The organism is Parafrankia sp. BMG5.11 (genome assembly GCF_004337455.1).
This window is the reverse complement of the sequence record NZ_SJXI01000087.1, coordinates 1-57,671: the sequence shown is the minus strand read 5'-3', so window position 1 is coordinate 57,671 and position 57,671 is coordinate 1. Positions and strand designations below refer to the sequence as shown.

46 protein-coding genes and 3 pseudogenes (1 of these 49 running past the window's edge) are annotated in these 57,671 nt (G+C 70.6%); 23 read left to right on the top strand and 26 right to left on the bottom strand.

Annotation, left to right across the window (positions count from 1 at the left end; translation table 11 throughout):
* From E0504_RS41620 to E0504_RS41605, 4 genes are all read right to left on the bottom strand, one after another.
* Window positions 1–2,488 carry the 5' portion of a hypothetical protein gene (locus tag E0504_RS41620; RefSeq protein ID WP_131627107.1) on the bottom strand. It extends 1,394 nt beyond the left edge of the window, so only the first 2,488 of its 3,882 coding nucleotides appear in the window; it begins with the start codon at window positions 2,486–2,488; the stop codon falls past the left edge of the window.
* Window positions 2,485–4,902: a hypothetical protein gene (locus E0504_RS41615; protein ID WP_131627105.1), complete on the bottom strand. Its 2,418-nt coding sequence runs from the start codon at window positions 4,900–4,902 to the stop codon at window positions 2,485–2,487. Before E0504_RS41615 ends, E0504_RS41620 begins: the two co-directional genes overlap by 4 nt.
* Complete coding sequence (locus E0504_RS41610) at window positions 4,899–8,951, bottom strand: DUF6603 domain-containing protein (RefSeq protein ID WP_112107698.1); 4,053 nt, start codon at window positions 8,949–8,951, stop codon at window positions 4,899–4,901. Before E0504_RS41610 ends, E0504_RS41615 begins: the two co-directional genes overlap by 4 nt.
* A gap of 137 nt (window positions 8,952–9,088) precedes the next feature.
* A complete protein-coding gene (locus E0504_RS41605; protein ID WP_243657859.1) occupies window positions 9,089–9,751 on the bottom strand; it encodes a hypothetical protein in 663 nt (220 codons plus the stop codon).
* Window positions 9,752–10,247: 496 nt separating this feature from the next.
* Here E0504_RS41605 and E0504_RS50865 point away from each other — a divergent pair, with 496 nt between their 5' ends.
* Window positions 10,248–10,463: a hypothetical protein gene (locus tag E0504_RS50865; protein ID WP_165938783.1), complete on the top strand. Its 216-nt coding sequence runs from the start codon at window positions 10,248–10,250 to the stop codon at window positions 10,461–10,463.
* A gap of 18 nt (window positions 10,464–10,481) precedes the next feature.
* On the opposite strand, the gene E0504_RS41595 is transcribed toward E0504_RS50865, so the two are convergent.
* Window positions 10,482–10,835 (bottom strand): hypothetical protein, encoded by a 354-nt coding sequence (locus E0504_RS41595; protein WP_131627103.1) that lies wholly within the window; start codon window positions 10,833–10,835, stop codon window positions 10,482–10,484.
* 587 nt (window positions 10,836–11,422) lie between these two features.
* Window positions 11,423–12,217, bottom strand: a complete 795-nt coding sequence (locus tag E0504_RS41590; protein ID WP_112107705.1) for an enoyl-CoA hydratase/isomerase family protein — start codon at window positions 12,215–12,217, stop codon at window positions 11,423–11,425.
* 186 nt (window positions 12,218–12,403) lie between these two features.
* On the opposite strand from E0504_RS41590, the gene E0504_RS41585 reads away from it, so the two are divergent.
* Window positions 12,404–13,291: an enoyl-CoA hydratase/isomerase family protein gene (locus tag E0504_RS41585; RefSeq protein WP_131627101.1), complete on the top strand. Its 888-nt coding sequence runs from the start codon at window positions 12,404–12,406 to the stop codon at window positions 13,289–13,291.
* Window positions 13,292–13,531: 240 nt separating this feature from the next.
* A complete protein-coding gene (locus E0504_RS41580) occupies window positions 13,532–14,308 on the top strand; it encodes a FadR/GntR family transcriptional regulator (RefSeq protein WP_071065470.1) in 777 nt (258 codons plus the stop codon).
* 53 nt (window positions 14,309–14,361) lie between these two features.
* Here E0504_RS41580 and E0504_RS41575 read toward each other — a convergent pair whose 3' ends face one another.
* Entirely contained in the window at window positions 14,362–15,456 is a 1,095-nt protein-coding gene (locus E0504_RS41575) for a phosphotransferase (protein ID WP_112107700.1), read from the bottom strand.
* A gap of 44 nt (window positions 15,457–15,500) precedes the next feature.
* A complete protein-coding gene (locus E0504_RS41570) occupies window positions 15,501–16,613 on the bottom strand; it encodes a hypothetical protein (protein ID WP_112107701.1) in 1,113 nt (370 codons plus the stop codon).
* 223 nt (window positions 16,614–16,836) lie between these two features.
* On the opposite strand from E0504_RS41570, the gene E0504_RS53765 reads away from it, so the two are divergent.
* From E0504_RS53765 to E0504_RS54615, 7 genes and pseudogenes are all read left to right on the top strand, one after another.
* Window positions 16,837–19,203: a LuxR C-terminal-related transcriptional regulator gene (locus tag E0504_RS53765; protein ID WP_112107702.1), complete on the top strand. Its 2,367-nt coding sequence runs from the start codon at window positions 16,837–16,839 to the stop codon at window positions 19,201–19,203.
* A 122-nt stretch (window positions 19,204–19,325) separates the two neighbouring features.
* Window positions 19,326–19,520, top strand: coding sequence for a hypothetical protein (locus E0504_RS41560; protein ID WP_071065466.1), 195 nt, complete (start codon window positions 19,326–19,328; stop codon window positions 19,518–19,520).
* Window positions 19,521–19,698: 178 nt separating this feature from the next.
* Entirely contained in the window at window positions 19,699–20,796 is a 1,098-nt protein-coding gene (locus E0504_RS41555; protein ID WP_306769328.1) for a lipocalin family protein, read from the top strand.
* A 274-nt stretch (window positions 20,797–21,070) separates the two neighbouring features.
* Window positions 21,071–21,415, top strand: a pseudogene (locus E0504_RS41545) (RNA-guided endonuclease InsQ/TnpB family protein); the annotation flags it as partial.
* 229 nt (window positions 21,416–21,644) lie between these two features.
* A complete protein-coding gene (locus tag E0504_RS41540) occupies window positions 21,645–22,865 on the top strand; it encodes a CaiB/BaiF CoA-transferase family protein (RefSeq protein WP_112108342.1) in 1,221 nt (406 codons plus the stop codon).
* A 291-nt stretch (window positions 22,866–23,156) separates the two neighbouring features.
* Window positions 23,157–24,323: an ABC transporter substrate-binding protein gene (locus E0504_RS41535; protein WP_243657858.1), complete on the top strand. Its 1,167-nt coding sequence runs from the start codon at window positions 23,157–23,159 to the stop codon at window positions 24,321–24,323.
* Between the two features lie 80 nt (window positions 24,324–24,403).
* Window positions 24,404–24,466 (top strand): annotated as a pseudogene (locus tag E0504_RS54615) (hypothetical protein); the annotation flags it as partial.
* 99 nt (window positions 24,467–24,565) lie between these two features.
* Here E0504_RS54615 and E0504_RS41525 read toward each other — a convergent pair.
* From E0504_RS41525 to E0504_RS41485, 8 genes are all read right to left on the bottom strand, one after another.
* Complete coding sequence (locus E0504_RS41525; RefSeq protein ID WP_131627097.1) at window positions 24,566–25,498, bottom strand: LLM class F420-dependent oxidoreductase; 933 nt, start codon at window positions 25,496–25,498, stop codon at window positions 24,566–24,568.
* Window positions 25,499–25,748: 250 nt separating this feature from the next.
* Complete coding sequence (locus E0504_RS41520; RefSeq protein ID WP_112108345.1) at window positions 25,749–26,150, bottom strand: nuclear transport factor 2 family protein; 402 nt, start codon at window positions 26,148–26,150, stop codon at window positions 25,749–25,751.
* 59 nt (window positions 26,151–26,209) lie between these two features.
* On the bottom strand, window positions 26,210–26,986 hold the full coding sequence (locus tag E0504_RS41515; protein WP_131627095.1) for a hotdog domain-containing protein: 777 nt from the start codon (window positions 26,984–26,986) through the stop codon (window positions 26,210–26,212).
* Window positions 26,983–27,123 (bottom strand): hypothetical protein, encoded by a 141-nt coding sequence (locus E0504_RS41510; RefSeq protein WP_200835432.1) that lies wholly within the window; start codon window positions 27,121–27,123, stop codon window positions 26,983–26,985. Before E0504_RS41510 ends, E0504_RS41515 begins: the two co-directional genes overlap by 4 nt.
* A 1-nt stretch (window position 27,124) precedes the next feature.
* On the bottom strand, window positions 27,125–28,351 hold the full coding sequence (locus E0504_RS41505; protein WP_131627093.1) for a cytochrome P450: 1,227 nt from the start codon (window positions 28,349–28,351) through the stop codon (window positions 27,125–27,127).
* Window positions 28,352–28,450: 99 nt separating this feature from the next.
* The gene (locus E0504_RS41500; RefSeq protein WP_243657857.1) at window positions 28,451–29,641 is read right to left on the bottom strand and encodes an amidohydrolase family protein; all 1,191 of its coding nucleotides are present in this window, start codon (window positions 29,639–29,641) and stop codon (window positions 28,451–28,453) included.
* A gap of 176 nt (window positions 29,642–29,817) precedes the next feature.
* A complete protein-coding gene (locus E0504_RS41495; RefSeq protein WP_112108349.1) occupies window positions 29,818–30,615 on the bottom strand; it encodes a coniferyl-alcohol dehydrogenase in 798 nt (265 codons plus the stop codon).
* Between the two features lie 171 nt (window positions 30,616–30,786).
* Window positions 30,787–32,400, bottom strand: a complete 1,614-nt coding sequence (locus E0504_RS41485; RefSeq protein WP_131627089.1) for an acyl-CoA synthetase — start codon at window positions 32,398–32,400, stop codon at window positions 30,787–30,789.
* A gap of 342 nt (window positions 32,401–32,742) precedes the next feature.
* Here E0504_RS41485 and E0504_RS41480 point away from each other — a divergent pair, with 342 nt between their 5' ends.
* From E0504_RS41480 to E0504_RS41470, 3 genes are all read left to right on the top strand, one after another.
* Window positions 32,743–33,663, top strand: a complete 921-nt coding sequence (locus E0504_RS41480) for an amidohydrolase family protein (protein WP_235014608.1) — start codon at window positions 32,743–32,745, stop codon at window positions 33,661–33,663.
* A gap of 84 nt (window positions 33,664–33,747) precedes the next feature.
* A complete protein-coding gene (locus E0504_RS41475) occupies window positions 33,748–34,890 on the top strand; it encodes an acyl-CoA dehydrogenase family protein (protein ID WP_131627087.1) in 1,143 nt (380 codons plus the stop codon).
* Window positions 34,891–34,987: 97 nt separating this feature from the next.
* Complete coding sequence (locus E0504_RS41470; protein ID WP_112108353.1) at window positions 34,988–36,205, top strand: acyl-CoA dehydrogenase family protein; 1,218 nt, start codon at window positions 34,988–34,990, stop codon at window positions 36,203–36,205.
* 268 nt (window positions 36,206–36,473) lie between these two features.
* Here the strand turns inward: E0504_RS41470 and E0504_RS41460 are convergent, their stop codons facing one another.
* A complete protein-coding gene (locus E0504_RS41460) occupies window positions 36,474–38,102 on the bottom strand; it encodes an AMP-binding protein (RefSeq protein WP_235014612.1) in 1,629 nt (542 codons plus the stop codon).
* Between the two features lie 26 nt (window positions 38,103–38,128).
* A pseudogene (locus tag E0504_RS41455) lies at window positions 38,129–39,138 on the bottom strand (LLM class F420-dependent oxidoreductase).
* A gap of 793 nt (window positions 39,139–39,931) precedes the next feature.
* Here E0504_RS41455 and E0504_RS41450 point away from each other — a divergent pair.
* From E0504_RS41450 to E0504_RS41440, 3 genes are all read left to right on the top strand, one after another.
* Window positions 39,932–40,618, top strand: coding sequence for a TetR/AcrR family transcriptional regulator (locus E0504_RS41450; RefSeq protein ID WP_112108355.1), 687 nt, complete (start codon window positions 39,932–39,934; stop codon window positions 40,616–40,618).
* Between the two features lie 73 nt (window positions 40,619–40,691).
* The gene (locus tag E0504_RS52820; protein ID WP_112108356.1) at window positions 40,692–41,129 is read left to right on the top strand and encodes an acyl-CoA dehydrogenase family protein; all 438 of its coding nucleotides are present in this window, start codon (window positions 40,692–40,694) and stop codon (window positions 41,127–41,129) included.
* Between the two features lie 215 nt (window positions 41,130–41,344).
* Window positions 41,345–42,463: an ABC transporter ATP-binding protein gene (locus tag E0504_RS41440; RefSeq protein ID WP_243657855.1), complete on the top strand. Its 1,119-nt coding sequence runs from the start codon at window positions 41,345–41,347 to the stop codon at window positions 42,461–42,463.
* A 25-nt stretch (window positions 42,464–42,488) separates the two neighbouring features.
* On the opposite strand, the gene E0504_RS41435 is transcribed toward E0504_RS41440, so the two are convergent.
* Both E0504_RS41435 and E0504_RS41430 read right to left on the bottom strand, forming a co-directional pair.
* The gene (locus E0504_RS41435; RefSeq protein WP_131627085.1) at window positions 42,489–43,214 is read right to left on the bottom strand and encodes a TetR/AcrR family transcriptional regulator C-terminal domain-containing protein; all 726 of its coding nucleotides are present in this window, start codon (window positions 43,212–43,214) and stop codon (window positions 42,489–42,491) included.
* Window positions 43,215–43,541: 327 nt separating this feature from the next.
* Window positions 43,542–44,255, bottom strand: coding sequence for a TetR/AcrR family transcriptional regulator (locus tag E0504_RS41430; RefSeq protein WP_306769325.1), 714 nt, complete (start codon window positions 44,253–44,255; stop codon window positions 43,542–43,544).
* A 98-nt stretch (window positions 44,256–44,353) separates the two neighbouring features.
* Between E0504_RS41430 and E0504_RS50860 the strand changes: the two genes are divergently transcribed.
* The 4 genes from E0504_RS50860 (at window position 44,354) to E0504_RS41415 (ending at window position 48,259) form a co-directional block, all read left to right on the top strand.
* A complete protein-coding gene (locus E0504_RS50860; protein ID WP_165938781.1) occupies window positions 44,354–44,929 on the top strand; it encodes a medium chain dehydrogenase/reductase family protein in 576 nt (191 codons plus the stop codon).
* Window positions 44,930–44,940: 11 nt separating this feature from the next.
* Window positions 44,941–45,759, top strand: a complete 819-nt coding sequence (locus tag E0504_RS41425) for a sugar phosphate isomerase/epimerase (protein ID WP_235014621.1) — start codon at window positions 44,941–44,943, stop codon at window positions 45,757–45,759.
* A gap of 110 nt (window positions 45,760–45,869) precedes the next feature.
* Window positions 45,870–46,871 carry an aldo/keto reductase gene (locus E0504_RS41420; protein WP_112108363.1) on the top strand — a complete coding sequence of 334 codons (1,002 nt, stop codon included), beginning with the start codon at window positions 45,870–45,872 and terminating at the stop codon, window positions 46,869–46,871.
* Window positions 46,872–47,413: 542 nt separating this feature from the next.
* The gene (locus E0504_RS41415; protein WP_243657854.1) at window positions 47,414–48,259 is read left to right on the top strand and encodes an SDR family oxidoreductase; all 846 of its coding nucleotides are present in this window, start codon (window positions 47,414–47,416) and stop codon (window positions 48,257–48,259) included.
* 83 nt (window positions 48,260–48,342) lie between these two features.
* Here the strand turns inward: E0504_RS41415 and E0504_RS51580 are convergent, their stop codons facing one another.
* Window positions 48,343–48,561: a hypothetical protein gene (locus E0504_RS51580; RefSeq protein WP_207974669.1), complete on the bottom strand. Its 219-nt coding sequence runs from the start codon at window positions 48,559–48,561 to the stop codon at window positions 48,343–48,345.
* A gap of 177 nt (window positions 48,562–48,738) precedes the next feature.
* Here E0504_RS51580 and E0504_RS50855 point away from each other — a divergent pair, with 177 nt between their 5' ends.
* Together E0504_RS50855 and E0504_RS41405 are read left to right on the top strand one after the other, a co-directional pair.
* Window positions 48,739–48,996, top strand: a complete 258-nt coding sequence (locus E0504_RS50855) for a hypothetical protein (RefSeq protein ID WP_160144281.1) — start codon at window positions 48,739–48,741, stop codon at window positions 48,994–48,996.
* 112 nt (window positions 48,997–49,108) lie between these two features.
* A complete protein-coding gene (locus tag E0504_RS41405) occupies window positions 49,109–50,773 on the top strand; it encodes an AMP-binding protein (RefSeq protein WP_131627083.1) in 1,665 nt (554 codons plus the stop codon).
* A gap of 71 nt (window positions 50,774–50,844) precedes the next feature.
* On the opposite strand, the gene E0504_RS41400 is transcribed toward E0504_RS41405, so the two are convergent.
* From E0504_RS41400 to E0504_RS41380, 5 genes are all read right to left on the bottom strand, one after another.
* Window positions 50,845–52,191, bottom strand: coding sequence for an acyl-CoA dehydrogenase family protein (locus tag E0504_RS41400; RefSeq protein ID WP_243657853.1), 1,347 nt, complete (start codon window positions 52,189–52,191; stop codon window positions 50,845–50,847).
* Entirely contained in the window at window positions 52,191–53,345 is a 1,155-nt protein-coding gene (locus E0504_RS41395) for an acyl-CoA dehydrogenase family protein (RefSeq protein WP_112106616.1), read from the bottom strand. The genes E0504_RS41400 and E0504_RS41395 overlap by 1 nt, the downstream gene beginning before the upstream one ends.
* A complete protein-coding gene (locus E0504_RS41390; RefSeq protein ID WP_112106615.1) occupies window positions 53,342–54,151 on the bottom strand; it encodes an enoyl-CoA hydratase/isomerase family protein in 810 nt (269 codons plus the stop codon). The genes E0504_RS41395 and E0504_RS41390 overlap by 4 nt, the downstream gene beginning before the upstream one ends.
* Window positions 54,151–55,251 (bottom strand): NAD(P)-dependent alcohol dehydrogenase, encoded by a 1,101-nt coding sequence (locus E0504_RS41385; protein ID WP_112106614.1) that lies wholly within the window; start codon window positions 55,249–55,251, stop codon window positions 54,151–54,153. The genes E0504_RS41390 and E0504_RS41385 overlap by 1 nt, the downstream gene beginning before the upstream one ends.
* 85 nt (window positions 55,252–55,336) lie before the next feature.
* Window positions 55,337–56,857, bottom strand: a complete 1,521-nt coding sequence (locus tag E0504_RS41380; RefSeq protein WP_112106613.1) for a class I adenylate-forming enzyme family protein — start codon at window positions 56,855–56,857, stop codon at window positions 55,337–55,339.
* Window positions 56,858–57,201: 344 nt separating this feature from the next.
* Here E0504_RS41380 and E0504_RS41375 point away from each other — a divergent pair.
* Window positions 57,202–57,671: ABC transporter substrate-binding protein (locus tag E0504_RS41375; RefSeq protein WP_165938782.1), on the top strand; the 470-nt coding region annotated here is incomplete at its 3' end.

Here is a 57,671-nt window from a genome sequence, read left to right as displayed (position 1 = left end):
CGCTGCCGGGCAGGTACGGGAAGCTGCTGACCCGGCCGCGGTAACGCGCGGGCAGGCCGTCCTCGGTGGCGGCGTCCGGGTAGCCGACGAGGTCGGCGACGGCGGGAAAGTCGGTGTCGTCGGTCGTGGGGCGGCGGAAGGCGCGCAGGTCGCGGGCGGCCAGGCGATCGTTGAAGCCGGTGAGTTCCTGGGCGAGCAGCCCCCAGTCGCCGATCGCGGTGAGCCAGGCGTCGAGCTGGTCACGCTGGTCGTCGGTGCCGTGCTGGGCGACGTACTCCTTCATCCTGGCGGCGAACAGGGACCGGGGGTGCGGGCCGAGCGCGGAGACACCCGTGACGGTGACCCGGTCCAGGGGGATGTCGACGCCCTCCGGGGTGAAGCGGTAGTCGGTGCCGTCGAAGGTCCAGCAGCGCCGCGCGCCCACGGTGTGGGGGATGTGCCGGTAGGAGATCTTCCACTCCATGAACAGCGGCTCCCAGGGCTGGGTCCAGGGTTCCAGACCCAGCTCCGGGAGGGTGCCGGTGTAGGCGGCGGGTGGGTGGGCGCTCAGGACGGCCCTGGCCTGCTCCGCCGGCAGGCCGCCGGCGGCGGCCAGCGCGGCGGCGTTGCCGGGATCGAGCAGGAAGTACTCCGCGAGCAGCCCGGGCACCTCGGGCGGGAAGGCGTCGAGACCCGCGACGGCGGGCACCGGGCCGCGGCCGGGTACCGCGGTGATCGTCGTGCCCGCGACCGTGACGGCGCTGATCAGCGCGGCGCCGTCGTCGGTGAGTGGCCGTACGGGTACGGGTTGATCGGGGACGGTCGCGTCGGCCGGGGGCAGTATCCCCGACAGGCTCACCACGGGGTTGTTGCTCTGCGCGTACGGGGGGCGCGGGACGGCCTTGAGCTCGGCTCCCCCGCCCAGCCCCTTCGCCGCGGCGAAGGCGCCGACCCCGGCGAGGAACGCGTCATGGGCGCTGGCGTGGGGCCGGGTGTGGTCGGGCTGGGGGACCTTCGCGGCCAGTTCTCGCACCTGGGCGGTTCGGACGCCCACGGTGTGGGCGAGGGATCCCTCCCGCTCGGCGTCGAGCTCCTGCATCATCAGGTCCTGGTCGGGGACGTCGTCGGGCGGGAACATCGACGCCCCCGCGATCCCGTTCTTCAGCCACAGGGCGTTGAGCCGCCACTGGAGGTCCCGCAGCTCGCCGAGCCGCTCGTCGAGCTGACGCTGATCGTCGTTGAGCGTGGCCAGCCAGGCCGGCGGGACGAAGGGGCGCGGCGCCGCGGCCTCGGCGGACGGGCTGCCGGTGGACGGGCCGCCATCGGACGGGGTGTCAGCGGGGGGCGGTGTGACCGTCCAACGATGGCCGCCGGTCGACGCGGCGAACGAGGCGTCGTGGACCTGCCGGCGTACCCGCTCGTCGCCGCCCTTCTCCTCGGCGACGGCGAGCAGGTCGTGCAGGAACGCACGCAGCAGCGCCACGTCGGCGGCGGCGGGCGCGGCGCCGGTCGCGTGCAGCGCCTGGCCGGCGAGGGCGGTGAAGGCGTCCTCGGTGGTGTTGCCCAGGGCGACGCTCAGCGCGCCGTTGTCCTGGATCGTGTCCAGCGGGTCCGGGACGGGCGCCGCGCTCGCGGCGGGATCCCAGCCGACGGTCAGGGCCGTACCGGCGTACAGGCTGCGGGTGATCGGGCTGACCGCGGCGTCGTGACCGGCCTCGCCGGTCAGGCGGGGATCCTGCCAGCCGAGGTGCGCGAGCTGGTCGGCGTAGGAGGTGCCGGGCGGGCGGGACGCGAGGACGTCGGCGTCCGGATCGGAGTACCAGCCGATGACCCGGTAGCCCAGGGCGGTGGCCGACGTGATGTCGGAGAGGTCGTCGAGGAAGGAGAAGACGTTGGTGTTGTGCGGGGTGTAGGTGGTGAAGTACGGGTTCCCGGTGGCCATGGCGGTGACGAAAAGGGGGTCCCGGCCGGCGCGTTCCGTCCACGGGGTGTCGGTGTGCCCGAAGGCGAGCCCGATCTGGACCTGCCCGACGTCGGGGTCCATGGTGTTGCGGTAGGGGTCCGGGCTGGCCTGCCAGGCGCGCAGGGTGGTGGCGTCGACCAGGTAGGGGCTGGAGCGCACGAGGTCGTGTCCGTCGTCCTGCGCCCGCGGGCTGTACGGGCAGTCGCTTTCGATCACCCATGCCCTGGCGAGGCGGGTGCCGGTGCCGCTGAAGCGGATCACCAGCCAGCGGTTGGGCACCAGCGGGTAGCCGATCTCACCGGTCGCCGGGTCCTGCACGCCGTGGCGCAGCCCCCTGGGCAGGGTCCAGTGCAGGTGGACGCCGGTGTGGCTGTGCACCGGGTCGTTGCTCTGGCGGTCTCCCCCGTCCGGCTCCGGGCTCAGGTAGTCGTCCAGCGCCAGGTAGGTGTGCTGCCAGCTGCGGAACGCGTCGCGGCCCTGGAGAGCCCGGTTGACCACGAGGACGTCGAGGTCGACGGGGACGACGAGCGCGGGGCGGGCGGTCAACCTCGGTCTCCGTTCGGGCCGGTGAAGCGGATGGCCTCGGGGACCTTGACCATCTGCAGGGCCAGGTCGGCGGGGCCGATGGGGCCGACGGCGGTGCCGTGCGCGGCGTCCAGAGCCGCCGTCAGCGCGGGGATGAGCGAACCGAGGTCCAGGATCGGGCCGCCGGCACCGGCCCTGACATGGTCCAGGACGGGGAAGGTGACGTCGGGGCCGATCTGCTCGCCGAGCGGGCGGCCCCCGGACGCGGGGGGCGGGGCCAGCAGGTTCCGCAGCGGGATCAGGCCGTGGTCCTCGACGCCGAACCGGAAGCCCTCCTGGGGCTCCCTGAGCTCGACGGCCGCGGGCAGGCCCTCGAACAGGCACAGCAGCACGGTGGGCGAGAGGTGGTCCATCCGCAGGACGGGCAGGAGCTCACCGGCCTCGTCCAGGGCGCGCACGGCCAGGTTCGGCCAGCCGGAGACGAGCGCCGAGCGCAGCAGCAGACCGGAGACCGGCCCGAGAACGGCGTCGCCGCCGGACGCGGCGGCACCAGGTGCGGTGCCCTCCGGCGTGGGGTCCTCTGGCGAGGAGTCCGTCGCGGTGCCGCGCTGCGTCGCGCGGTACCCGGCCGCCTTCTCCGCCGCCGCGGCCCGGATGGTCACGGCGACGACCTGGTCCTGGAGGGTGTCCCGACTGGACTGCGCGCCGATGCTGAGGGCACCGGAGAGCAGGGCGTCCAGCCAGCTGGGGTCGAGGTGGAAGAAACGCAGCGACTCCCGCGGCAGCATCCGTTCGTCGGGCACCAGGTGGGTGAACGGCACGGGGTGGAGTAGCAGGAGCCGCCCGAGCCAGTCCGCGACCCGGGTGAGGTGTTCCCCGAGGCCGTCGTCGGCGTCCATCGCCGTGGCGAGGGCGGCCCGGGTGGCGTCGGATCGCAGCACGGCCTCGAGCCCGCCGGCCGGGTCGGCGGACGGCGCGGCGGGTGTCGGCGGGGACCACGCGGCGCGGGGCCGGCCCGGTGGCGTGCCGAGGGCGGTGAGCAGGTGGCCGTCGAGCAGCGCGCCGAACGCCGCGCGCGCCGTCCCCGGCCGCGTGCGCCCGCTGCCGTCCCGCTGCAGGTGGACGCTGGTGGCCTGGTGGTGCAGGGTGTCCACCAGGTGCCGGGTGGCCTGTTTGAACGCGAGCAGGTGCTGGGCGAAGGGGGCGTCGGCGAGGGCGAGGGCCCGGCCGGTATCGAACGCGGCGGCCAGCGACAGGTCGAAGCTGCCCCAGGCCGGGTCGTAGGCGATGAGAGCGTCGGCGGTGGTGGCCTGCGCCGCCCGGTCGGTGGCCGCGGGCAGCACGGGGGTGAGCGGCCCTCGGTACCAGCCGTAGGTGGCCTCGCCCGAGCGGGTCAGGTAGGGCAACGGCAGGTACCCGTCGTCGATCCGCCGGGCCACGTGTCGCCGCGCGGCGGTGTCGGTCTGCCCGGGCGGGCCGGGCAGGCGCAGCCACATGTCGTCGCGCCCGGCCCGGGTGCCGGAGGGGGTCCGGGTGAGTCCTTCTGCGAGGTCGGCGAAGTCCGCCTCGCGGTCGGGCTGGGCCTGGAACGACCAGCTGCACAGGGACAGCAGCGCCACCGAGGAGCGGCCCTGGAAGTCAGGGGTGTCCGCGAGGATCCGCTCGTGGCCCTCCAGGGAGACGAGATGCACGATGTTCTTCGTGCCGGTCGAGGGGTCCTTCGTACCTGTCCCGGGATCGGAGCCGGGCGGGGCGGCGGTCGGGAAGCGGTTGGCGACGATGACGGAGAACAGCCCGTCCTCCTGGAGGCCCAGGATGGGCCGGTCCCCGGTGTTGGCACCGCGGCAGTGGGCGAGGAAGCGCAGCTCCCCCAGCCGGGGCGCCACGGCGTGGAACTCGGCCGCCGCGACCTGGATGTACACGCACGGGTCGCCGGGTCCGATGTCGGACTCCACGGTCAGCGCGGGCTTGAGCACGGCGGCGTCGTGGGCCAGGAACTCCGCCACAGTGGCGGAGACGGTGCGGGTCGGGGTGGTGATGCCGCCGACGAGCTGATCGTCGGTGAGCACCAGCAGTGCCAGCCACGGGGTGTCGCGCGAGGCCCCGCCCAGCGGACGTTCCCACGGCAGCATGGGATCGCCGAGCACCACGTGCGGCAGGACCTCGGCGAACCTGCCGCTGGCGGCGTCGGGAGGCTGCCTGGCGACCACCGCGTCGGCGTCGATCCGCACCTGCGGGCCGCGGACGGTGAACCTCTGCACGGCTGTGAACGGCCCGCCGACGACCTGTGCGCCGTCGTGCGGCCCGGCGCGCAGGGTGTGGGTGGCCTCGATCCGGTAGTCGCCGGCGGGCAGTGCGGGCAGGTAGTGGTCGTGCAGCTCGAGGTCCCCCGGGGGGATCGTGTCGCGGGCGGGGTGCGGCGGGCTCGGGCTCATCCGCGGCTCCCCGCTTCCTGCGCGCTCTGGACCATCGGCGCCTCGCTGTAGAAGTGGGCCGCGCCCGCCGCCAGGCCCGCCAGGGCGCTGTCGCCGAGGTCGGTGAGCAGTTTGGCGTCGGCCAGGGCGGCGTACATCTGGTCGCGCCCGCTCCTCGCGTCGCCACGGTCGAGGCGCCCGAGCAGATCCACGCAGGACGGGTCGGGTACGCCGACGAAGTCGTGGTTGGCGGCCGGCTCCCGGGGCAGCGGCGACAGACCGGGCGGCAGCTCGTCCTCGCTGTACTCACTGAGCGGGAAGACCCCGCGCGAGGCGGCCAGCTCGGGCCGGGGCGCCTGGACGTCGAAGCCGACCGGCCGGTCCGGCAGCACCTCGGCGCTGGGTCGCGACGGCGTGTGGCTGAACGGGGTCGGCGGGGCACCCCACAGCGACGCGGGCACGCCCCGGGTGCGGGCGGTGAGCGTCCAGCCGTCCGTCGACGCGGGCCTGTCCTCGTAGAAGAGTCTCAGCCGGTGCTCACCGACCAGGCCGACGCGGTCCATGGGACGCACGTCGACCAGGGAGCCGTCCCCGGGTTCGGACGAGGCCAGGGGCGCGTCGCCCGTCCGCAGGTGGCTGGCCGGCACCGCGGACTGGGTGAACAGGCGCAGGTCCCGGGCCCGCGCCTGCCACACCTTGCCGCTGCCACCGGGGTTGGGTGCGGTGTCCGCCACGGCGCTGTCGACGCCGGAGACCGGCGCGACGGTGACGACGTCCGCCGGCTTCGGGAGCATGCTGGCGAACACGTCCCACCCCAGTGCCTCGGTCTCGGCTCCCCCGCGGGAGCCGCCGAAGCTGACGGTCACGTCGATGAGGGGGAAGTGCGCGGTGACCGAACCGCCGGTCGGCGGCCCCCACAGGTGCAGGGTCGCGCCGATCGAACCGCTGATCGTGACGTGCAGGATCCCCAGGTTGATGCTGCCGGACGCGCCGATGCTCACCGAGATGCGCGCGTCGAAGAAGAACGGCCGCCAGGACAGCAGCACGTCGGCCTGCGCCGTGAACCAGGCCCGGATGGGGCCCTCGTGGAAGAGGACCTCCAGCCGCGCGCCCGCCATCGCGCATGACGGCGTGACGGCCAGATACGCCTGGGCCTTGATCGACACGCTGCCGCTGACCGCCCAGTCGATCCCCAGCCGCGGCGCGTCGGGATAGTAGGAGGGCCGGCGGAACGCGGGGTGGTAGCCGCCGAGGGTGACGACGAACTGCCCGGCGTGCGGGTTGTTCCCGAACCAGGTCGCCGCGGCGAACCCGCCGGTGAGGTGGCAGGCGGGCGTCAGCACGTACGAGGCCGGGGAGAGCTGCGCGGCGATCTCGGCGCTGCCCTGGGTGGGCCGGATGACGGCCTCCACGCCCAGCTCCGCGTAGACGTAGGTGGTGGTGGCGGACTCGGTGGGCAGCGGCAGCTGGATCGTCGCGAGGCCCAGCACGGCCAGCGCCAGCTCCGCGCCGATCTCCGCGGCCAGCAGCACCTTGGCGTTCACCACCTCGGCCACGGTGAACTCCACCCCGAGGGCCAGCCAGTACGAGCCTTCGCGGGGGGCGATCCACCGCCGCGGCTGGCTGCCGGCCACGGCCGGCTCACGCCCTTCCAGGACGTCGAGCACGTGGGAGGGCTTGTGCCCGGAGTTCGGCCCCTGCTTGTGCAGGCTCAGCAGCGGGAAACCGGAGACCTCCCTGGGAGTCGGCAGCGTCAGCTCCCGGTTGAAGCCGAACCCGGCCATCAGCCCGGTGACGATGACCGGCGGCGGCCCGCCCAGCGGCGCCTCCAGCTGGGCGAAGACGAACAGCGAGGGCGCGCCGTCCTTCAGCTGCGCGTACGAACCGAGACCTGCCAGCGAGAAGCTCTGCAGGCCGACCGTGGCCGTGCCGTCGTACTGGAACGCCACCGTGTCGGGAAGCTGGTCGTCGGGCAGGTGCAACAGCGCGCCGGAGATCTCCACCGGAGCGGCGCTGTAGCCGATCCCGAGGCCGTCGAGGCGGAACGTCGGCGCGAACCTGTCCAGCCGGGAGCCGACCGCCAGGCCGTCGAGCGAGAGGGCCAGCGGGCCGAGGGCGACCGACGCGTCCAGCGCGAACAGCAGCACGTTGTGCTGGTACATCACCCCGACCCGGTCGACGTGGACGATGCCGAGCTGCTTCTGCACCGACACCCAGTGGACGCTGGAGGCACCCGTCCCGGAGGTGTCAGGCGTAGCGGACGGGTCGGGGGCACCGGACGGAGCGGGGGCGCTGGAACCGCCCGGGGTACTGGGGGTGTCGGGTCCGGGGAGCTCGCCGCCGCCGGCGTTCGCGGGCGGCACGCCGAGAGCGACCGACGTGGCATCCTTCCCGATCCGCAGATCGGCCAGCGCGGCGACGCCCGCCGCCAGCCCGGCCTGCGGGAGGGCCACCACCTTGGCCGGCCCGAGCAGCCGGTTGACCGAGGCGACAGTCTGGGCGTCGAAGGCTCCGGAGCTGTAGAGGACCTGCAGGTTCTCCACACTCACCGTCCCGAACGTCGACAGGAACCCGCCGACGAGCGGAAGCTGGGAAAGGTCGAAACCCGCCGAGAGGTCCACACCGACACAGAACCGGGCCGGGCCGCCCGCGGGTTTCACCCGCACGAACTTGGCGTCCTTCAGCCCGATCCGCAGGCTGTCGGGAACGTCGGCCGCCAGGCCGGCGGAGAAATGCGCGACCCAGTCCCGCAGAACGATCTCGGTGCCCTCCGCGGCACCGCGATACGTGGCGACAAGGATGTCCGCGCCGGATTTCTCCTCGTCGAAATCGACCTCGAAGGCGAAGCCGTCGACGTCGAGCATTCCGCCGTAGCGCGTATCCGAGCCGTCGCGGGTGACCGTCACGCGGAGCGTGGCCGTGACCCCGTCCGCGATGGTCATGTCACCTTCGCAGACGAAGTCGAGGGCGGTCGAACCGGTGGTGTACGAGAGCGTCAGGGTGGTGAGTTCGAGGGACCTGACCGGCCCGGGCACGTCGGTCAGCCCGAGTGCGTCGATCACCTCCGCCATGCCGAGGGTCGTGTCCGCCGTGAGGCCGCCACTGAACGCCCAGCCGCCCTGCGCGCCGCCGACCTTCCCGGCCGAGATGTCGATGCTCAGCGCGGAGCCGATCGACACCGTGCCCCCGACCCGGGCCGTGAATCCCGCACCGATCCCGTAGTAGACGTAAAGAGCGAGGGATCGGATCACGAGGGAACCGACGATCGGCCAGTCACCCGTGGCCGTCATCCGAAGGAGATACTCCTCCCCGAGGACGGCGGCGAACGACAGCTCACTGACGGCGCAGGCCTCGGGCACCTCATCGCCGGGTATGCCGAACGACTCCAGCAGGGACCGGACAGAGATCGGTCGCGCCTCCGTCAGCGTGCCGGTGAGGGCAAGATGGGGAAACCACACGGCGACATCGAGGGGCAGCGCCCGGATGGTGAGCGAGGCCACGATCGCCATGGCGTCCATCTCATAGGCGACCGGTTCGGCACCCGCCTCCTCGACGAGGCGATAGTCAAAGCCGGCGATATCCGCGGGGTTGAAGTCGAACGCGCGCAGCCCGTCCGCCGCCTCCTGCCAGGCGGTGTCACCGCCGAGGCGCCTGCCGAGCTTCTCCAGCTCGGCGGCGAAGGCGCCGGGACGCACCGGCCGCACGGCGGCGGTCAGCCGCCCGAGGTCGTCCGCGGTGACCGTCGAGGCGACCTCCACCGTGTCGAACGTGCCGCCGAGCGTGAGGGTGACCAGGCCCTGGCTCGTCACGGTCACCGACACACCCGTCACCGCCATGGTCACGGCGGCGCCGCCGGGCCAGGCCGGCGACGCCCAGGTGAGCGAGAGCGAGAGCGTCGTCCGCCCGGCGTCCACCTCCGGTCGCCCGGTGCCCGCGCCACCCTGGCAGACCCCGTCCGGGAAGGTGGCCAGCATGGCGCGCAGCTGCGCGGGGAGCGCGGTGTCCGCGGCCCGCAGTGTCGGTGGATCACCCAGGCTCAGGAGATGCGTTTTCAGGGCATCGAGATCCACTGAACCCCTCCCTCGGATCACGGCCATTCACTTCCGGGCACGTTCGACAACCACGGCAGGACGCTTCCCGGCCGGCACGGGGCGCGTCCATCACCGCACCGGGACCAGCGGACGGCGTCACACCCGCCCACTCACCCCTACCCCTTGACCTGCGGCCCTTTCTCACCGTCGATCCAGGTCCAGTCCCTGAGGTCGAAATCTTGGAGCTTCGGGTATCTGACCACCTTGTACAGCGCCTCCGAAGCGAATTTCGACTTTCGGGCTGTCGCGCCTTTCAGGTAGGCCAGAATCTCTTCGTAGGATTCGGAAAGAATTCTGCGGCGCACCTGCCTGGCGCCCTTTGTTCGGAAAGCTGCGTCGTCAATTTTGTCCTTGGGGTCGTCGCATCGGTCCGTGGGGCCCACGAAGAGGTTTCCAGGAAGCCAGGCGTAGATGCCCACGAGATTGTCCCATCCTTCGGGACGCAACCTGCTCGAACCATGGGAAACCCTACCCATGTATATATCCGAGACCAGGTCCTTGACTGCCTGCATCTCGGCGTCGCTGCGCCTCCCGTCGGGGCTCAGGATGTTGACATAGGTTTTTTCGCTGATCATGTCCCGGAGGGGTGGGAGAAATTTACACCTCTTGATGTCACCGTTCTCGACGAGCTTGTTCCAGAAGTCCCTGAGCTTGCTGTACGGCACTATATGGTGGTACGTGAGACCGCTCGGCCTACCGGAGATCGTGACAGGTTCGAGACCGCGGAACGGATGGCTCGGCCTGTCATCCAGCTTCAGGTTGTACTCCTCCGCCACCACGACGTCCCCCCGTACAGCCACGATCCGCCAGGATGAAACGCGGGACACGCCCTCGGCGCCGGTATCTGCTTTCAGGCAACCGGCGGGACGGCGACAGTTCCCGTTACGCACAGAGGGGTTCGCCACGGGTGCGCACACCACACCCAGGAGGATCAACGGGAACCCTCTGGACAACAGATTAAGGAACCCTCACTCCGAAGGGGAGCCATTTGCGAAAAGTCACGCAAAGTTATCCCCGGGTCTTCCGGGCCGGCCGGGCCGGTCTTCGGCGGCCGCGCCGCGAAAGCTCGGGCGCGGGCATTCCCCGCCGAGCCCGTGAGCTGCGAAAGTGGCGAACTCCGACCCCGGCCGGACGGGTCGCGTCGGCCAGGATCGGTGTCAGGGGCCGGGTGCTTCGACGGGCCGCGGGTGGAACGCTGCGTAGAGGGGTGGGAGGGCCGATGGGTAGCAGGGTCGCTGGGCGGGATCAGGTGCCGGTCTTCCCGCCGTCCTTCCAGTGGATCACGACGGTCGCCGGGCGGGGCCGGCCGGGTCGAAGCCGGGCCGGTTGCCGACGGCGCGCGGGTTCTCCGGCGCCGGCTCGATTTCCCCAATCCTGACCAACGAACTTCTGTTCATCGCCATCGACAACGATTACCTCGCCGTAACGAAGAGCTACAAAGGGAATGTTGTTGTCGATTGCGGCTGCATGATGCCCACGCCGGCACTGTAACCACCGTAGACAAGCGCGTCAACCACCGTAGACAACCGCGTCACCGTTGACCAGCTCGGGAATTACACCGTCTGCGCCACTTTGCCTAAAAGCACGTCGCAGCACGAAGACGTTGCCACCCCGTACCCAGACCAGGTCACAGCCGACCAGCGCCCGCCTCGATTCATCCAGTCTGCCAAAATATTGCCGAAGGTCCGCCTCTTCGGGCTGCAGGCCAATAGATTCCAAGCGTTCGCCTTCTTGCGCGAGGTCGGTAGCGCGATCCTCGGGCGCCTTCCAGTCCTGCGCGTTGAGAATAAGCGCTGTTCGCCGGCCGTCGCCGAGTAACCGCAGCAGCTCGTCGGGTTTGTTGCCGTTACGAAAGGAGGACAAGCACATTCGCATGCTGTCTAGTTCAGGGGCAGGCGGCGGTTCCGCCATCCGGGACGGCGTCCGGTCGACGAGATGACGACAAGCTCGGTGTCACGGTCCGCCACTGAGAACGTAGGGCGCGACCCGATCGCCGTCAGTCCGCAGGTATACGGCCATGGTGCAGGGAAGAGGTGGGTCGGCGCGTTCCCGGGCTTGTTCCGAGAGCGGGTTCGCGTATATCGACCGTTCGCGAACGCCGACCCTGGCGCGGCCGACGTCCCGTACAGTGCCGCTCTCAAGAACATCCGCCTCGGCCCACGTGACCGGACGGCCCGGGCCGGTGTAATCGCGGTCGCAGTATGTCACCCTGTCCGGCAGGCTGGAGGACCACGGCCAGGTGTGGAATCTCGCGTGGTACCAACCGGTGAGGAGCGCGGCGATGACCGGCAGCAGGACCAGGGACGCCGAGAGAAGGCGTAGGGCCGAACGGCGCGCTGGGCGCCCTCGCGATCGGCTGGAAACGAGCCGGGTGGCGACCTGCTCGGACACAGACGGCTCCAAGGATGTACAGATATCCCGCCAGGGATTTGAGTGTAACCTGGTCCGTCTTATCTCCCGCCGAAGTCGGGCGACCGCCGCTCCTTGAACGCCACGAGCCCCTCCCGGAAGTCGGCGGTACGGGACGCCAGTTCGAGCGCGGACGCCTCGTCCTGCATCGCCTCGGTCAGCCCCAGTTCCAGCCCGCGGTTGACCAGGCGCTTGGTCAGCCCGACGGCGACCGTGGCGGCCTGCCCGAGCGTCCCGACCAGCTCCGCGGCCGCCTTGTCCAGCTCGGCGTCGGGCACGGCCCGGTAGACAAGCCCCCACTCGGCGGCCTCCGCACCGGAAAGCCGCCGGCCGAGCAGCAGCAGCTCCTTGGCCCGGGCGATGCCGACCAGCCGGGGCAGCAGCCAGGTCGCGCCGCTGTCCGGGCTGAAGCCCCGGGTCAGGAACGGCTCCCAGAACCGGCTGGTCTCGGCGGCCACGGTGAAGTCGGCGGCGAGCGCGAGCTGGAAGCCGAGGCCGACCGCGTGGCCACGGACCGCGCAGACGACGGGCAGCTGCACCTCGGTGATGAGCCCGATGAGCCGGTGCGCCTGCAGCGCGGTGCGCCGCTGCACGCTGCCGGGGCGCGGCCGGGCGCCGCCGGCGGTGTTCGAGGCGACCCAGTCCGCGCCGGAGCAGAAGTCCGGGCCGCGGCTCTCGATCAGGATCACCCGGAGCGCGTCGTCGGTTGCCGCGTCCTCGAGCGCGCCGACGATCCGGCGCACCGACGCGGCGTCGAGGGCGTTGCGGCGCTCCGGCCGGTCGAGGCCGATGCGCAGCACGCCGCCGTCCCGATCGAGGACGACGCCCGCCTCCATGTCCACAACAACCCCGTTCCTCGCGTGCACCCGCAGCGGTCGGAGACCCCCGGCCCCCGCCGCGGGGGACTCGCCCAGGGTGACACGCATCGCTACGATGCTAACTCTCGAGGCCGTAAAATATCTAGAGATATAGCATGGCGTGGCCGGATGGCGTGACTGTCCGATCAGCGAGAGGGAGAGCCAGTGAGCGAGGGCCGTGTGCTACTGGAACGCGACGAGGGGACCGGGATCGCCCGCCTCACGCTCGACAACCCCAGCCGCCGGAACGCGTACGACCCCGCGATGCGGGAGCAGCTCGGCACCTACCTCGACGAGCTCGCGGCCGACGACGCGGTCAAGGTGGTGGTCCTGCGCGGGAACGGGGGCGTGTTCAGCACCGGTGCCGACATGGCCAACGCCTACGGCTGGTACGGCGACGCCGCGAATGACTCCCGGCAGCGACGTCCCAGCCAGCGCCGCCGGCTGTCCGTCGACCGCAAGTCGTTCAGCTTCTACCACAACTTCCTCGGCTACCCGAAAGCCACGATCGCCGAGGTACAGGGCTTCGCGCTCGGCGGCGGATTCGAACTCGCGCTCATGGCCGACATCGCGGTCGTCGCCGGCGACACCCGGATCGGGATGCCCGCGACCCGGTTCCTCGGCCCGGCCCTCGGCTCCCTGCACATGTTCTTCTACCGGCTCGGCCCGGTGCTGGCACGCCGCCTGCTGCTGACCGGCGACATGATCCCCGCCAGCGAACTGGCCCACCTCTCGGTCTTCACCGAGGTGATCGACGACGCCGACGTGTCCGCGCGGGCGGACTGGTGGGCACGCAAGCTCTCCCGGATGCCCGCCGACGGCATCGTCATCGCCAAGGAGGCCTTCCGCCTCGTCGAGCAACTACAGGGCTACCAGGGCGAAGAGGTCGCCAGCTACCTCTTCCACGCCTTCGGCACCAACCTCCAGTTCGAGGACGACGAGTTCAACTTCGTCAAAACCCGCGCCAGGCACGGCACAAAACGAGCCTTCCAACTACGCGACGAGCACTTCGACCTCCCCGACCCGGAGGCCGACGACCAGCTGGCGCGGTAGCCGTGACCGCCTCCCCCGGCGTGGTGAGCCGCACCCGGAGACGCCGTAGGCACGTTCAAACATCTAGAGGGAAAGCACCGGCCGGGCGCTGGGTCCCGGAGATGTTCGCCGGTAGGCTGGGCGGATCGCATTCACCCAGCCGTCACGGGCATCAGACCATGGCCAGCGCTTCGTCCGGCGCTGCGCGCGAGCCGTCGCGGTGGGGGCTGGACGCGGCCGACGGAGAGAAGGTCGAGCCAGGTGACCGAGCCAAGGAGATCTCGCGGTGGGGAGCGGCCCCCGCTGCGCGAGAAGCCCCAGCAGATCGCCGACGAGCTCCGGCGGCTCATCGTGCGGGGCGACCTGGCGGAGGGTGAGTCACTCGGCCGCGAGCCCGACCTGGTCGACCGGTTCGGCGTCTCCCGCCCCTCCCTGCGGGAGGCGCTGCGCATCCTGGAGGCGGAGGGCCTGATCTCCGTCAAGCGCGGAGTACTCGGCGGCGTCATCGCCCACCAGCCCAGCGAGCGGATGACGGCGCGCACCGCCGCGCTCGTGCTCCAGGCGCGCAACGTCCCGCTCGCGGACGTCTACAACGCCCGCGGCACGATCGAGCCGGTGGCCGCGCGGCTGGTCGCCGGGGCACGCTCACGCGGGTCCTCGGCCGCGGAGCTGCGCCGACTCAGTGCCGAGCAGCTCGAGGTGATCGACGACCCCGAGGCGTTCGGGCGGGCCAACTCACGCTTCCACGCCCGCCTCGTCGAGCTGGCCGGGAACCAGACCCTGAGCATCATCGCCGAGATGCTCAACGAGATCGTCGCCCGGGCCGTCGCCGCGGTCAGCCAGCCCGGCGAGGGCAAGGACACCAGCGCCACCCGGCTGCGCGGCCTGCGCTCCCAGGCACGGCTGGCGGCGCTCATCGAGGACGGTGACGCCCCGGCGGCCGAGAAGCACTGGGCGGAGCACATGGAGATCGTCGGGCGGGTCATGCTCGCGCAGCGCGCGAAGAACGTCATCGACCTGATGCAGCACGACTACTGAGGGCCGTCCAGCCGCTCGAGCGCACAGCCGCACAGCCGCACAGCCGTACAGGCTCAGCGCAGGTAGTCGATGGCGGTGAGGTCCCGGGTCTGGGTGGCGTGCCGGTTGGCCAGCGTCGCGAACATCGCGTCGGTGCGGGCGTCGCGGCGGACCATCATCGCCGCGATCACGGACATGACCAGCCCGTTCCAGCTGAAGCGCCGGTAGTCGTCCCAGCACTCCTCGAACGGGTAGGCACCCGTCACCCCGTAGCCGCCGAGGGCGTCGTGGTAGCGGCGCACCAGGTCGGCCTCGTGCGCGCGCCGGATGTCGGGCGGCAGGCTTCCGCCGAGGAGGTAGGCGATGTCGGCGGGACCCGTGCCAAGGCGCGCGGTCTGCCAGTCGACGATCGTCACGTGCCGGTTTCGACCGGCTCCCTCGAACATCATGTTGTCGATCCGGAAGTCACCGTGGGTTATGGTCACGGCAGTGGGGCGGTGCGCCAGCCACCGATCGATGCCGGCGCCGAGGGCTTCGCCCTGGGTGATGACGTCGGGTTCGATCGTCGTCCGGTAGCGCTCCACGAAGCCGTCCCAGAGAGCCCGGTAGACGTCGGACACCGAGATCACCGGCTCGGCTTTGGCCAGCCAGCTCAGGTCGAGGAGCGCGGGGTCGCCCCAGCGGGGACCATGCAACCGGGCCGCCTCGGTCACCGCGAGCTCCGCGTCGTCGGCACCGCAGCCGATGAGCTGGTCCCCGGGCACCGCCGGCGCGAGATCGGACAGGACGACCACGACATTGGCGGTGTTGGGCTCGACGGCGGCGAAGTAGCAGTGCGGCCGGCGGACGTCGACGGTGTGGGCGGCCTGCAGGTAGAACGCGACCTCGTTCTCGTACGAGCGGGTGGCCACGCCCGCGGCCCGGCTGTTCGCCTCGGCCGAGGCGAACTTCATGACGATCGACGGAGGAGGCGCGATCGACGCGCGGTCCCCGCCGTACCGCAGCTGGTAGCGAAGGGTCGCCCCGACGCTGCCCGTCCCGATGGCCACCGCGCTGAAGTCGGCCACCCGGCCGCCGGCCGAGAGCGCTCCCGCGTGCCTCAGCAGGTCCGTCAGCCAGCCGGCCGTGACGTCACGCGGGTCGGACACCAGTGCGGGAGGCTCGGTCATTGTGCTCACCTGGGTCTCCGGGGTTCGTTGGGAGAACGGTGGACTCAGACGCCGGGAGCGCTGGGAGCGCCGTCGAGCAGGTCGCGGAATCCGCCCGGCCGGTAGGGCCCGATGACGGCCTGTTCCAACACGCCGAGGCCGACCCGGCCACCCCACGTCGCCCGCACCACCTGCTGCACGTGTACGCAGTCGATGGCCAGAACATCCAGCTCCGCCACCTTGCGCGCCTCACCGCCGACGGCCAGTTCGTCGTGCCACCGGCCATGGGCCCAGGTGGGGTGGAGGTAGCCGGCGCCCTTCATCCGGAAGGTGAGCAGCGGCTCCAGCTCCACCGCCTCGCCCTCCCCGAGAATGAGGGCGGCACCGTTGGATCGTCGCAGCCCCGGGGCCCAGCGAATCTGGTGCCTGACTCCGCGCAGGCGCCGGATGCCGGTGTCCGGTCCGAAGACCGACCCCCCCTCGGCGAGCACGGGCAACACCGCCGCGGTGTCCGTCCAGGGGTTTCCGGCCTCGTCCTCCATCACCATGTAGTGCAGACACTCGTCGGCGAAGTTCAAGGGGGCCCACAGAAAGAACACCTGCGGGGTGGCGGAACGCGGCGCACCAGGAATCCGGTCGACGAGACCGCGGACTCCCCAGGAGCGATCCTTCGTGCCGTACGTTCCGGTTCTTATCCGCACGTCCTCGCCCCCGGCCGTCAGCTGGCCGGTCCAGCTGACCATCTGGGTGGCACGGGTGGAGTCGGTCAGCAGCCGCGTCCCGTCGTGCTGGGTGGTCCGCGGCTCCTCGTAGGCGGGTGTGCGGGCGACGGCGGTGAGATCGGCGACCAGACCGTGCTCGGCCGCGTCGACGCGGATGCGGTTGACCCGCAGCGGTTCGACGATCTCCACCGAGATCGGTCCGACGCGGGTTTCGGTCCGGTCCAGAGGAATGCGTCCCGACGCGAACACGGACCGCTGGACGTCATCGTGAACGACGCTGAAGGCCGCGTCGATGATTCCCCGGTTGGGATAGAGCCCGAGCGCGAGCGCGAAGTACATCTCGCCGTCGTAACCGTTGAACCAGAACCGATCGTAGTGATCGGGGTGCCCGCCCTCGACGTGCGCGACCGGCAGCGGCGTCTGGTGGACGGGGTAGTCGTCGAACGGGGTGAGCATCGACAGGGTTCCTCTCCGTACGCCGGTTGCCCGGCCTCCCGACGGCCGGGACCGGGACCGCCGGGCTCGCGCTCGCTGCCGCAGCGCCGCCGGGATGCCGGACCCGGCCGCAGGAACCAGAATCGACGGGCGTCGCGGGGACGTCTTCAGTGGAACTACGGGTATTACTACGGGGATTACTCGGCGGCTTGACGTCCCGCGCGGTGCCTGCAAAAGATGGCCCATGCCCGCGCCGCCGCGGTTCTCGAACGAGGGATTACCCGCCGAGCTGACCAGCTTTGTCGGCAGGCAGGCCGAACGCGCGGAGCTCAGGCGGCTACTCGGCGGGTCCCGGCTCGTGACGCTGGTCGGAGCGGGGGGCGTGGGGAAGACCCGGCTGGCGTTGCGCGCGGCCGCGGACGTCCGTGACGCGTTCCCCGACGGGGTGTGGTGGGTCGAGCTGGCCCAGTTGCGTGATCCGGGCCTGCTCGCGCACCTGGTCTCGGCGACGTTCGGCTGCCCGCCTCCGACCGATCAGAGCGTGCTGGAGACGTTGCGCGGCCATCTCGCCCAGAAGCAGCTGCTGATCCTGCTCGACAACTGCGAGCATCTGGCGGACGCGTGCGCCGACCTGGTGGACAGCCTGCTGCGCGGTTGCCCGGGGCTCCGCATTCTCGCGACAAGCCGGGAGTCGCTGCGAATCGACAGCGAGAGCACCTATGTGGTCGCACCTTTCCCGGTGCCGGCGGAGACCGACCTCGACGGAGTCGACGTGTCCGGCTGTGACGCGGTCACGCTCTTCCTGGAGCGGGCCCGTGCCGTGCGCTCCGGATTCGACCTCACCCGGGACAACCGCGCCGCGGTCTGGGGCATCTGCCGCCTGGTGGACGGAATCCCCCTCGCCATCGAGCTGGCTGCCGTCAAGATCCGCGCGTTGTTGCCCGCCGACGTCCTGCGACTACTTACCGAGAACACACGGATACTGCGCCGCGACGGCCGTCGGGTTCCGGAGCGGCAGCGGACACTGCGCGCCTGTATCGACTGGAGTTTCGAGCTCTGCACCGGGCCGGAACAGCGTCTGTGGACCCAGCTCTCGGTGTTCTCCGGCGGTTTCGAGCTGGACGCGGCGGAGGGGGTCTGCGGGGCTTCCGGGCTCGCCGAACCCGTGCTGGACCTGATCCTGTCGCTGGTCGACAAATCCATCCTGACCCTCGAGGCGGGTCCGGAGAACGCACGGTTCCGGCTCCTGGAGATGCTCCGCCAGTACGGGCAGGAGAGGCTCGAGAGCAGCGGTGAGGAGGCGGCCCTGCGACGGGCTCACCGCGACTGGTTCCTTGATCTGTCGACCCGGGCGGAGGCCGGGCTGCTCGGGGCCGATCGGCGGGCGTGGCTGAGCCGCCTTCGCCGGGACCACGCCAACCTGCAGCGGGCGATGGAGTACTGCGCCGAGACGAACGACCACGGTCGCGGACTCGCGCTGGCGGGGTCGCTGCATCGCTACTGGGTGGCCGACGGCCGGTTCGACGAGGGACGGACCTGGCTGGCGCGGTTCCTCGACCACGGCGGCGGAAGCATCCATGACCGCATCCGGGCCGTTCACGCCGCGGGCTGGCTCGCGACCTTGCAGGGTGACCCGACGGCCTCGGCCCGGATCCTCCGGCAGGGCGCCGACCTGGTCTCGGAGACACACGATCTCTCGGCCTCCGCGCTGATCATCCAGCTCGGCGGGATGGACGCGCTGTACACCGGCCGGTCCGGCGCGATCGACCACCTTGAACAGGCGCTGGCGCAGTTCCGCGTCGCTGGCGACATCAACCGCCAGCTCGAGACGCTGGCGCTGCTCACGGTGGCCGCCGCGCTCAGCGCGACCCCCGAGACCGCGCGGGCCTACCACGCCGAGTGCGCCGAGATCGCCGAACTGCAGCACGATCCGTGCCTACGTTCGTACACTGCCTGGGCCTACGCCGTCGCCACCTGGCGCGCCGGCGATCCCGAAGCCGCCCTGTCGATCGCGCGGGACGCCCTCTCCGCCACGAGCAGCCGGTCCGACCAGCTGAGCCTGACGCTGTGCCTGGAGGCCATCGCCTGGATCGAGGCCAGCCGCGGCCGGCATGCGACGACCGCGGTACTGCTCGGCACGGCTGATCGGCTGTGGGCACGGATGGGCACGTCCACCACGGCGTTTCCGGGCCTGTTCCGGTTCCGCCGGGAGAGCGAGGCCGACTCCCGGCGGGTGCTCGGTCACCACGCGTTCGACGCCATCTGGACGCGCGGCACCGAACTCTCGCTCGAGGGCGCGTGCGCCTGTGGCCTGGGCGACGTCGAGATCACCCCGTCCGCAACCGCAACCGTGGACGCGGACGGCCAGCCGGCTCCGGTGATCGGCGTCGCCGCGGGCGACCGGTTGGCCGCGGCCGGGCTGACCCGCCGGGAACGCCAGGTAGCCGGTCTCGTCGCCCAGGGGCTGACCAACAAGGAGATCGCGGCAAGGCTCGTGATCTCGCTGCGCACCGTGGAGACCCACGTCCAGCAGGTACTGACCAAGCTCGGGTTCCACTCCCGGGGCAAGGTCGCCTCCTGGCTGGCCGGCCAGCATGCGGGCGGCACCTGACGCCGGTAGCGGGTTGCCTGTGCCGCGCCACCGGCCCGCCGGCGATCCATGCGGCGGCGGATCAAGGACTCCCGAACCTCCTTGAAAAATCTAGATGTATCCGTTAGGGTCCATCCCGACGGATGATCTCGCATGCCGGCGATGACCATCCGGACCCCTACGACCAGTTCTGGTTCGACGGTAAGGACGAACAGGCAGGCTTCGCGCTCAGCCGCCACCCTGACCGGAACCATGAGAAGGTCGCCTTCATCCACGCCCGCGCGGATTTTTCTCTCGACGCCGGCCGGTCCTTTTTCGGCTGTCGCCGAGAGCTTTGAAGAAACGACGGGACATCGTCCGGAGACGGATGCGGCTCGGCCGCGCCGTGAAGCCCGACAAATCTGGCCGACCACGTGCGGAGCACCCGTTCCGCACTCTTCTCATCCATTCGAAAGGGCGGTGCGAACGATGACCTCGTCAACTGGATCCCGGATGCGGCGATTACGGAAAAGGAGGGTGTCCGGCCTGCTCCTGGGGGCACTGTCCGGCCTGCTGTTGCTGTTCGCGGTCCAGACGCCCGCGGCCTCAGCACTGACATACGGCCCGGTGTCGCTGCCGAAAGACGAATCCGCGCACGTCGACGCCGGGATGGAGTGGTGGTACTTCACCGGCCGCCTCACCGGGAAGGACGTCTTCGGGAAGAGCCACGCCTACGGCTTCGAGAGCATGGTCGTCCGCAACGACGGCCTCGCCACGGCGCCGGCAGCGGTGATCTACAACGTCAATTTCGCGATCTCGGACCTCACCCGGGGCACCTACAAGGGAACCAAGGAGATTTACAGCATCCAGCCGGACGTGGTCCCGCCGGGCGGTGGCTACAACTTCACCGTCGGCACCGTCCACATGGACGGGAAGAACGGCGTCAACCACGTCTCGGGCGGATTCCCCGATCTCAGCTACAGTTTCGGCGGCCTCACACTGAGCCAGTCGACCCCGGCCGCACTGCACGGCAACTCGGGTGTCATCGGCTACGGACCGTTCGGCCAGTCGGGCTACTGTTCGCAGACCAACCTCAAGGCCAGCGGAGTCCTCTTCGACCACGGCGTGGCCGTGAACGTCACAGGCACCGCCTGGCAGGACCACCAGTGGGGCAACTGGAACCCGGGCGAGGGCGGCTGGGAATGGTTCAGCCTGCAGCTCTCCAACAACACCCAGTACATGCTCTACTTCATCCGCGACAAGAACAACAACTATGTCCAGACGGTCGGCACGCTCGTCAGGCCGGACGGGAGCACCACCAATCTCCCGGCCGCCCAGCTCAGCCAGACCGCGCTCGGTACCTGGACCAGCCCACACACCGGGATCACGTATCCACATGGCTGGAAGGTCGACATCCCGGGCGGCTCGCTGACTGTCACACCGCAACTGGCGGACCAGGAGGTGTGGAGCGACCTCGTTCCCGTCGGCCAGTACTGGGAGGGCACCTCGAGCGTCAGCGGCACGATCAACGGCCAGTCCGTCACCGGCCTGGGATACGCCGAGGTGATCCCCTACATCGACATGCCCGGCAAGGGCTACGTATGGGATTCGGTGAAGGAGGCCCTGGGTCTGTAACAGCGGCACCAGCCGAAAAGGGGCGGGCCCGCGGTCGCAGGCCCGCCCTGTCCGGTCATGCCTTGTAGTCGTGGGTTCCGGGGCCCACGGCGTGTGCCGCACAGCTCGGTGAGGCGGAGATGGAAGGCGTGCGTCGAGGCGTTGGACTCCGCGAGCATGTCCGACTCGCGCGGAAGCCCCCCGTCGCGAAGCTCGCTGGTGACGATCCGCCACCGGAGCTGAGCGGCCACGAGCTCGGCCACCTTCGGCACGTGGACCCCCGGTGCCGACTGGCCGCCGGGCCGCGCCGAGACCCGACCCGGACCGGCCCGGGGTGTTCCCGGCGAACGGGCAGGCGGCGAAGTCCGGGCTGAACAGAAGCGTTCTCGACGCGGGATGGGGGATGTTCCTCACTGTGCTGCGCGCCAAGGCTGAAAGCGCCGGACGGGTCGTCGTCGAGGTCAACCCCGCCAACACCTCCCGCACGTGTGCGGTCTGCGGGCACTGCCACGCCGACAACCGCAGAACACAGGCCGCGTTCACCTGCGTCGCCTGCGGGCACACCGCGCACGCCGACGTGAACGCGGCGATCAACATCCTTCGGGTCGGGCTGGCCCGTCAGGCCACGGAAGCGGCCTGAGAAGCCGACGGCTCCAGCCGTCGAGTAGCCACAAGGGCTCGACCGTAGCGCAGATCCATCGCTTCTATCTAAATGATTCATTTTTTAGGTCGCGCAAGCTATAGATCATCTATAAGATGAGAGAGTAACGTGCATCACATCCGCGCCGGGCTACGGCCGCCCGTGCAGTGCCAGCTCACCCGTCCGACGCCAACTCCGAACACACGACCGACGGGCTCGTGGAGGGCCGATGACCTCAGTCATGCAAGGCGTCCGAATTCTCGAGGTGGCCGAGCACACGTTCGTCCCGGCCGCCTCGGCGCTGCTGTCGGATCTCGGTGCCGACGTCATCAAGGTCGAGCACGTCGTGCGGGGTGACGCGATGCGCGGCCTGGAGTCGACCGGGATGGCGGCCGTCGGCGGCGGCGTGCACGCCCTGCTCGAACACTCGAACCGGGGCAAGCGCAGCATCGGGCTCGACCTCACCTCCGCCGACGGCCTCGACCTGCTGTACCGGATCGCGGCGACGGCCGACGTCTTCCTCACGAACAAGCTCCCGAGCGTGCGGGCCAAGCTCCGCATCGGTCTCGACGAGATCCGGGCGGCGAACCCGAACATCATCTACGCCCGCGGGACCGGCCAGGGGGAACGCGGACCGGACGCCGACAAGGGCGCCTACGACGCCCTGGCGTTCTGGGCCCGGGCGGGAGTCGCGGTCGGGACGACCCGGCCCGAGTACGACGGCCTGAACCCGCCACCGCCCGGCCCCGGGTTCGGCGACTCGATCGGCGCCGTGACGATCGCCGGCGGAATCATGGGCGCGCTGTTCCACCGCGAGCGCACCGGCGAGGCCACGACCGTCGACATCTCCCTGCTGAACACCGGGATGTGGGCGATGGGGCAGGCCATCGCGCTGTCCCTGCTGCTCAAGCGGCCATGGCAGGCCCCGCCGGTCGAGGACATGAGCAGGAACCCGCTGGTCGCCACGTACGGCACGAAGGACGGCCGGGGCCTCATGCTGTGCTGCCTGCAGGCGGGCAGGTACTGGGCCGAGCTCTGTGCGGTGATCGGCCGCCCGGAGCTGGCCACCGACCCGCTCTTCGCCGACCACGGGTCGCTCATGGCCAACCACAGGCAGGTCGCCGCCCACCTCACCCTGGCGTTCGCCGAGCGGCCGGTGGACGAATGGCGCCGCAGGCTCGAACCGTTCAGCGGGCAGTGGGCGGTCGTGCAGGACACCCTCGAGGCGGCCGCCGATCCGCAGACCGCCGCGAACGGCTACCTGCAGCCGTGCGAGTCGGCGACCGGCGCTCCGTTCGAGCTGGTGGCCGCGCCCATGCAGTACAACGAGCAGCCCGCCGCGGCCGGCCGCGCCCCGGGGTTCAACGAACACGGCGACGAGATCCTCGCCGACATCGGCCTCGACATGGAAGCCGTCATCGACCTGCGAATCCGCGGCGTCGTCGCGTGACCGCTCAGACGGACACCCGGTCCTATCGTCCGGACCTCTGTCAGAATCAGATGGCGCTCGGAGACTAAATCTTCAGGCGTGAGATCCGAAGGACTACCAGATTCTCATGAAGCGATTACACGCCGGTCTACGCCGGTTGTCGGTACTCCTGGTCGCGCTGGCGCTCGCGACGGCGGCGGCGGCCTGTTCGAACTCGGGCGGGGGGGGGACTCGACCGAGAGTGATGGCACCGCTGGACCGGCCCCGGCGAACGGGGCGCCAGGCGTCACCGCCGACGCGGTCAACTTCTCGATGCTGGCGACAAAGACGAACAATCCGACCGGAGCCTGCATCTACGACTGCTTCGCCCAGGGAATCGAGGCGTACTTCGCCTTCCGCAACAGCGAAGGCGGCGTGCACGGCCGGCAGCTGAAACTGACGAGTAAGATCGACGACCAGCTGGGTCAGAACCAGCAGAGTGCGCTGCAGATCATCACCGCGAACGACACGTTCGGCACGTTCAGCGCCGCCCAGCTTCCCACCGGGTGGGGCGACCTGGCGAAGGCGGGAATCCCGCAGTACGTGTGGGCGATCCAACCGGCTGCGATGGTCGGCCACGACGACATCTGGGGCAACGCCGGCATCACGTGCCTTGAGTGCACCGCCCGCTACTACCCCTACGGCGCCAAGATCGTCGGCGCCACGCACATTGCGGCCATGGGCTACGGTATTTCCGACTCCTCGAAGCGGTGCGCCCAGTCTGTCCGGGACTCAATCGAGCTGTACGCCCCCGAGACCGGCCAGCAGGTGGTGTACTTCAACGACGCACTCGCGTTCGGTCTTCCCAACGGAATCGGGCCCGAGGTGTCGGCGATGAAGCGCGCGGGCGTCGACATGATTGTGAGCTGTTTCGATCTGAACGGCCAGAAGACGCTCGCGCAGGAGCTGCAGCGGCAGGGCATGCCGGACGTCAGGATCCTTCACCCGAACACCTACGACGAGAAGTTCGTGCGGGAGGCCGACGGCCTGTTCGAAGGCGACATCGTGCAGGTCTCCTTCCGGCCCTTCCAGGCGGACCCGGGCGACAGCGGCCTCGCCGACTTCCAGAAGTGGATGGGCGAGACCGGCGCGGAGATCAGCGAGGTCGCGATGATCGGCTGGATCAACGCGGACATCGCCTACCAGGGGATTCTGGCAGCCGGGCCCTCGTTCACCCGGCAGAGTGTGATCGACGCGACGAACAAGATCACCGACTTCACCGCGGGCGGCCTGGTGCCGCCCCTCGACTGGACCCGGATGCACGACAGCCCGACCCAGGCCGACCCGAAGACGCACGGACCCGCCCAGGAATGCGCCAGCTTTGTACAGGTCAAGGGAGGCAAGTTCAATCTGGTGGGTGGAACGGCGGAAAAGCCGTTCGTCTGCTGGTCGAACGCGAACCGCGACTGGACCGACCCGACACTGACGTCCTTCGACTAGACCGTGGGCAGATCCGTGGAAGCGCTGGCCGGCGGTCCCGCCGGCCAGCCGCCGCGATTCACTTCCCGGTACCCGGCGGAATGATCGAGACGGCGGAGAACCTACGTAAGGACTACGGCATCTCCCGCTCGGAGCAGGATGAGCTGGCGCTGCGCTCACATCAGCGAGCGTCTGCATCGGTGGGGCCAGGGCATATCAGCGATCTTCGAACGCATCGACGGACAGACGGACGCGCCGGGGCGTCAGGAGGCCCACTCGCGCAGCTGCTCGATCGCGGCCACACGCGAACGATGGTCGGCGGCGAGCGGGGTGACCTTCAGCGTCGTCACACCGGCCTGCGCGTAGGCGGCCAACCGCTCCCTGACGTGGCCCGCGGAGCCGACGAGCGCGGCCGCCCGCAGCAGGTCGCCGGGGACCGCCGCCTCGGCCTCCTTCTTCTTCCCGCCGATGTAGAGCGCATACATGGGACGCATCAGGTCGAGCAGGCCGTCAGTGTCCTCGCCGATCGCGAGCGGCGCGCCGACGACGACGTCGAGCTCTCCGAGCTCCGGGGCGCGCTTCGCCCTGCCCTGGGCCAGCGCCCGCCCCCACACCTCGCCGGCCTTCTCCGGGTGGTGGAAGAGCGGCTCCCAGCCCTCGGCGATCTCCGCGGCCAGCTCGACGTTCCTCGGGCCGATCGCGGCGAGGACGATCGGGATCCGTTCCCGGACCAGCCGATTTATGATCTTCAGCGGCTTGCCGAGGCCGGTGCCCCGTTCAGGTGGCAGCGGCAGGGTGTAGTGCCGGCCCTCGTACTCGACCTTCTCGCGCCGCCACACCGCCCGGCAGATCTCGACGACCTCGCGGGTGCGGGCGAGCGGAGCGTCGTACGGCACACCGTGGAAGCCCTCGATCACCTGCGGCCCGGACGCGCCGAGCCCGAGGGTGAACCGCCCACCGGACAGGAAGTCGAGCCCGGCCGCGGTCATCGCCGTCAGCGTGGGCGTGCGGGTGTAGATGGGCAGGATGCCCGAGGCGATCTCGATCCGCTCCGTGCGCGCGGCGAGAAATCCGAGCTGGCTGACCGCGTCGAACGAGTACGCCTCCGGGACGGAGACGATGTCGAGCCCCGCCTTCTCGTAGTCGCCGAGCGCCGCGACCGCCTCCGTGAACCCACCGCTGTAGTCCAGCGGCATTCCGCGATCCGCATGCAGTTCCGCCTTCCGTCCTCGGGCCGGATGTCCAGGGCAACCGGCGTCCTGTGCGGACTGTGGGACGGCCATCCTCGCCCGTCCTGCCGGCGCGCGGGGCGACGGCGCCACGGCTGCGGGGCGAAGCCGTGTCCCGAGCCGGACCGGCCCGACACCGGAAATTCAAGAATCGACGTCGCCTTCCAGCTTCTCCCACCCACCGCGCCGGTGCTGTCACAGGCAGGAGAGGAAGGGGCTAGCGCTCAGGCCGGTCCGCGAGACCGGCCGCCGTGATGAACCGGCACCTGCAGCGTCTGATACGCCAGCCGTCAGCCGTCCGGACGAGCTCGTCCGTGTAGACGGCACTGCGCGAGACGCCGTCCGCGCGGCTGACGAACAGCAGGTTCCGGGAGGTGCGTGCCTCGTCGGCGCTCAGCATCTCGATGACCGGCGAGCCGCCCAGATGCAGTCCACCGGGCGCCGCGGCCATCATCGCGCGCAGCCCTTCATGCCCGTCGAAGGAACGCCCGTACACCTGGTAGCTGCCGTCCTCGACGAAGAGACCGACCCAGCCCGCCACATCGTCGAGGTCGAGTGTCAGGCAGTACCGGGCCAGCAGGTCGCCTATCGCCACCTGGTCCTCCGGAGCGGGAAGCATCAGAACTCCTCCTGGCCGCCCTCAGCTCGAGGGCGGCCGGCGTCGGGAACGGGCGTGCCTCACAGTTGTCCGAAGGAGACCGTCGCGTGGCCGATCAGACGGTCGCCGGAACCGGCGTCGCCAAGCCGGACGACTGCTACCGGGGCGCCGGTCCGGGACGGCACCTGCCGCGCGGACGCGGTGAGCGGGCCGACGCGGAGACGGTCGAGATAGCGGATGTCCAGGTCGGTAACCGCGAGGCCACGATCGCGCCCACCCACCACGCGCTCCGCCGCGAGCTCGGCGGCCAGCGCCTGGACGCCGCCGTGGAGGGTGCCCGCCGGACCGTTGGCCAGCCTCGGCGACGAGTCGAGGACAAGGGTGTGCTCGTCCTGCACGCGGGCCCCCAGGAACGCGTCGAACGAACCTCCCTCGACCGGTACGACCCGCGAGGCGCCCACGGGCATCCCGGCTCCGAGATCGAGCACCGCGAAGGTCGACACGGCCCGGCCGAACGGCAGGGGCGAACCGTCGGAGAACAGCTCGGTCTCGGCGACGACGAACCGGCGGCCCACCCGCAGCGGCTCGCACCGGAAGTGCAGGTGGCCGGTGGTCGGAGGGGACGAGAGGAGGACCAGTCGCAGGTCCATGGTGGCCCCCACCGCCGGCTTGCCCGGCCCGTCCGGCGTCTGCCCGGCGACGATGTCCACCATGGCGAGGAGCACCGAGGCCCGGACGCGGGTGGTCCCGGGCGCGAACGACTCCGGGCGCACGGGCGCCGTGGCTGTCACGGGCGGGCCGCCCGGCTCCAGCGCGAGCGCCAGCAGCCGGGCGAAGTGGTGCGCCGCGGCGGTCACGCGGGCCTGTCCATCCGCAGCGCGTCACGCCGGGCGATCCGCCACTCGCCGTCGAGCCTGACCAGCTCGTCGTGGCACCAGTAGCGGGCGAGGGTCGCCTGGACCGCGAGCTCGTCGACAGGCGTGGAGCCGCCCACGTCAGGCCATCGTGTAGCGGATCGGCAGCCGCTTCGGCCCCCCGACGAACAGGGCCTCCATGTACTCGGGCGTTCCGGCCAGCTCGATCGACCGCACCCGGGGGACCAGCTCCGCGTAGAGCGCCTGGCCCTCGAGGCGGGCCAGGTGTGTGCCCAGGCAGTAGTGGGCGCCGAACCCGAAGGCGACATGCCGGTTCGGGGTCCGGCCGACGTCGAAGGTGTTCGGGTTGTCGAAGACGTCCTCGTCCCGGTTGGCCGACGGATAGGAGAGCAGGACCGACTCCCCCGCCGCGAGCTCGACGCCGCGTACGACCGTGTCCTCGCGGGCGGTACGCATGAACTGCTTGACCGGGGAGACCCACCGGATCATCTCGTCGACACCGGTCGTCACCAGGCTGGGGTCGTCGACCAGGCGCTGCCACTGACCCGGGCTCTCCAGCAGGGCGTGCAGTCCGCCGGCGAGCGCGGCGCTGGTGGTGTCGTGCCCCGCCGTCGCGATCAGCGTGTAGTAGCCGGCCGCCTCGAGCTCGCCGATCTGTTCGTCGCGAATCGTGGCGTTGGCGATCACCGACCCCAGGTCGTCGGTGGGGTTCGCGCGGCGGTCCTGGATCAGCGCCTGGAAGTAGTTGAAGAAGTCGATCAGGGTCTGCATCTGCGCCTGCTTGTCCTGGTTCCTGGCCAGGTCCTCGTCGTCCGCGCCGAACAGCTCCTGGGTCAGCCTGAGCATCCGGGGGAAGTCCTCCTCGGGCAGGCCGAGCAGGGACAGGATCACGTACAGCGGGTAGTGCGAGACGATGTCGGCGAAGAAGTCGCACTCGCCGCCCTGGTCGGCCATGCGGTCCACGAAGCGCTTCGCCAGCTCGGCGATGCGGTCGCGCAGCCGCCGGACACCGGCCGGCTTGAACCAGTCCGCGCTCACATGGCGGTAGACCGGATGGTCCGGGGCGTCCATCTGGACCAGCGACCGGATCGGGATGTTCTCCCGGTCGGCGTCCTTGGGCTTGGGGCCGAGCGCGGGCCGGGGCTCGTTGATCCAGATGTCGGAGGCGCGGGAGATCGCCATGACGTCCTCGTGCCTGGTGACGGCCCAGAACGGGTTGAAGTTCGGATGCTCGACACGGTGGACCGGTGACTCACGCCGCAGCAGGGCGGTGGCGGTGTGGAAGCGCTCGTTGTCGGCGTACGCCCGCGGATCCGTGAAGACGGTGGCCGCTGCCGCGATATCCATGCTGGTTCCTCCGAAGTCGTCGATCAGGCAGGGCGCTTGACGCCAGGCGGAAAGCAGGCCGGGTCCGTTCGCGAGGCCGGCCGCGCAGCTCCGGCCGGGTCAGTCGAGCGAGATCCGCATGACCTCGAGGGCGTTCTCGCGGGCGATCCGCCGGATGTCGGCGTCGGGCAGCCCGCCCAGCGACTCGGTCAGGAAGTCTGCGGGCGCGCGGGTGCCCTCGGCGTGCGGCCAGTCCGACCCGAGCAGCAGACGGTCGACCCGCACATCGGCCACGAGCTCGTCGACGCGGTCCTCCCAGAAGGGAGTGATCCACACGTGCTCACCGAACACGTCCCTCGGGTGGTCCTGGAAGTAGCCCGGGTTCCGGTTGGCGGCGTCGTCCAGGCGGTGCAGCAGTTCGGGCGCCCACGCGGCACCGTTCTCGACACTGGCGAACCGCAGCGCGGGGAAGCGGTCGAAGATCCTGTGGCAGACCGCGGCGGCGTAGAAGTCGCTGACCGCCCGGCCTTTCGTGACGATGCCGCGCAACGGCGAGCGGAACAGCGAGCTCTCCGCACCGCCCGGCTCCCACATCTGTACCAGGGTGTCGTAGCCGTCGAGGCCGGCGTGGGTCGCCACGACGATCCCGGCCTCGGCGGCCAGCCCCCAGAACGGGTCGTACACCGGATCGAACGGTGAGCGGAAGCCACCGGGCACCGGAACCGGCGCGTTGCGGACGTTCACCACGACAGCTCCGGCCTCGATCACCCGTCGCAGCTCGTCGACGGCGGCCGCGGGGTCGAGCAGGGGAACGTAGGGCACGGCGAACAGCCGGCCCTCGTAGTTGAAGCCCCAGTCCTCGTCCAGCCACCGGTTGAACGCCCGGAAGACTTTGCCCCCGGCCTCCGGGTCGTGCCTGAGCGCGTCCTCGACGCCCACCCCGAGCGTGGGGAACAGCAGCATGCCGGCCAGCCCCTGCTCATCCATCAGCTGGAGGCGACGCGCGCGGTCGCGGTACTCCGGCCGCAGCGGCTCGAGTTCCCCGAAGGCATCCTTGATCTGCTGCTGGCGCGGGTTGCCCCGGTACCAGTCGTACAGCGCGCCCGGCTTCGCAACGGGATCAAAGGTCGGGTTGGCGATGTAGGAGTTGAGCGTCCCTCCCACGAGCAGGCTGCGCCGGCCGTCCACCTCGGCCCACCGGACACCGCGGTTACGCAGCGAGCGGTCCTGGTACCTGGTGAAGGCGTCCTCTGCCTCGTAGTAGTGGTTGTCGAAGTCGAAGATCCACGGCTTGGTGGGCTTATTCGTCACGGTCCGTCTCGCATTCCGATCGTCGTTCATGCGGCCTGACGCCCGACGCGGCGTCGCCAGAATATCGAAGTCGACACCGATGTCGAGATATATCGGCCCTCGAACCGCGGCTTCGACTGGAGGCGGCCCGCCGGGCCGAGCGGCCCGTCCCGGCCAGTCGGTCTGTCCCGTCCCGGCTAGTCGGTCTGGCCCGTCGCGAGGGCCGCCTGCAGGCCCGCGTCCACCGGGAGGTTCACGCCGTTGAGGTAGCCGGCGGCGTCCGAGCCGAGAAACGCGAGGATCTGCGCGACCTCACGGGGCGAGGCCGGCCGTCCGAGGCCCTGCCGGACCGACCAGTCGATGATCTCGCCGGTCATCGTCAACCGGAAGTCTCCGAGCAGCGGCGTGCTCGTGGCGCCGGGACAGGCACTGTTGATCCTGGTCCCCGCCCGGCTGGCCGCGCGGGCCGCGCGGAGCGTGTAGAGCTGGGTGCACTCCTTGGACAGCGCGTACGGGTCGCAGGCCCGCTCGGGGTGGGTGTCCAGCCAGGTGAGCGCCTCGTCCCAGTCGTCGATCGCCATCAGCCTGCCCAGCTCGTCCTGGTGCGCCTGCCAGCCGATCCCCGCCATCGACGAGGTGATGACGACGGCCCCGCCGGCCGGTATCCGTCCCGCGAGCCGCTCCGACAACCGCCGGACCGCCAGGTAGTTCACGCTGAAGACCACAGGCGCGGGCTGCGTACCGGCAACCCCGGCATTGTTGAACAGGACGTCCACCGGACCTTCGATCGCCGCCGCGGCGGCGTCGACGCCCACCCGGGAGGACAGATCGGCCTCGACGAAACGATCCACCGCAGCGGCTGGCGGCTTCCGGTCGATCACTGTGACGTGCGGCGCGCCGAGGTCACCGAGAAGCTCGAGCAGAGCGGCGCCGATACCGGAGGCACCGCCGGTGACGACGACCCGCTTGTCCTGGTAACTGAAGGGGTTTCCCACCGGACCTCCATCGGGACGGTTCGTGGTGCCGGCGCCGCCTGGCTCCGTTGCGGGGCCGGCCCGCGGGAACCGTTCCGATGATCTCCTCGGTGGCCGCGGACACCACCTCGAACAGCTCGGAGCCGGCAGGGCTGGTCCAGCGCCCGTCGATGTAGAGCTCGTCGTGCCCGCTCACCGCACTCCTCCTGACAAACCCGACGACGCCGCGGCGGGCGGGGTCCGCGAGTCCGCCGGCGGGCGGGCCGCCAGGCGATCCAGATACTTCTGCCGCAGCGGAACCTTGTAGAGCTTGCCGGTGGGCAGGCGCGGCAGCTCCGCCTGGAAGTCGACGACCCGGGGAACCTTCGGCCCGGCGAGCTGCTCCCGGACGTGGGCCCGCAGCGCCTCGGCCAGCTCCGCCGTGGCCCGTACACCCTCGGCCGGCTGCACGACCGCGTGCACGTACTCGCCCATCTCCGGGTCGGGCAGTCCGAACACGGCGACGTCGGCCACCGCCGGATGCACGGCGAGACACGCCTCGATCTCGGCCGGGTAGATGTTCACTCCGCCCGAAATGATCGTGAACGCGCTCCGGTCGGTGAGGTACAGGTATCCGTCGTCGTCCACGTAGCCCAGGTCACCGAAGGACAGCCAGTTCTCGTGCCCGGGGTGCCGCACCGACCGGGTCTTCTCCGGATCGTTGTGGTACTCGAAGACGGTGCCGTCCCGCTCGAAGTAGATCGAGCCCGTCGCACCGGTGGGCAGCTCGGCGCCGTCCGGCCCGCAGACGCGGATCGTGCCGAGCACCGGCCGGCCGACGGAGCCGGGATGGTCGAGCCACTCGGCCGACGCGATGACCGTCATGCCGGCGCCCTCGGTTCCCGAGTAGTACTCGGTCACGATCGGGCCCAGCCACTCGATGATCTCGCGCTTCACCGGGACGGGGCACGGAGCACCCGCGTGGACGACCCGCCGCAGGCTCGACAGGTCGTAGCCCTTGCGGACCTCGGCCGGGAGCTTCAGCAGCCGGACGAACATCGTCGGGACCGCCTGGACATGGGTGACCCGCTCCCGCTCGATCAGCTCGAGCATCTCCCGCGCGTCGAACTTCTCCATGATCACAATGGTGGCGCCCAGCTCGTGCGCTCCCCGCGCCCAGCCGAGGGGGGCCGCATGGTAGAGCGGCGCCGGACAGAGGTACACCGACCGCTGATCCATGCCGCCGAGCCGCTGGCACATCAGCGCGCCGCCCGCCGCCACGGGGTCCCCGACCTCGATCCCGCGCAGCGGCCGCCTGATCCCCTTGGGACGCCCGGTCGTGCCCGAGGAGTAGAGCATGAGCTCACCACACGGCTGCCCGGGAAGGGCCTGCGGCGGGAACGACGCGATCGCCTCCTCGTACGGCTCGAAACCCTCGACGGCCCCGTCCATCATCAGGCGGGTCTCGCACCCCGCCACGTCCGCCACCGCCGTGCCGGCGACGGGGGCGAGCTTCGCGGTCGCCACGAGCGCCGACGCCTGTGAGTCGCGGAGGATGTAGGCGATCTCGTCCGCGGTGGCGTAGCGGTTGATCGCCGTCAGGTACAGGCCCGAGCGCACCGCCGCCCACAGCACTTCCAGGAAGCGGGGATGGTTCTCCGCCAACAGGGCGACGACGTCGCCGGCGCGCAGCCCGCGGGCGTGGAGGAGGCGTGCGAGCTGGGCGGAACGACTGTCCAGCTCACCGTAGGTGACGATCTCCCGGCTGTGGGCCATGACGACCGCGGGCCGGTCCGGAGCGGACGCCGCGTGGGTGCCGGGATACATGTGTCCTCCAGCCTCAGGACCGCGCGCGGAGTCCTCAGTCGCCATGGACGCGACCAGCTCGAAATGGGATCTTGACCTTGAGCCGCGATACCGACCTCGCCGGCGGATCCCGCCTCCGCACGGCCACTCCTCGGAGGCCGGATCACCCTGGGCCTGATGGCGAATCCACCGCCGTGCGGCGAGCGTAACTCATGTCGATATCGATGTCGACATCGACAGTGATCGCGGGCTATCGTTGGCCCGGCCCGACCGACGGCGACCGCCGCCGATCCCGGCCCGGACACCGCCACCGCCGCCGTGGGGGGCGGCGTCGCGGCGCAAGCATCACGGAAGGTACCCAAGGTGGCTCCCACGTTCCCACCCCCCGCCACGACCGACCGCTCGCTCCGGCCGTTCGACATCGGTGTGATCGACACAATGGTGGGATTCCCCCAGGATCCGGCCGCGCTGTACAGACAGATCAGGGCCTCGTTACGCGACAAGGAGTCGCGGGACGAATTCGTGATGCCGGCGGCGTACATGTTCCACGACGTGCCTGCCAGCCACCTCGCCGACGACGTCGACCCGGTCGCGCTCGTACTCGGCGAGATGGACCGGCACGGCGTCGAGATCGCCCTGATCAGCCTGAGCGCGAACACGGAGGCCGCCGAGCGCGCACTCACCGAACACCCGGGCCGATTCGTCGGCTCATGGAGCTGCGATCCCAACCGGGGAATGGAGGGAATTCGTACCCTCGTCCGCGTCCATGAAAAGTGGGGCGTCCGGGCTGTCTCCCTCTTTCCGCACGGAGTGCTGCCGCAGGTGGCCATCGACGCACCACAGATGTATCCGATCTATGCCAAGTGCGTCGAGCTGGGCATCCCCGTGTTCGTGACGGTCGGGATCGCCGGCCCCCGGGTGCCGTCCATGGTCCAGCACGTCGAGCTCGTGGACCGGGTGATGTACGACTTCCCCGAGCTGGTGTTCGTCATGCGGCACGGTGCGGAGCCGTGGACCGACCTCGCCGTGAAACTGATGATCAAGTGGCCCAACCTGTACTACTCGACCAGCGCCTTCTCGCCGCGCTATTACCCGGCGGACATCATCGACTACGCCAACACCCGCGGCGCGGACCGGATCCTGTACGGCGGCTACTTCCCCATGGGCCTGTCCCTCGACCGGATCATGACAGAACTGGCGCAGCTCCCGCTGAAGGAGGACGTGTGGCCGAAATTCCTCCGGGAGAACGCCGCCCGCGTTCTCGGTCTCGCCGAGAAGAACTGAGCCTGGCCACCGCAGGCTGATCCCCGCGCGAGCCGGCGAGCGGTCCACGCGCACGGACTGTCTTCATCTCCTGAGGAAGGCCACGTGAATCTAGCTTTCACCCAAGAGCAGAACGAACTCCGGCGGACGGTTCGCGACTTCCTCGACGAGACCTCGCCCGAGGCCGAGGTCAGACGTCTCATGGAGACGGTCGACGGCTACGACCCCGGTCTCTGGCACCAGCTCGCCGGCGAGCTCGGAATCGCCGGTCTGACCTTGCCGGAGGAATACGACGGCGCGGGCTGCGGATTCGTCGAGCTCGGGGTCGTCCTCGAGGAGGCGGGACGCTCGCTGCTGTGCGCGCCGGTGCTGTCGACCGTGGTCCTCGCCGCCTCGGCCCTGCTCGGTCTGGGTGACGACGCCGCCTGCCACGACTACCTGCCCGGGATCGCCGCCGGCACGACCGTCGCCACGCTCGCGCTCACCGAATCCGCGGGCCGTTGGGCCGGTGCCGACGGCATCACCACCACAGCCACCCTCGACGGCCACAGCAACGGCAACGGGTGGACGGTCTCGGGGAAGAAGGCGTTCGTGCTCGACGGGCACGCGGCGTCGCTGCTGCTCGTCGTCGCCCGCACCGGAGCCGGCCTCAGCGTCCTCGCGGTCGACGCGGGAGCCCCGGGCGTGCACCGCGTGCCGCGGGCCACCCTCGACCAGACCCGCAGGCAGGCCGACATCACTTTCACCGCGGCGCCGGCCCGGCTGCTCGGCGAGGCGGGCGCGGCCCGGCCGGTACTGGAGCACGTGCTCGACCTCGCGGCGGTCGCGATCGCCACCGAGCAGGTCGGCGGGGCGGCGCGGGTACTCGACATGGCGGTCGACCACGCCAGGACCAGGGTCCAGTTCGGCAGACCGATCGGCTCGTTCCAGGCCGTCAAGCACAAGCTCGCCGACATGCATCTCGGCGTCGAGTCGGCACGCTCGGCCGCTTACCACGGCCTGTGGGCGGCGGCCGACAACCTGCCCGACCTGCCGCTGGCCGCAAGTCTGGCGAAGGCGTGCTGCGGTGACGCCTTCGTCGCGGCGGCCACCGAGAACATCCAGGTCCACGGCGGCATCGGTGTCACCTGGGAACATCCGGCGCACCTGTACCTGAAGCGCGCGCACAGCTCGCGGCAGCTCTTCGGTCACCCGGCCCACCACCGGCAGCGACTCGCCCGGTACGTGCTCGCCGAGCAGTCCGAATGAACCGGCGGGCCGGCCCGGCCGGCGGCCCGACCGCCGCGGGCATCCCGAAGTGATCGTGAACCGAGTCGCTACGAACGTGTGTGGAGGCGAAGACCCGATGCAGCACTCACCCGCACCGGCCCCCGGGCGCAGCGGCGAAGGACGAGCGCGGGTCGAAGGACGAGCACGGTTCGAGGCTCGGGTCCGCGAGTGGTTCGTGGCCAACGCGCCGCGCAAGGGATCGCCGGAGGACTTCTCCGCGGTGCACGTCGTCAGCGCGCGGACCCCGCAGGAGTACCACGAGCAGGAACAGCACGCGATCACCGTCACGCGCGCCTGGCAGCGCCGGTTGTTCGACGCCGGCCTGGCAGGCCGGTCCTGGCCGACCGAGTGCGGCGGCCACGGTGCCCCGGGCTGGCAGGACGAGGTCGTCGTGGCGGAACAGGCGAAGTGGGGCGTGTCGACGAAGATGTTCGCCGTCGCGCTGGAGATGGTCCCCGCCGTGCTGTTCGGGCATGGAACCCACGAGCAGCGCGTCGCCTACCTGCCGCCCATCCTGCGGGGCGAGCACGGCTGGTGCCAGCTGCTGTCCGAGCCGGGCGCCGGCTCCGACCTGGCCAGCGCGCAGACGAGGGCGACCCCCGTGGACGGAGGCTGGTCGGTCACCGGCCAGAAGGTGTGGACCTCCAACGCGGGCTGCAGCGACTACGCCCTGCTCATCGCCCGGACCGGGAGCCGGGAGGAGGGCCGGGCCGGCCTGTCGTGCTTCGCGATGAAGATGGAGCAGCCCGGGGTCGAGATCCGCCCGCTCCGTCAGATGTCCGGGGCCTACCACTTCAACGAGGTCTTCCTCGACAACGCCTTCGTGCCGGAGAACGGGCTGATCGGCGGCCCGAGGGAAGGGTGGGCCGTGTTGCGGACGATGCTCGCCAGCGAACGGGCCGCGATCGGCGGCGGCACGAGCGCGCGCTCCGCCACCCAGCTCGTCGGGCTGGCCAGGCAGCTCGGCTGCTCCGACGACCCGGGCGTTCGGGATCTGCTGGCCCAGGCGGTCATCCGGGAGCGCACGCTGGACCTGCTCCGGGCCAGGATCGCCGCCGGGCACGCCGTCCCGGCGGCCGGACCGACGACGAAGCTGCTCTACTCCGAGCACGCCCGGCTCAGCGCCGACGCGGCGACCACCATCCTCGGGATGGCGGTGACGCTCGTCGACGACCCGCAGGCCGCGCCATGGATCGAACGGCTGCTGTTCGCCCCGGGCCTGCGCCTCGGCGGTGGCACCGACGAGATCCAGCGGAACACGATCGCCGAACGGGGACTCGGCCTCCCCCGCTGAGCGCCCTCAGGGCAGCCCGGCCCCAGGAACGAGGACCCGGAGGGTCGTCACGGCGGAGGTTCTGCGCCCCGCCAGGGCCTGTGCGGTCCAGTCGGTCGCGGTCAGCAGGAACAGCGTCCGCCGGTCGGCTCCGCCCAGGGCACAACCGAACTCGACCCGTCCGGCGCGAGACGCCGAAAAGTGCCGGGCTGGCGTCCGGTTGCTCGAGCGCTGTCATGAGGTCAGCGCTGTCATGAGTTCCCTGCCTGCTCGGGAACCGGTGCGTCGCTCATCCGAGAAGTGGGTCGAGTCGGGTGCGGTCGGCGTCGTCGAGCAGACGCAGGGCCTCGCCCTTCGCGGGCCGCCAGAGGACACCGTCCGCCCGCCATGCCTCGCGCCGCAGCCACATCTTGTCGATCTTCATACTGGCCAGCTTCGGCAGCTCCCCGGTGACCCGGACGAAGGCCGGCCACCATTTGGGACCGAGGTCGGGCTGCTCTGCGAGGAAGGCGTCGAACGCCGCGGGATCGAACCCGGCGCCGCCCCGCAGCTCGAGGGCGACCATGACCCGGTCCCCGACCGGGTCGTCGGGAACGGCGTAGACCGCGACGGAACGCACGTCCGGATGGCGGGCGACGATGGCCTCCACCGGCGCCGCCGCGAAGTTCTCGCCGTCGACCCGCAGCCACTCGTTCGACCGGCCGGCGAAGTACAACCAGCCGTCGGCGTCGCGGTAGGCCAGATCCCCGGACCAGTACCGGCCGTCCCGGAACCGGGACCGGGTCGCCTCCTCGTTGCGGTAGTAGCCCTCGAACCCGCCGGTGGGGACGGTCTCCACGATCTCACCGACGGCTTCGTCCAGATTGGTCGGGCGCCCGTCCGGACCGAACGTCACCGGCGGGCATTCCAGCCCGGTCTGCGCGTCGAGCACCCGGACCGTCGGATCGGCGGCGCCGAGGGCGCCCGCGGGCATCGACGGGTCACGGCGGACGATGACAACGCCCTCGGTGGAGCCGTAGCTGTCCCGGACGGTGCAGCCGAACCGGCGGGCGAACACACCGATGTCGCGCACCGACGCCTCGTTGCCGATCGCCAGCCGCAACGAGCTTTCGGCGTCGTCGGGACCCTCAGGCGTGGCGAGGATGTAGTTGAGGACCTTGCCGGTGTAAGTGATCATCGTGGCGCCGAACCGGCGGATGTCCGGCAGGGTGTTCGAAGCGGAGAACTTCGGCCGGGTCGCGATGGGGATCCCCGCGTTCAGCGCGGAGGACCACCCGGTGAACAACGAGCTGGAGTGGAAGAACGGCAGCGGCGAATACACCGCGTCGCCGTCGCCCAGCTCGGCGATCCGGGCCACGTGGGCGCCGGTACGCGCGAACCGCCCCTGCGTGCAGCGCACCGCCTTCGGCAGGCCCGTCGATCCCGACGTGAAGATCAGCAGGAAGAGGTCCTCGGCCCGCACCGGCCGGTCGGGCGGCAGCGGCCGCTGCCGCGCCACCCGTGCCGCGTAGTCCGGCCCGTCGACGACCAGCACCCGGTCGGCGGCGACACCGGTGTCCACCCCGTCCAACAGCGGCTGGTAGCCGGACGAGGTGACCAGAAGCTGGCAGTCGGTGTGCCGGATGAGCTGGCCGAGCTGATCACCCCGGTACGTCGCGTTGACGCCGACGACCACGGCCCCCGACAAAGCCGTCGCGGCCAGCCAGAACAGATAGTCCGGCACGTTGTCCAACAGCACACCGACGTGCGGTGGGCGGTCCCCGTCCCGGAGCTCCTCGAACAGCGCCGCCCGGCGGGACGCCTCCTCGACCAGCTGGCTGTAGCTCCACCGCTGGTCACCGAGGAGCAGAGCTGTCCCATCGTCCGCGGACCGCCGCCGCAGCAGGTCGGCGACAGTCGTCATCGCAAGGTCGGGCATGGCACTCCCCTTCGCTCCTTCGGCCGTCACCACAGGCTGGCGATGGGCTCCACCATGGCGAGGTCGGTCGGCTCCACGATCAGTGTGGTGATCGGGCTGTCCCGCCACGCGGCGAGCTGGTCGGCGATCCGGGTGAGCGGACCCACGAGCGCCAGATCGTCGACCAGCTCGTCGGGAACGGCGGCGCAGGCCGCCGCGCGGTCGCCACCCAGGTAGAGGTCCTGGATGCGGCTGGCCTCGTCGGCGTACCCGTAGCGGGAGACCAGCGAGGCGTAGAAGTTCCTGGACCTGGAGCCCATGCCCCCGATGTGCAGCGCGATACGCGGGCGTACCTGGTCACGGCAGTCGTCGAGATCGTCCCCGACGCAGGCGAGGACAGTGGGGGCCACCTGGAATCCCTCGGGTGCCTTCTCCAGTGCCTCCCCCCAGGCACCGCTCCAGCGCGTCGGGCTCCACAGGTACGGGAGCAGGCCGTCGGCCTCCGCCACGGCCATGGCGACGTTCTTCGGCCCCAGGGCGGCGATGAGAATGGGAGTGTCCGCGGCGGCCGGCATCGTGGAGCGCAGCGGACGCCCCTGCCCGGTGGAGTCCGGGCCGGTGTAGGGAACGGTGTAGACCGAGCCGGAGAACTCGAGCCGCTCGGTCGCGGCCAGGGCCTTGCGCAACACGGCGAGGTACTCACGCGTCATCCGCACCGGAGGGCGGTAGGGCACGCCGTGCCACCCCTCGACGACCTGTGGCCCGGACGCACCGAGCCCGAGCAGGACGCGCCCCTGGGAAAGCTGCTGCAGCGTCAGCACCGTCATCGCCGTGGTGGCCGGAGTACGCGCCGGCATCTGCGCGATGGCGGTACCGAGCCTGAGACGACTGGTGACCGCGGCGACGTAGGCCAGCGGCGGAACGCGTCGCTCCCCCACGCCTCACCCGTCCACACGGAGTCATATCCCGACCGCTCGGCCCGCCGGGCGACATCGGCGAGTGACGCCGCGTCCCCGTGGATTCCGGCAAGGCTGAGCCCGAGCGCGACCTTCGGCACTGGCACGCGCGGACCATAGCCCGCATGTAACTTCGATGTCAATTTCGAGTTTCCTGCCACTGGCGCCACTACCGGGCCGCCACCGAGCCGGTGGCGCACCTCAAGCCGGGACTCCCCGACAGAAGCGGTCCGCTTGCCCTGACGACACGCGGCCGTTACGGTCACAAATGTCAATGTCGACGTCGATGTTTCTTGCGGTGGGGCCAAGCGGTCCATCCGGACCGGAGCAACTCGTGCGCTGGGACGGCCCGCTCCCCCGCACCGCATCCGGGAAGGTCGTCCGATCCCGGCTCGTCATGGAGTCACCAGCGAAGGACAGCGACCTGGCAGCGCGGCTGCGGGATCACTGACCACCACGACCGCCGGTTGGGTCGCAAAGCCCCGCGGCCCAACCGGTGCACATCGCCCTCGACCCACATGCCGCCTTCTGGCGGTCGAGGGTTCACACCATCGCGATCACCTGCCCGGCGAGCCCCAACCATGGCAGGCATCACATCCACGACATCGTCACATCGGAAATATCGATGTCAAGGTTGATGTCGAGGTCGACGTCAAGCTAGATGTTGGCGGAGCGTGGAACACAGCACAGGCATCATGGAGGTGGAGCGAGCGTGGCGCGGGACCGCAGTCGTGGCAGACTTGCCGTCCGGCCTGCACGGCTGGAGCGGGAGCGGCAGCGACCGGGCCCGACGGCGCCACGAGGTGCCGGCAGCGCCCCCCAGACCCGTCATCCGCTCATCAGGTTCCGGCGCGAGCCAGCAGAGCCGGTTGACACGCGCCGAGAGGACCCACCGTGCCTGAACGTACCCAACACGGGACCGCGCTGCCGAATGCCCCTCGTGCGCGACGCGAAGAGGTTGAAGTAGGCAAACGTCGCGGTACCGGGCGCACCCGCCGAGGTCGTCAGAGCCGGAGCCAGCTCGTCGATGCGGCCCGCGTCGTGTTCGAGCGCGACGGCTTCCTCCATGCCAGGGTGGCCGACATCTGCGATCTGGCCGGATTCTCCCACGGGTCGTTCTACACGTACTTCGTCTCCAAGGAGGAGATCTTCCGGGAAGTGGTCGACTCTGTCGAGCTCGATCTCCTCACTCCCGAGCCGACTGGTTCCGCCACCGATCCCATCGAACGCATCCGCGCGGCCAACCGCCATTATCTGGAAACGTACGCCGCAAATGCCAAGATAATGCAGGTCATCCAGCAGGTCGCCACTTTCGACAACGACGTCCTCAAGATCCGCCTGCAACGCCACGAGGTTTTCGCTCACGCCATCGAGCGACGGGTGAGAATACTCCAGGACGCCGACCTCGCCGACCGCAACGTCGACCCCGCGTACGCCGCGCAGGCGCTCGGCGGCATGGTCGCCTACTTCGCGGACCTCCTGTTCAACACGGAGAACAGCTCCCGTTTCGATCTCGACACGGCGGTGCAACAGCTCACCATCCTCTGGACGAACGCGCTCGGAATTCGCCGACGCGTCTGACCGTCGGGCAGCACCGACCCCGTGTCCAGGGTCCGTGGTCGCTGCTTGACGGTGGGCTCAACATCATCTCAGAATATCGAAGTCGACGTCGAAACTGAGGTTCCGGGCCCAAGCGGGAGCTGATGCTGTTCTGATCACCACCGGCGCCGCCGAGGAGATCCGCCAGCTGCGCGACGCGCTACGCGGGACGCTGGGAACCGCTCACCAGGAACTCCCGTCGATGCCGGCGGCTGACTGGCGCGAGGGGTGGAGCACCCTCGCGGAGCTCGGTGTGACCGGCTTCTGCGTCCCCGAGGCGAAGGGGGGCGTCGGCCTGCGGCCCGACGCGGCGGTGGCCGTGGCGATGCAGCTTCTCACCTCGTCGACGTCCATCGACGACAGCGGCCACGAGGTCGCCGACCGCTGGTATCACAACTATCTCTGGGGTCGTGCCCTGACCATCTCCGGTGGCGCCTCAGAAATCATCCGCGGCATCATCGGCCGGCAACTCCTCAGCCTTCCCCGGGCGTAACCGCGACGGCAGACCCACGCGCACCCCATCCACAGCACAGGGTGATGACTGAGCGACGCATCCACACCGAGGGGCCTCCCGGCGGGGCCCTCGGGTACCGATGCGTCCCTTGACCTACGGCTACGTGTACCTTAATTTCTCCCGGCAGGGAATAAGTGCGGTCCCGGGAACCCGCTCTCCACGACCTAAGATCCGCGCATCCGAAAGGCCGAGACGTGAGCACACTGCTCGATGTCGAAGACCTCGTGGTCGACTATCCGGTCAGAGGTTTTCGCAAGAGCCCGGTCCGAGCACTGAGGGGTGTGTCGGTCGACGTCCGCCCTGGCGAGTGTTTAGGCATCGTGGGCGAGTCCGGATCCGGCAAGACCACGCTCAGCCGTGCGGTGCTGGGGCTCGCACCGGTGACCTCGGGTTCGATCCGTCTCAAAGGGCAGGACATTGTCCGGCTGTCCCGGGGCAGGCGGCAGCGCCTCGCAGACAAGATCCAGGCTGTTCTCCATGACCCGTACAGCTCGCTCGATCCGGCGCTGACGGTTGAGACGTCCCTTGCCGAGCCACTGCGCGCCCAGCGGGTCCCGGTCGCCGCGGCTGCCCGACGGGTGCGGGAGCTGCTGGACCAGGTCGGTCTCCCGGCGAGTGCGGGCCGACGGCTACCACGCGAGTTCTCGGGCGGCCAGCGTCAGTGCCTCGCCGTCGCCCGCGCGATGGCCCTCTCCCCCGAACTGATCATCTGCGACGACCCGGTGTCGGCCCTCGACCCGCCGTCCCAGTGGGCGGTCCTCGACCTGCTCGTGGAGCTCCAGAACACCACCGGCGTCGCCTACGTGTTCATCTCCCACGACCTCGCGGTGGTGCGGCACGCTTCGCATCGAGTGGCCGTGCTGGAGCACGGAGAGGTCGTGAAGCGGATCGACGGCGACAGAGTCGCCGGCGCGTGGCACCGATGCCCGCAGCGGCAGTTCCCGGCCGCGCCCGTCCCGGACACGAGGTTGCGGGCGGAGTGCCGCGCCAGTCAACCGCAGTCACTCCAGCGGCCAGGCCGGGATGGTTCGCTCCCGCAGGTCCGGAGACTCGGGGAGTCGAACGCGCTGCCCTTGCCGGCCTGGGGTGACGCTGATGGAAGGCGGCTGCGAGGTCCGCATGGAGAACGCGGTCGGTGGTTCGCTGGCCGCGGCGGCGGTAACCCGGGCCGACCTCCTCGCGAGTCACCCCGTCGGCATGGCCGGCGTCCTTCCAGGGCCAGCGGGACCGGACCCGCCCGGCCCATCCCACAGCGATCATGGTCCTGGCGAGGAGACCGCCCGACCTGTTACCGACGCCGACGCCGGAGCTGACAGCGACGCCGATCCGCCACCCGGATCAGGAGTTCCCGCCCGGTGACGGGGTTCTGGCAAGAAGGCGTTCCAGGCCGGCCACGATGAACTCGAGTTCAAGCTCGAAGGGTGACTCCTGCGGGTCGTCCGGGGACTGCTCCCGGGCGAGGACCCGCCGCAGGTGGGGAAGCCGGTCGCCGGGAAGCTCGGCGAGGACGCGCTGAACCTCGGTGAGCGTGGGGTGCCGGGCGAAGCGTGCGGCGAAGAGAATGTCCTTGGCGTTGGTGAACACCACGCGGGTGATCAGGGCGAGGGCATGGCTGGCACCGGTCTCGTCGAAGCCGGCGTCGAGCAGCCTGGCGAGCAGCGCGTCGGCCGGAACCAGGACGCCGGCTCCGGGAAGTCTGTCGATCAGGAGCGACAGCGAGGCCTCGCGCAGCAGCACACGGCGCACCCCGCGCGCGTAGACGCGGACGGCCTCCTGCCAGCTGTCCTCGGGGATACGCAGGTGCTCCAGCTCGGCTGCCAGGGTCTGCGCGGTGACGAGCTCGAGGAGCTCCTCTCGACCGGACACGTAGTAACTGACTGCCTTACGGTCCGCTCCGAGACGGTCGGCGACCGCCTGGAGTGTAAGGCTGTCCGGATCGAGGGCGATCGCGGCGTCGATGACCATCTGCCGGTTGAGGCGCGGTGGCCGGCCAGGACGGCGGCGGGGACGCTCATACCTGGGCGTCTGGCCGACGTCCTGCGTCGCAGGGTTGGTGCTGTCCACTACCACGTTCTACAGGTTTCAGGGGCACCCGATCCGGCGCAGCGTGGGTCGGCAGGCACCGCGACCGGTGCGCATTCAGCGCAGTGTCAGCTCCCGGGCACTCTCGAGCATGATCCGCCGCTGGGCCTGCGCCGAGAAGCCGCCCAGACCGGCGAGAAAGTCCTTCGGCCGTCCGTCGCACACGCATCCTCGGTGGACTGATCAATGAGTGCCGCAACTCCGCCTGACGACACCCCCGACAACCACGCCAACTACAGAAGACCAGCGCACAGACCGAAACCCGGATTCTGGAGCCCCACAGGTGGGCGGGCGTGAGACGCCAGGCATTCACTGGCCGGGCCGCGACGTCCGCCTGGATGTGGTCGGTGTTACTGGGCCGCGTGGCGCTGTGGCGCTCGGGTCTTGGAGCGATGCGGTGATGACCTCACCGCAAAGGGCTTGGACTTTGGCCGGATCGGCGGCGCCGGGATGCGCGAGGGAAAGGGCTGCGATGCCCCGGGCCATCCCCATGACGAGCACGGCAGCGGCGTCGGCGTCGGCGTCGGCGCGGATCGATCCGTCCTGTTGACCGGCTCGGATGGTCTCGGCGAGGTCGCGATGTGTTTGCCGGTCTGCGTGGACGACGGCGGGCAGCGGGGAGTCGGACGGGAACGTCGCGCCCCACATCACGACCACAGCGCGCTCCTCGGGTGCGTCGGCGGCGACGAAGACCTCGAGGTAGGTCTCGATCGTCACACGAAGCGCCTCGAGGGCGGAGAGCTCCTCGGCTCGCCGGTCGGTGCGCTCGAGGGCCTCGGCCGTTGCCTCGAGCGTGCGCTCGTGGGCGCGCTCGGCCAGCCGGGTGATCAAGCCCTCTTTCGACCCGAAGTGGTAGGCGGGCATCTCTCGGCTCGTCCCAGCGCGCGCGCCGATGCTGCGCAGCGACGTCCGCTCGAACCCGCGCTCCGCGATCAGTTCGGCCGCGGCTCGCAGCAACGCTGCTTCGGACGCGGCGCGGCGCTCGACTTGCGTTCGCCGCTGCGGATGCCCAGCCACCGTCACGGCGGTGACGATAACAAATTCCTGGCACGTGCCAGAGAAGTGCTAACTTATCGGGCACGCGCCAGGTAACACTGGCTCAGTCAACTGGGGAGGCTCGGTTGCCGCGTGCGATCGTGTTCAACGGTGATGAGACCTGGCAGCTCCGCGAGATCCCGAAGCCCAGGCTCCGGCCCGGCTGCGCCGTGCTCCGGGTCGAAGCGGTCGGGATCTGTCACAGCGACGTCGACCAGTTCAGGGGCCACGCGCCGGTGCCGTCGGGAGGCGTGTTCCCCACGGTTCCGGGCCACGAGATCGTCGGCCGGATCGAGCAGATCTCACCCGCCGCGGCCGCGGAGTTCAGCGTGCAGGAGGGGGACCGGGTAGGCGTCCGCTCCTACGTCGCGACGGCCGACGGGAGATCGCGCGTCTACGGGTTCGACTTCCCGGTCGATGAGGCGTCCGGGCTGTTCGGCGGTTACGCCGACTACATGGAGCTCGTGCCGGGCTCTGAGGTGCAGAAGCTCCGCGACGACCTGCCGGCGACCGAACTCACCGTCTACGAGTGCCTGTCCAACTCGGCGACCTTCGTACGCCCCGCGGAACCCGGGGAATCACTGCTCGTCCTGGGTCCGGGCCACATGGGCGTCACCGCCAGCCTCGCCGTGGTCGGCGGGGCCCGAGGACCGCGATTATGAGAGGGAGAACGATGGAACGACTGTCGATCGAGCCGCTGAGCGTGATGGGACTTCCGCCGGTGGAATCCGTCGGCCTGGCCGCCGACCTCGGGCTCCAGTACGTGGCGCTCGCCCTGAGCGCCTTACCGAATCCCTACGGCTACCCACCCTTCTCACTCCGGGACGATCTCGCCCTGCGGCGCGAGACGCTCGCCGCCCTGCACGATCGGGGCGTGACGGTTTCGCTGGGCGACGGGTTCGTGCTCCATCCCGGCATGGACATCCGTGACCTCGCCGGCGACGTCGCCATCGTGGCCGAGCTCGGTGCCCAGCGGATCAACACCGTCACCTTCGATCCGGACTTCGGCCGCAGCGTCGACCAGTTCGGCGTGCTTGCCGAGATGGCCGCCGAGTTCGGGCTGGAGACGACGCTGGAGTTCTCGCCCGGGCTCGCGATCGCCGACCTCCCCACGGCGCTCGCCGCCGCCCGGGCGGTGGGGAGGCCGGACTTCCGTCTCCTCATCGACACGATGCACCTCGTGCGGTCCGGCTCCGGCCCGGCCGAGGTCGCCGCCGTCGACCCTGACCTGATCGGGTACATCCAGCTCAGTGACGCTCCGCTTGTGCCCACCATCCCCGACTACATGGAAGAGGCGTGTTTCGAACGGATGGTGCCGGGCGCTGGCGAGCTGCCACTGCTCGAGATACTCGAGGCGCTGCCGCGCCACCTGGTGATCGGACTCGAAGTGCCTCTCCGCTCGCAGGCCGACGCCGGTGTCGGTCCCCACGACCGGCTCGGCCGGTGCGTCGACGCCGCCCGGAAGCTCCTCGTCCAGGTGGACAACCGATGAGGGACGGTCGAGGGCCGGCGCGCACCGAGACGACAGCTCGGCCGCTCGGTACAGGCCACCAGCCCGGGGTGGGCCCGACCGCGCACCGACCGGATCCCGGAGCCGTCGGCGTGAGTCCTCGGCGCATCGGCAGCCTGGAGGTATCCGTCGTCGGTCTCGGCGGCAACAACTTCGGTACGGACTTCTTCGGCGCTGGCTGCGACGAGCGCGAGGTCGATCGGATCGTCCACGCCGCCCTCGACGCGGGCATCAACCTCTTCGACACCGCCGAGGAATACAGCATCACGTCCTTCCTGGGCGAAGGGCACTCCGAGGAGCTGATCGGGGCGGCGCTCGGCCGGCGGCGGGACGAGGCGATCATCGCCACGAAGTTCCTCAACCAGAGTGAGGCCGACCCGGATCAGCGGGGCGCAGCGCGCATCGTGGCTGCCGTCGAGGCCAGCCTGCGGCGGCTCGGGACGGACCGGATCGACCTCTACCAGCAGCACCAGCCCGACCCCGCCACACCGGTCGAGGAGATCCTCGAAGCGCTCGACCGGCTGGTGCGCGCCGGCAAGGTGCGCGAGGTCGGTTGCAGCAACTTCAGCGGCAAGATGCTGGACGACGCCGCCGAGACCGCGGCTCGGTCGTCGTTCTCGCCGTACCGGTCCTGTCAGGTGCAGTACAGCGTGCTGGAGCGCCCCCACGAGGACGTGCTCGGGGCGGTGGAGCGCAATGGCATGACCGTCCTTGCCTACTTTCCTCTCGCCAGCGGACTCCTCACTGGCAAGTACCGCCGGGGTGAACCACCGCCGCCGAACGCACGGCTCGGTGCCGACGCGCCGGTCAGTACCATGCTCCGCCAGGGGATCATGGCCCGCCGCCCGCCGCTGTCCGACGAGCGGCTCGCCACCGTCGAGCAGCTGTCAACCTTCGCCGAGGAACGAGGGCACTCTCTGCTCGAGCTCGCGATCTCGTGGCTCGCCTCCCAGCCAACCGTTGCGTCGGTCCTGACCGGCGTCACGAAGCCCGAGCAGGTCATCGCCAACGCCTCCGCCGCCGGATGGCGGCTCACCCCCGAGGAACTGGCGGCCGTCGACGCGATCGTCGCTCAGGAGTCCGAGGCTCCATGAGCCTCTCTGATTGTCGTCGATGGGCTCGAGCAGGCTGCTCGTGGCGTGGAGTGACGCGGTGGCCCGCCCCACCGCGTCGTCCCCCGACTCCGGCCGCAGGGCCGCTCCCGCCCCATCCGCGCAGGTAGGTCTCGTGCACGTGACGGAGGAGCGGCAAGGGGATCGGACGACGGTAGCCGGCGCCTGGCTGCGTACCGGCGGATGCGCAGCCAGGCCGGGGGCGTGCAACGCACACGGCGACTGCCGTCGGGTACGCCGGTGCGGGCTACTTCGGCGAGGCCCCCATTCCGGTCGATGCAACACCGCATTTCGTGGTTTAAAGCGGCCAGGGCTTCACCACGATCATCGTCGATGGAGTGCGGCCGGTGCACTTCCGCGATCCGGCCGGAAACCGCTGGAACTGCGCGGCGGCTAGACCAAAGGGAGCATCCGACGAAAGCTGGTAGCTAGTTGTCGAGTATCAGCATCCATCTGCACTTTCAACTGCCTTTCTATCACGCGCCAAGGTTTCAGACGCTGGACGAGACCACAAGGTGAAGCTGGTGAGCGCGAGCACTGGCGGCTGGAAGCCGCGGGCTACCGAAGGAAATTCCATGCCATTTGCAGAAAAGTACGGACCATGGGCAGTCATCACGGGCGCCTCCGAAGGGACCGGGCAGGCATTCGCCCGCCGTATAGCCTCCGAGGGTCTACCCGCCGTCCTTCTCGCGCGACGGTTGGAACCGTTGAACGACCTGGCGAACTCGATCCGCGCCGAAACCGGCGTTGAATGCATCACGGCGTCAGTGGACCTGGCAGCTGATGACGGCGCCCAGCAAGTCATCGAAGCGGTAGGCGACCGCGAGATCGGGCTGTACGTCGCCAACGCAGGTGCCGACACCAACGGAGCGCACTTCCTCGACATCGACGCCAAACCCTGGCTGGATCTGATGCGCATCAACGTTCTGACGATGATGCAGCTGTGTCATCATTTCGGCGGATCCATGCGAGCGCGTCGTCGCGGCGGATTACTGCTGGTCAATTCCGGCGCAGCCTATGGTGGCAGCAGCTTCATGGCGGCCTACTCGGGAAGCAAAGCCTTCGAACTGTGTTTCGGCGAGTCCCTGTGGGCCGAGCTGCGTCCCTACAATGTCGATGTGCTCAACCTGGTTCTCGGCAAGACCGATACACCGCCTTTCCGGGCCCTGCTAGCGGAAAAGGGATTGCCGGAGCCGACCGACTGGGCGACACCGCAAGATGTGGCTGAGGCCGGAGTGACGCGCCTTCCGCACGGACCCATCCATAATCAGGGCCAGGCAGTTGACACCGCGGGCGATCAACGACGCGCCAGGATTCTGATGATCGAAGAGATGACCAAGGACGTCTTTGGTGAGAGGGTCCCTGACTAGCCTGTGGGACTCCGAAATCCTGTGGGGTGCCAGAAGTCGGCCTGGGCCTGTGACCTGGGGTGATGCGCCGGCACGGGGGTGCGCTACCGGTCTTCCGACCATCCAGAGTCTGGATGGTCGGAAGATCTGCGCTGTAGGTTCTCGATGTCGTCTCGGCCTGCCTGGGCCGCCGCCAGGTCGATGGCAACGCGCAGCAGCGCGGCCCTGCTGATGCGTTCCCCCCTGAGGCTGCGCGCCCGCCGCAGACGGCGAATCTCGTGGTCGAATACCTGGAACTCGTCCAGACGCGGCCATACACCCATATACGCTCCATTCGAGGGGAATACCCAGGTCTGACCTGGGGGAAGAGGCTGGAAACGGGTCCCTACCCGAACCCGCAGAACGAAAACAGGTCCGGAGGAATTCCCCCGCCGCCCCTGCCAGTGGGGAGCTTCGTCGCCGCGCTCCCCCTACCTGGTGCCATCGGTTCACCGAGGTACGTGAACGCGCAAGCACCGGGCGATCTGCGGGTCGCTGGTACCGCGAGCGAACATCTCGGCAGCCTGGAGTCGGATCTGTTCACGTCGGGTGCGCTCATGGGCGGTCTGTCGTCGAGGGCACCGGAGTGCCCGACCTCCCGGAAGATGCGCCCGAGCGCCACCCACATGTCACCCGTGCAGGCGTTCCTCGACTCCGGCCGGTCGATCGTGACGGTCACGACGAATCCGTCACGGTCCGCCCGGACGTTCGGGTGGTAGGACGGGACAGACTCTTGCGTCATGGCTATATATCTAGAGATATTGGACGCCACGTCAACCGGACAACCCACGCGCGGGCCGGAACCGCGTCCGGCGGGTGAGGGAGAGCCACGTGACAGCCCAGGAGTGGTCGTTACCCGCCGTGCTCGACGTCGTCACCGACGTGGCCCCCGACCGCGACATGCTGGTGTCGGCGACCGTGCGCCGCAGCTATGCGCAGGTACGGGACCGCACCCGGCGGCTCGCCGCGTACCTCCGCCGGCACGGGCTCGGGGTGCGGCGGGAACGTCACGAGCTGCGGCGTTGGGAGTGCGGCCAGAGCACCGTGGCGGTCGTGATGTCGAACTGCCCCGAGTACCTCGAGACGATGATCGGGGCCTTCCGGGCACGCGCCGTGCCGTTCAACGTCAACCACCACTATGCGCCGAGGGAAATCGGCGCGCTGCTGAGCCAGGTCGGCGCCGAGGCCGTGGTGTACCACCGACGGCTGGGCCCGAAAGTCGCCCAGGCCGTCCGACTGAACGCCCGGCCCGACGGCCGCCTCAACGGACTGCTGCTGATCGACGTCGACGACGGCTCCGGCGTCGCCCCCCTACCGGGCAGCACCTCGTTCCCGTCCGCGCTCGCCGACGCTCAGGGCGTCCACGATCTTCCCGTCCCGTCACCCGACGACCTCTACCTCGTCTGCACCGGCGGCACGACCGGTACACCGAAGGGCGTGCTGTGGCGTCAGGGGGACGTCTACGTCGGCGCCGCGGGCGGCGCCGAGGGAGCCACCCGCGACGTCATCGCGGGGATCGCCAGGACGGGGGCGGGCGTCTGGTTCGCGGCTCCTCCGCTGATGCACGGCGCCGCGCAGTGGACCGCGTTCGCCGGGCTCGTCAACGGCGGCACGGTGGTCCTGCACGACGACTCCCGGCCCTTCGACGCCCGCGCGATCCTGCGGACCATCCAGCGTGAGCGGGTGACGATGATGTCGATCGTGGGCGACGCCTACGCCCGGCCGCTGGTGGACGAGATCCGGGCCCGCTCCTACGACCTGACCTCGCTGGTACGCCTCGGCACCGGCGGTGCGACGACCAGTGCCGGGCTCAAGCAGGCGCTGCTCGAGCTGCTGCCCCAGCTCACCGTCGTCGACGGGTACGGCGCGTCCGAAACGGGCGGGATGGCGTTCGGAACGTCGACGTCGGGCAGGCAGGCGCACCGGTTCCGGCTCGCCGCGGGTGCCGCGGTGCTGTCCGCGGACCGGTCCCGCTTCCTCGAACCCGGGGACGACGAGGTCGGCTGGACGGCACGGGTCGGCCGGATCCCACTCGGCTACCTCTGCGACCGGACACGCACGGAACAGACCTTCCCGCTCGTCGGCGGCCGGCGGACCTCGGTTCCCGGCGACCGCGCCCGCTACGACAGCGACGGCGGCATCGTCGTGCTCGGACGCGACGCGATGGTCGTCAACACCGGCGGCGAGAAGGTGTTCGTCGAGGAGGTGGAGGAGGTGCTCCGGCAGCACCCCGACATCCTCGACGCGCTCGTCGTCGGACGGCCGAGTGACCGCTACGGCGAGGAGGTGGTCGCGCTCGTCCAGCTCCGGACGGGTGCGCAGCTGTCTCCCACCTCGGTTCGCGAGCACGTCGCCGGCCAGCTCGCGCGTTTCAAGGCGCCCCAGGCGGTGCTGCTGTGCCCGCGGATCGGCCGCCATGCCACCGGCAAAGCCGACTACACCTGGGCACGACGCGCGGCTCTCGAGGCGGTCTCCGCCACCGTGACGAGAACCTGACGGGCGACTGCGCGGCGGCCGTGCGGCGCGGTGGCCGCGATGGTCGGGTAACCGCGATGGTCGGGCTGCTCTCAGTCCGACGACCAGCCGCGGGCGTCCCGCAGAACCTCCCGGAACGGCTTGCCGCTGTCGAACGACGGTTCGCGGGGAAGCCCGAGCACCCGCTCTCCGATGCTGTTGCGCTGCATCTCGTTGGTGCCGCCGGCGATGGACATGAAGCGGCTGTTGAGGAAGCCGACCGCGGCTTTCCTCCCGAGACTCTCGCCGGGCTCCCCGTCCCCGTTCACGGCGTCCCAGTTCACGGCGTCCGCGCCGCCTATGCGCATGGCGGTGTCGGCGCGGATCGGGTCGTAGACGCCGCTGACCAGCTTGGCGTAGGACGCGAGGTGGAGCGCCTGGGCGGGATCCGTCCGCATCCGCGCGCCGAGCCTCGCGAGCAACGCCCGGCGCGCCACGTCGTCGACGTGGGCGCGCACGATCAGGTCGCGGGTGAGCGGGTCCGCGAGCCGGCCGGCGGCCCGGGCGAGCTCGACGAGGTCGGGCGCGACACCGGTCGAGGCCCGCGTGGTGCGGGTGCCGTGGCTGAGCCCTCCCCCGCGCTCGAACATCAGCATGGTCTGGGCGACGGTCCAGCCGTCGTTCACCTGGCCGATGACGTCGCCGTCGCCGAGCACGACGTCGTCGAAGAACTCCTGGCAGAACTCCGCGTCGCCGGTGATCTGCCTGATCCGCTCCACGGTCACGCCGGGGGCGGTGACGGGGACGGCGAACCACGTCAGGCCGCGGTGCTTCGGCACGTCCCAGTCGGTGCGGGCGAGGCACATGCCCCAGTCCGCGTAGTAGGCGCCACTGCTCCAGATCTTCGACCCGTTGAGGACCCACCCTTCGCCGGCACGGACCGCCCGGGTGCGCACGCCGGCCAGGTCCGACCCGGCCTCGGGCTCGGAGAAGAACTGCACGAACAGCTCCTCGCCGGAGAGGATCCTCGGGATGTGCCGGCGCAGGAAGTCCGCCGACGCGTGCGCGAGCATCGTCATGGCGCAGACACCGAACGTGGTGCCGCCGGCTATTCCCAGCTCGGGCAGCCGGTAGCCGCGCGCCTCCTGCTGGAAGGCACGTTCGTACTGCGGCCCGAGGCCCTGGCCGCCGTACTCACGCGGCCAGGTGATCCCCGCGTACCCGGCCTCGTGCAGCCGGCGCTGGAGCGCGCGCCCGGCCGCGATCGCCGCCGGACCGGTACCGCCCCGGCGGGGGGCAGGGGCCGGCAGTCGCTCGAGGTTCGCCTCGATCCAGGACCGGGCCCGCGCCCGGTACTCGTCGAGAGCCGGCACCGCCGTGTCGTCGTCACGCTCCGCCGGCACGTTGTCGCCACGCTCCGGCGGCACATTGTCGCCACGCTCCGGTGCGATGTCCCGCATCAACCGACTCCGATCCGCTCGCCCAGCCGGCCGCGGTGCCACTGCGCCGAGCCGAACGCCACCGCGTCCGCGGCGAGGCGCCTCATGAACAGGTGGTGGTCGTGCTCCCAGGTGTAACCGACCCCGCCGAAGACCTGGAAACAGCCGTGGGCCAGCTCGACGCCCTGCTCGGCGACGAAGGCCTTCGCCGCGTGCGCGAGATCCATCCCGTCGTGGGCCCCGGAACCGAGCGCCCCGGAACCGAGCGACTCCGCGGCGGCGGCCACCACCGCCTTCGCCATCTCGAGGGAGAGGCTCAGGTCGGCGAGGAGGTGCTTGACCGCCTGGAACGAGCCGATCGGCCGTCCGAAGGCGATACGTGTCCTGGCGTACTCGACCGCCGCCGCGAGGTCACGGTGCATCGCCCCGACCGACTCCGCGGCGGTGAGGACCGCGGCGGTCCCGACCTGATGCTCGAACCGCGCCGCGGTCGCGTCGCCCGGCGCTCCGAGCACGGCGTCCGCGCCCACCCGGACATCGTGGAACCGCACCGCGCCCGGCCGTCGGGTGATGTCCAGGCTCGTCATCCGCCGCACCTGGACTCCGGGAGTGTCTGCGGTGACCAGGAACTGCGTCAGCCCGCGCGGCCCGCGCGCGGCCACGACCAGCAGGTCGCAGTCGGCCGCGTCCGGTACGTGCCGGACGTCGCCGGCCAGGCGGAAACCGCCGGCACCGTCCTCGCCCGCGACGATCGCGCCGGCGCCCGGCGTCAGCCCGGCGACGTCGCCCACCACCCAGGTCGCCCGGCCCCGGCCGGCCACCAGCCGGGCGAGGGTCCCGCCGTGCCTCGGGCCCTCGGCCGCCAGCAGGTGCGCGACGACATTCGCCGCGACGAACGAGCCGGGCTGCAGGACGGCGCCCCGCTCGGCGGCGACCGCCGCCGCGTCCAGTAGGCCGTTGCCCGACACGGTGCCGCCGCCGTGCTCCTCGCCGACCAGCATCCCGAACCAGCCGAGCGAGCCCGCGGCTTCGAGGTAGCGCGCGTCCACTCCGCCGGAGCCCGCGGCGAACTCCCGGACTGACGGCAGCGGCATCGTCCGCTCGATGAACCTGGCGCTGGAGTCGAGGAGCAGCTCCTGCTCGGGCGTCGCGGACGCCAGCAGACCGACGCTCATACGCCGGTGAACCGGGGTTCGCGGCGCTCGGCGAACGCCCGGAACCCCTCCCGCGCGTCCTTCGTGGTGTAGGCGATGTGCTGGGCCCGGGCCTCGTCCTCGACCGCCCGCTCGAACGTGGTCGAGTCGCTCGCGTCGAGCAGCCGCTTGATCAGGCTGAGCGCGGTCGTCGGCCCGGCGGCCAGCCGCCGGCCCCACGCGGCGGCGACCTTCGGCAACTCGTCGGCCGGCACGACCTCGTTGACCAGGCCCCACGCCAACGCGTCCGGAGCGCTCACCCAGTCACCGAACAGGGCCATCTGCTTCGCCCGGCGCAACCCGATCTGGCGGGGCAGGCTCCAGGACGTCCCGCCATCCAGGGACAGGCCCCGCCGGGCGAACACCTCGCAGAACCGGGCCCGGTCGCTGGCGACGACGAGATCGCAGGCGAGCACCAGGCCGAGCGACACGCCGACGGCGACACCGTCCACCGCCGCGATGGTCGGCTTCGGCAACCGGTGCAGCCGGTTCACGATGTCGCCGGCGGTGCGCATCTCGTGCAGGATCGCCTGCCGGGGGCCGGAAAGTCCGCCAGCCTCGCCGGCCCCGCCCTCCGTGCCCGCGCCGCCGGTCAGGTCCGCGCCCGAGGAGAAGTTCCCACCGGCGCCGGTCAGCAGCAGCGCCCGGTCGGCCGGGTTCCGGGCGACCTCGGTCAGGATCCGGGCGAGGTCGGCCCAGTTCGTCCCGTCCAGCGCGTTCTTCTTCTCCGGCCGGTTGAAGATGACCGTGACCAGGCCGCCGCCGCGTTCGACGAGCGTCGAATCCATCAGGTCGTCTTCTCGGGCAGTAACACAGGCTTGATCACCTTTCCGGAAAGCGTCGCCTCCTCCGCGGCGTTGATCGCCTCGAGCGGGAAGGTCTCGATCAGCCGGTCGAACGGGAACAGGCCCTGCCGCCACAGGTCGATGAGGCGGGGAACGAGGACGTGCGGGTCGGCGCCGCCCTCGAGGATCCCCGACACGGTCTTGCCGACCAGCGCCATCGGACCCAGCGTCACCGGTCGGCTCTGGACGCCCACCAGCCCGCAGTGCCCGGCCATCCGCAGCACCGCGACCGCGTTCGCGATCGACTCGACGTTCGCCGTGGTGTCGAAGCTGAAGTCGGCACCGCCGTCCGTGAGATCCCTGATCCGCGGCACGAGGTCGGCGTCCGTTCCGTTCAGCACGTGGGTGGCGCCGAGTTCGCGGGCGAGCTCCAGCCGGTGCTGATGGAGGTCGACGGCGACGATCGGGGACGCGCCGACCACCTTCGCCGCCATGATCGCGGCCATCCCGACCGCGCCGGCACCGAACACGACGAAGCTGGCGCCGGCGGTGACCTTCATCCCGACGAGCACCGATCCGGCGCCAGTCAGCATGCCGCAGCCGAGGGGCCCCAGCTTCTCCAGCGGCTGTTCCCGGTCGACCAGAACCGCGTTGCGCTCGGTGGCCAGGCAGTGCGTCGCGAACGACGACTGCCCGAACCACCGCGAGGAGATCGCGTTCCCCGCCGCGTCGCGCGCCCCGGTCGTGCCGTCGGCCCGCCGCCCGAACATGTTGCGGACCAGGAAAGTGTCGCAGTAGGGCGGCAGGCCCTTCCGACAGTTCCGGCAGTCACCGCAGGAGTCGAAGGACAGCACGACGTGGTCGCCGACCGACACCCGCCGTACTCCCTCGCCGACGGCCTCGACCACGCCGGCGCCCTCGTGACCGGTGACAATCGGCGGCGGCGCGAACGACTTGGGCCGCCGTGGCACGAGGTCGCTGTGACACATGCCCACGCCCACCACACGGACCAGCAGTTCGCCGGGACCGGGCGGGGCGAGCACGATCTCCTCGAGCTCGTAGGACCCGTCCAACCGACGCAGTACCGCCGCGGTCGCCTTCATCGAACGGCCTCCCGGCTAGGTGGTGTTCCGCCGTCCGGCGGTCACGGCCTTCGCACGAGAATCGTAGCCATTGATGTATATGTTTTCAACCGATTACGCCGCCCGGTGCCGACGCCAGCCAGCCTTCGAGCTCACGCCGGAGGACCTTGCCCATCGGGCTTCGCGGCAGCTCGTCGACGACCTCCAGGCGTTCCGGGCACTTGTGACGGGCCAGCCCCTCGGCTCGGCAGTGTGCCACGAGGGCGGCCAGCGTGACCTCGTCGCCCGGCCCGCCCGGCCCGCCCGGCCCGACCACGACGACGGCGCACACCCGCTCGCCGGTGCGCTCGTCCGGCACACCGACGACCGCGACGTCGCGCACTGCGGGATGCCGCGCCAGCACCCTCTCCACCTCCGCCGCGGAGATGTTCTCCGCGTTGCGGATGACGACCTCCTTCAGACGACCCCGCACCCGCACCCGGCCCTGCTCGTCGACGTCTCCGAGGTCCCCCGTCCGCAGCCAGCCGTCGGCGTCGAAGGCGTCGGCGTCCAGCGCCGCGTCCTGGTAGCCGAGGAAACACTGCGGGCCCTTCAACCGCAGCTCGCCAGCGACGACCCGCACCCGGACACCGGCGGCCGGCCGGCCAACCGTCGTGCCGGGCTCGGCGTCCGTCGGCGTCTCGCTGGTGGCCACCGGGAACTCGGTGAGCCCCCAGGAGCCCAGCACTCCGGGCACGCCGAGGACCTCCGCGACCTCCCGGCTGACGGGCTCCGGTGTCGCCGCGCCGCCGCCGACGCAGGCACGCAGCGCCGGGAAGAGCGGCTTCCCGCCGCGACGGCGCTGCGCGGCCGCGTACGCGCGGAAGAACGGCGTCGCGGAGCCGAGGATCGTCGGCCGGTGGGCCGCCATCCGCTCAGGCGTCACGGCCGGGTCGAACGCGTCGAACAGAACCAGCGTCCCGCCGGCCCGCAGCGCCGCCGCGAGCATCGAGACCCCGCCGATGTGGCCGATCGGCCAGGCGATCGGGTACACGTCCCCGGCGCCGAAACCGAGCCCGGCGACGACACCGTCCGACGAGGCGATCACCGAGGCGTCGGTGTGCCGCGCCCCTTTCGGGTCGGCGGTCGTGCCGGAGGAGTAGTAGATCCACCGGCACTCGTCGGCCCGCGCGGGGGCGGCGGGCAGGCCGGTGGAGTCGCCCTCGGGCAGGCGAAGTGCCGACCCGGGCGGGCCGTCGAGGTCCAGTGCCAGCACCTCGGGCCCGAGCGACCTGGCCATCTCGCCGTGGCCGAACCCCTGCCACGACTCGGGCACGACGACCAGGCGTGCCGAGACCTGCCGCACGATGAACCCGACCTCCCGGTGGCGGAACGCCGGGATGACGGGGTTCTGGACCGCACCGAGCCGCGCGCAGGCCGCCAGCAGCACCACCGCCTCCAGCGTCGTGGGCAGCTGCCAGGACACGACGTCGCCCGGCTCCACGCCGTGCCCGTGCAGGCCCGCCGCCGCGCGGCCGGCCGCGTCACGCAGGGCCGCGGTGGTCAGCGAGCGGCCGTGGTCGTCCGCCAGCACGACGGCGTCCGGCACGCGCCGGGCGGCGTCGTCGAGCAGGCCCCAGAACGTCAACGTCGTCGTCCTCTCCTGTGCGCGTCCGGCGCGCGCGGCAAGCCACGCCGGCGCGGCCGCCGGCCCTCGCCGGTGGCACCTACCGGCCACCACCTCGATATTGAGGCTGGAAAAGTCTAAATATATAACTTAGAGTTCTCGCCCAGACAGCGGGTCCCCGGAGTGAACCTGCCGGCCGACAGCCGCACTCGCGTGACACCGAGCCGGGCGAGCACGGCCGCCCCCGCACGATCCGCCGGCCCTGACACCGGCGACGTCTCAGCGCGGCCGACAAGCCGCCCATCACGCAGGGACAGATCATGGAACAGAGCACGCGGGCAGGCAGCTTACGTAGACGGTCGCGGATGCGCGGGCCGCGACCGCGGGTACGCCGGCTGGTGGCGACAGCCCTCACCGCGCTGGCCCTCACCGCACTGGCACTCACCGGCGCGGCGTGCGGCGGAAACGACTCCGACCCGACCTCGAACGACGAGGGCGGTGTCGACCTCACGCTGCTCGGCCCGAGCCGACCGGCCGACGGCCCACCGGTCAAGGTCGGCTTCGTCAGCGACGGCAGCACCCCGGCCTTCGACAACACCATCCAGATCCACGCCGCCGTCGCGATGACAAAGTTCCTCAACGAGCACGCCGGCGGCATCGGCGGCCACCCGATCGAACTCGTGACCTGCGAGACCGCAGCCGACCCGGGCCGAGCAGCCGACTGCGCGACCGAGTTCATCCAGGCCGACGTGGCCATCACCGTCGCAGGCGAGTCCACCGCCATGGGACCGGTATGGAAACCACTCCACGACACCGGGATCCCGATCTTCGTGTA

What these genes read in the sequence shown, in the direction of transcription:
- E0504_RS41615 (WP_131627105.1), bottom strand. Translation starts at nt 4,902, where the DNA reads ATGAGCCCGAGCCCGCCGCACCCCGCCCGCGACACGATCCCCCCGGGG.
- E0504_RS41590 (WP_112107705.1), bottom strand. Translation starts at nt 12,217, where the DNA reads ATGGAGGCGGGCGTCGTCCTCGATCGGGACGGCGGCGTGCTGCGCATC.
- E0504_RS41575 (WP_112107700.1), bottom strand. Translation starts at nt 15,456, where the DNA reads ATGACCGAGCCTCCCGCACTGGTGTCCGACCCGCGTGACGTCACGGCC.
- E0504_RS41570 (WP_112107701.1), bottom strand. Translation starts at nt 16,613, where the DNA reads ATGCTCACCCCGTTCGACGACTACCCCGTCCACCAGACGCCGCTGCCG.
- E0504_RS53765 (WP_112107702.1), top strand. Translation starts at nt 16,837, where the DNA reads ATGCCCGCGCCGCCGCGGTTCTCGAACGAGGGATTACCCGCCGAGCTG.
- E0504_RS41560 (WP_071065466.1), top strand. Translation starts at nt 19,326, where the DNA reads ATGATCTCGCATGCCGGCGATGACCATCCGGACCCCTACGACCAGTTC.
- E0504_RS41540 (WP_112108342.1), top strand. Translation starts at nt 21,645, where the DNA reads ATGACCTCAGTCATGCAAGGCGTCCGAATTCTCGAGGTGGCCGAGCAC.
- E0504_RS41535 (WP_243657858.1), top strand. Translation starts at nt 23,157, where the DNA reads ATGCTGGCGACAAAGACGAACAATCCGACCGGAGCCTGCATCTACGAC.
- E0504_RS41525 (WP_131627097.1), bottom strand. Translation starts at nt 25,498, where the DNA reads ATGCCGCTGGACTACAGCGGTGGGTTCACGGAGGCGGTCGCGGCGCTC.
- E0504_RS41520 (WP_112108345.1), bottom strand. Translation starts at nt 26,150, where the DNA reads ATGCTTCCCGCTCCGGAGGACCAGGTGGCGATAGGCGACCTGCTGGCC.
- E0504_RS41505 (WP_131627093.1), bottom strand. Translation starts at nt 28,351, where the DNA reads ATGGATATCGCGGCAGCGGCCACCGTCTTCACGGATCCGCGGGCGTAC.
- E0504_RS41485 (WP_131627089.1), bottom strand. Translation starts at nt 32,400, where the DNA reads ATGTATCCCGGCACCCACGCGGCGTCCGCTCCGGACCGGCCCGCGGTC.
- E0504_RS41470 (WP_112108353.1), top strand. Translation starts at nt 34,988, where the DNA reads ATGCAGCACTCACCCGCACCGGCCCCCGGGCGCAGCGGCGAAGGACGA.
- E0504_RS41460 (WP_235014612.1), bottom strand. Translation starts at nt 38,102, where the DNA reads ATGCCCGACCTTGCGATGACGACTGTCGCCGACCTGCTGCGGCGGCGG.
- E0504_RS41425 (WP_235014621.1), top strand. Translation starts at nt 44,941, where the DNA reads ATGGAACGACTGTCGATCGAGCCGCTGAGCGTGATGGGACTTCCGCCG.
- E0504_RS51580 (WP_207974669.1), bottom strand. Translation starts at nt 48,561, where the DNA reads ATGGGTGTATGGCCGCGTCTGGACGAGTTCCAGGTATTCGACCACGAG.
- E0504_RS41400 (WP_243657853.1), bottom strand. Translation starts at nt 52,191, where the DNA reads ATGCGGGACATCGCACCGGAGCGTGGCGACAATGTGCCGCCGGAGCGT.
- E0504_RS41395 (WP_112106616.1), bottom strand. Translation starts at nt 53,345, where the DNA reads ATGAGCGTCGGTCTGCTGGCGTCCGCGACGCCCGAGCAGGAGCTGCTC.
- E0504_RS41390 (WP_112106615.1), bottom strand. Translation starts at nt 54,151, where the DNA reads ATGGATTCGACGCTCGTCGAACGCGGCGGCGGCCTGGTCACGGTCATC.
- E0504_RS41385 (WP_112106614.1), bottom strand. Translation starts at nt 55,251, where the DNA reads ATGAAGGCGACCGCGGCGGTACTGCGTCGGTTGGACGGGTCCTACGAG.